We start from the raw sequence: 57,671 nt of genomic DNA on the forward strand, positions 1-57,671 counted from the left end.
GCAAAGAGAGAGTGTGTGCGGCGATGCGAAAACTGCTGCAACTGGCCTATGGTGTGGTGAAATCAGGAAAGACATTTAATGCGGAAATACCGCTTGCCGGATAGCCGACAAGACGGTATCTCTCCCAAAAGGAGAGGGGACCGATCGAGTTTGTTGATTGTTCTGAGTAATACCTTGTCTTTCTCGTTCTTACTCCCTACTTTCCGAAGTTGCATGGGCTAACTACGCGCTCCGGACAGCTCCCTCTCCCTGTGGGAGTGTAAAGACTGGGGAAATCACCCAAAAGGAGAGGGGACCGATCGAGTTTGTTGATTGTTCTGAGTAATACCTTGTCTTTCTCGTTCTTACTCCCTACTTTCCGAAGTTGTATGGGCTAACTACGCGCTCCGGACAGCTCCCTCTCCCTGTGGGAGAGGGTTGGGGTGAGGGGCAGACGGCTTTACTGTGGGAACCACTTATCGTTGATCGCCTTGTAGGTCCCATCCGCCTTGATCGCGTCCAGCGCAGCATTCAGCTTGGCCAGTAGTGCCTGATTGTCCGGGCGTACGGCAATGCCCAGGCCGGTACCAAAGTACTGCGCATCGGTTACGTGCTCGCCCACGGCAGCCAGCTCCGGGTTATTCTTCAGCCACTCATTAACCACCGCAGTGTCACCGAACACGCCATCAATACGGCCATTCTTCAGCTCTAGCACGGCATTTTGGTAGCTGTCATAAGACACGGTATTAATTTCCGGGTGCTTGTCCTGCATGTATTTTTGATGCGTGGTGCCGTTTTCCATCCCCAGTTTTTTGCCTTTCAAATCCGCCAGCGTAGCGAACTTGCCTTTCTGAGCAATGACGATGGCCGAGTTGGCATAATAGGGCTGGGTAAAGGTTACCTGCTTGCTGCGCTCCGGAGTAATGTCCATACCAGAAATCACCGCATCATATTTTTTGAATTTCAGCGCGGCGATCAGGCTGTCAAAAGCCTGGTTGGTAAAGGTGCAGTCGGCCTGCATTTGTTTGCACAAGGCCTTGGCCAAATCGATATCGAAACCGACGATCTGGTTATTGGCATCCAGAGATTCAAACGGCGGGTAGGTCGCTGAAGAGGCGAAACGGATAGTGTCTGCGGCGGCAGCGTTAAAGGTGATCCCGGCGAGAAGGGTGGCGGCAAGTAACAGCTTTTTCATCGGTACGGCTCCTGTCGTAAATTTGATTGTTGTCTCGCCACCTTTTTTTCTGACAATGCCCCAAGGGCATTGTGAGTGGCTATGCCGATAACAATGCCATTTAGTGAATGACTATTCAATATAAATGACTAGAAAATTATTTTCAGCCATAAAAAAGCCCTGCGCAAGGCAGGGCTAGTTCAGCGAGGCTTGGCTCAGTTACGCCGTTCAAATGCCAATGCGCGGCGTTCAACTATACGCATCAGTAACGTCAGCAGGCCATTGACGCACAGGTACACAATGCCAGCGGCACCGAACACCATCACGTCATAAGTCCGGCCGTACATCAGTTGGCTATAACCCATCACTTCCATCAGCGTAATGGTATAGGCAAGCGAGGTACTCTTGAACACCAGAACCACTTCATTGGAGTAGGATGACAAGGCACGTTTGAAGGCATACGGCAGCAGAATACGCAGCGTTTGCTGGCGTGACATGCCCAGCGCTTCACAGGATTGCCATTGGCCCGCCGGGATAGCGCGCACCGCCCCATGGAACAACAGGGTGGTGTAGGCCGCACTGTTCAGCGCCAACGCAATCATCGCGCAGAGCCAGGGTTGCGACAGCAGGTTCCACAGCCAGGGATACTCACGGATCGCCGGGAACTGGCCAGGGCCGTAGTAAATCAGGAAGATCTGCACCAGCAACGGCGTACCGGTGAACAACGTAATGTAGACCTTCACCAACTGCGTCAGCACCGGGGTTTTTAACGTAAGGATCACCGTCAGCACTAGCGACATCAGCAAGGCAACAATCAGTGCGACAATCGTCAGAGACAGGCTGGTATGCAAGCCTTTGATGATTTCGGGGATGAACTCAAGCATCAGGCTGGCCCCCGCTCAAAACGTGTGGTGCGCAGCTCGATCCGCTTAAGGATGTATTGGCTCAGCAGGGTGATAACCAAATAGATTGCCGCAGCAATCACATACCAGGTAAACGGCTCCTGGGTGCGGGTGGCAATACTTTTGGTCTGCAACATCAAATCGTTAACGCTAATCAACGACACCAGCGCGGTATCTTTCAGCAGCACCAGCCACTGGTTGCCCAGCCCCGGCAGCGCGTGACGCCACATTTGCGGCATGATCAAGCGGAAGAAGATAGCCGTCTTGCTTAGCCCCAGAGCCTGGCCGGATTCCCATTGCCCTTGTGGTACCGCTTTCAGCGCCCCACGCAGCGTTTGCGATGCGTAGGCAGAATAGAGCAGAGCCAGGGCGATAACGCCGCACAGGAACGGGCTGACTTCGAAATTATCGATGGACAGCTGCACCGGCAGTTGGAACAGGCCGAAGTTCAGGACAAAGCCGTCGGACAGCATCATCAGCAGCTGTGAAGAGCCAAAGTAGATAAACAGCACCACCAGAATTTCTGGCAAGCCGCGCAGCAGGGTCACCCAGGCGGTGCCGAGCCAACTGACCGCTTTCCAGCGGGATGACTCCCAGACGGCAAACAGCATCGCCAGGATCAGGCCGAGGACCAGGGCACAAACGGCAAGGCCGACGGTCATCCCGGCGGCGCTAGCTAAAGGTTGGATTTCATTCATGGATAATGATTACTGCTGGAACCATTTTTTGTAGATGGTTTCGTAAGTCCCATCCTGCTTGATTTTATCCAGGGCGGCGTTGAATTTGCCCTGCAGTTCGGTATTTTGCAGGCGCATGGCAATGCCCAGACCGCTACCGAAGTAGTCTTTATCCGTCACTTTATCGCCCACGGCGGTCAGCGCAGCGTTTTCTTTCAGCCACTCGTTAACCACGGCGGTATCGCCGAACACCGCATCAACACGGCCATTTTTCAGATCCAGAATGGCATTCTGATAGCTGTCGTAACCCACGGTGGTGATTTCCGGGTGTTTATCGGTAAGGAATTTCTGGTGCGTGGTGCCGTTTTGTACGCCAACGCGTTTGCCTTTCAGCGCGGCCACGTCGGCCACTTTGCCTTTCTCGGCAATAAACAGGGCCGAGTTATCGTAGTAAGGCTTGCTGAACAGTACCTGCTTTTCGCGCTCAGGGGTGATATCCATACCGGCCATCACGGCGTCGAAACGCTTGAACTTCAGGCTTGGGATCAGGCTGTCGAAGCCCTGGTTGGTAAAGGTACACTCAGCCTGCATCTCTTTACACAGAGCGTTGGCCAGATCGACGTCGAAGCCCTGGATCTTGTTATCCGCCGCGACAAATTCGAACGGAGGGTAGGAAGCTTCGGTAGCGAAACGAATAGTTTCGGCTGCTGAGGCAGAAACGCTGATGCCAGCCAGAACGGCGGCGATTAGTAGTTTTTTCATCGCAAACTCCCTGAGAACAGCAAATATCGCTATTAGTGTGATAAGTAATTGGCAAACTCTACGGTTTGCGGTTGTGCAAAGTGGCTGGCATCGCCCTGTTCGACGATATGGCCATTTTCCATATACACCACGCGGCTGGCGGTTTTACGCGCTACTTCAACCTCATGGGTGACGATCACCTGAGTGATACCGGTGCCCGCCAACTCGCGAATGATGCTGACGATCTGCGCGGTAATTTCCGGATCCAGTGCGGCCGTAGGCTCATCGAACAGCAGAACCTGAGGCTCCATCATCAGCGCACGGGCAATGGCTACGCGCTGTTGTTGGCCACCGGAGAGATGCAGTGGGAAACGATCGGCAAAATCGGTCAGACGTAACCGGGTCAGCAACTTGTCGGCACGCGCCATCGCTTGTGCCTTGGTCAGGCCAAGTACGCGGCAGGGCGCTTCGATCAGGTTTTGCACCACGGTCAGATGTGGCCAGAGATTGTACTGCTGGAACACCATGCCTACGTTTTGGCGCAGTTCGCGGATGGATTTCTCCCCCGGTGACTGTTTAAAGTCGAACTGATTGCCCGCGATTCGCAGGTGGCCAGAGCGTGGCATTTCCAGCAGGTTAAGCACCCGCAGCAGCGAACTCTTACCCGCACCGCTTGGACCAAGCAGCACCAGAGTCTCGCCGGCAGGGCAATCCAGTGTAATGTTAAACAGCGCCTGATGTGCGCCGTAAAAGCAGTTGATATCTTTTAGTTGAATACTCATGCGCTGAAATTGAATAGACATTGATGCCGGGAATGGTAACTTCCACAGAATACTTATGCAATCTTTGTGAGTTAAAATTTATTAGTACGTCGCAGAATGACTAAATAATAGCAGAAGATACCGTGAGCGCTGGTGGAATGGCGGATTTGTCGCGCACACTGTGAGATAGCTAGCTATTTTTCTCAAGGTGATGGAATTTTGAGCATTTCTGAGGGGGTAATTGGCAACCGGGAAGGTGATACACCCGGCTGCCATCTTGGTGTTACTGGTTCTCAAGAACCTGACGCAGCGTACCGCTGGCGGCATGCGGCGGGATGTTGAGGAAGCGGATGTCGTCAACCACCCAGCAGGTGCCTTCACGGACCATCAGCACTTCGTCCTGCCAGTTGATTGCACTGGCACCTTCTTTCTGGTGGGTCAGCTGTACACGCAGCGGGATGTTTTTGGCATCGGTGTTAGGAATGGTGGAGGCGCTGGCAACCGATGCGCTGGTTGGCCCCTGGGCATTGCCAGAGAACAGATCGCCGGTGATGGTGTGTTTGCCAGGGTGCTGAGCGGCACTGACCAGATCCTGATACAGCACCTGGCTCAGGTAAGGTTGCAACTGTGCCAGACGGCTGCTGTCCGGCAGTGCGGTGCTTGGGCCTTGCTGAATGCGCAGGTCATAGAATTTCTGGGCCACCGTATCCGGGCCACCCTCTACGCAGGCGCCAGTGCGAACGCCAACATCCTTAAAGGCCGGTTCGACGGTGGTACAGGCGCTTAAGAACAGGGCCAAGGGTAAAACAACAGCAAGCGTTTTTGTTTTCATCTCATAACCTTATGTAAAAGTCTCTCAACCATGAAGACCGAAAACCTCGGGACTAGCCTACAGTATAAAGGCGTTTTTGGTCCTTGCATTGGTGCTGTGTGCCATTGTGCCACAGAACATCCGCTTAAATTAGCTGTCCTACCACAGCAATGATTTGATTTTATAAGGAGTTCTTGATGCAATTGTCCACTACCCACACTCTGGAAGGGTTTACCATCACCGAATATTGCGGCGTAGTCACCGGTGAAGCGATTCTGGGTGCCAATATTTTCCGTGATTTCTTTGCTGGCGTGCGTGATATCGTTGGTGGCCGTTCCGGTGCCTATGAGAAAGAGCTGCGCAAGGCGCGTCAGTTGGCCTTTCAGGAGGTGCAGGAGCAGGCCAAAGAACTGGGAGCTAACGCGGTAGTCGGCATCGATATCGATTATCAAACCGTGGGTAAAGACAGCACCATGCTGATGGTCAGCGTCAGTGGCACTGCGGTAAAAGTCAGCCGCTGACATTCACCGATAAGCACACAACGTTGTTAAGCGGGTGCAGCATGTGGCGCCCCTACGGTCAAATATTTGCGGCAGTGCGGTGCGATAACAAGGGAGTTAAATGGCAAATGCCGAGCAGGGAAGCTGTGAACTGCAACAGAAAGTTAGTCGACTGCGCCAGATCCTGTCATATCCTGATGGCGGAATTTCACAGCAGGAAGGAGCGTATTTTGGTTAAGTGGTTGTGGATCGCTGCCATTGCAGTTTTGACGGGGTGCCAACAGCAATCCACCAGCACGCTGGTGGATCACGGTAGCTATCAGTTGGAAACGCTGCATCAGGCACCAGGGGCCGATCAGCGTATTCGCTTCCTGGTGATGCATTACACCGCAGAAAACTTTCACTCATCGCTAAAAACGCTGACGGACGAGCACGTCAGCGCCCATTACTTGTTGCCTGCGCATCCTTCAGAGCAGGGTGGCAAACCGGTGGCGTATCAACTGGTACCGGAAGCGCTGCGGGCCTGGCATGCCGGGGCCAGCAACTGGCGTGGGCGTACCAATTTGAACGATACTTCGATCGGCATTGAGATCGTTAACCAGGGTTTTACCCGTAACTTGCTGGAGACAGACTGGCAGCCCTATACGCCCGAGCAAATTGCGTTATTGATCCAACTTAGCCGCGATATTGTACAGCGTTACGCGCTGCAACCGACGGACGTGGTAGGGCACAGTGACATCGCACCGCAGCGTAAGCAGGATCCTGGCCCACTCTTCCCATGGCAACAGCTGGCGCAGGCAGGCATTGGTGCCTGGCCGGATGAGCGGGAGGTGGAACGTTACCTGGCAGGTCGTGATAAGCATGAGCCAGTGGCGATGGCATCACTGTTGGAAAAGCTGGCGCGCTACGGCTATGGCGTTGATCCCGCATGGGATGCCAAGCAGCAGCGGAATCTGGTAGCGGCGTTTCAGATGCATTTCCGGCCCAGCGATTATCGCGGTGAGCCGGATGCAGAAAGCGAGGCTATTATTGAGGCGTTGCTAAGCAAGTACGGGGCTATGCGTTAACGCTAAAAGAAATGCCCTCACGCTCTCCCACAGTGGACCGTTCGAGTTTGCTGAGATTATCTCTTTTACTGCCAAATGTGCAGGGACTATCAGCTCCCTCTCCGTATGGAAGGGGATCGTTCGAGTTTGCTGAGATTATCTTTTTACTACCAAATGTGCAGGGACTAACAGCTCCCTCTCCCTGTGGGAGAGGGTTGGGGTGAGGGGTTAGTTATAGCCCGTGCAGATTACCGTGATCTTTTAACCAGCGAGCGGTACGGCTAATGCCTTCTTCAAGCGAAACCACGGGTTGATAACCCAGTTCCTGCTGTGCGCGAGTGGTGTTCAGAGTTAGATCGAAATTGAGTTTGGCCACACTGTAATGGGTCAACACGGGTTCTTTATCGCTTTTACTGCCCAGCTTTTCCATGCCACGAGCCATCATATCCAGCATCGGGTAGGGCACCGAGCGGATGCGACACTTCATGCCCAACTCATCGATCAGCTGTTGCAGCACGGTGCGTAGCGTGCAAGCTTGCTGGTTGGAGATGTTGTAGGCCCGGCCAGAAGGAGTCTCTTCCTTCACGGTGGCCAGCCACATGGCGTGTACCGCATTATCCAGATAGGTCATATCGACCAGCGCATCCCCGCCACGCGGTAGCAGCAGGCTGCCGTAATGTTTGATCATATGCAGCAGGCGCGGCAGCATGATTTTGTCGTGTGGGCCAAATAGCCCCTGTGGGCGCAGGATAGTGAAATGGGTTTGCGGGTTGGACAGCGCCAACTGTTGCACCACCTGTTCCCCGGCGGCCTTGCTGCGGGCAAACTCGTTGGCATAACGAATCGGGCGGAAGTCTTCATCCACATTGCGGTGATGGTGATAATCAAAGTAAATCGCCGGCGACGAAATATGAATGAACCGTTCCACACCGTAGGCCGCAGCCCATTCCCCCAAACGGCGGGTAGCGCGGACGTTGGCCAGTTCGAAGGCTTCTTCTGTACCCCATGGGGAAGTGAAACCGGAGCAGTGCCACAGCACATCCACATCCGCCAGCATGGCTTTGGCCTGCGAAGAGATCAGGTTGGTGAGATCGGCATGGATGAATTCGGCACCCATTTTTTCCAGCAGGCAACCCATGGCCTGATTGCGCCCGGTGGCACGTACTTTTATGCCTTGGCGGCGGAGATATTCAACGGCGTTACGGCCTAACCCACTGGTTGCACCGGTGACCAATACCTTCATAACTCACTCTGTTCTCACCAAAAATCAGGATGCTGAGGGCGTTTTAGCGCGCCCCAGCAAATAAGGTGCCATTCTTTCGTGATTTTGTGCGCTATGCAATGAGAAAGGACCTAACCGAGACAGAAAACTGTGCGATTGATCAACAATTATACCCGTCGTCTTTCAAGCTGCAGCGTTGTTACCTGCACTTACTCACCCCAGTCACTTACGAAAAGTAAGCTCCTGAGGATGAGTAAGCTTGTCGCCTAGCTGCAGCTTGAAATCCATAGGGTAGAAACTAATGAGGACGCTGGTTATCGTACTCTTCGGCCAATTGGGCAATCCGTTTGGCCATGCCACGGAAAATAAACAGGTGGGCAGGCATCATGACAAACCAGTATAACAGCCCGCTGAAACCGGCAGGATGCCACCAGGCGCGGACATCGAGCTGGCGGCGATCGCCCAGGTCTTTGATACTGAAGGTCAGGCGACCAAGCCCCGGAGCTTTCATCCCGAACATCAATGCCAGCTGGCGCAATGGCTTCTTGGTGATCACCTTCCAGCCATCGACCAGATCGCCGATTTCCAGGGTATCACGCTGCGGTCGGCCATAAACGACGCCGTTGCCGATCATATCGTCCATGCGGGCACGGATTTGCCACAGGATGTTGGCGTAGAAGTATCCCTCTTTGCCGCCCAACTGCTGCACGACGTGCCATAGCGCTTCACTGGAGGCCTGGGTATCCAGTTCGCAGCCTGCATGTTTGGGGTAGAAACCGTAACCGGGGCGCCAGCGGGCTCGGGCTTCAGGATCGTAACCCCAGTCGGCAGAGTCGACCACCTCGTCTTCGCGGCGTAGCGTCTCCTTCACGGCCTCATCAAAGGTTTGTAGTGGCTGTGGGATCAAGGCTTGCAGCGGTTTGCCATCGGCAGGTAAGTCATGGTTCAGCCCCTGAATGAGCGCGCTGGCAATTGAGGTTGGTACAGACGTGATCATGCTGATAAACCATACCGAGATAAAGCGTGTCGGCAGCGGCACCGGGATCAGCCAGCGCTTTTTGCCGCTGATCTTGATAAAGCGCTCGAACATGGTTTGGTAACTGATGTACTCCGGCCCGGCCACGTCAAAAATCCGGTTTTCCTGCGCCGGATGTTGCAGTAGCCCGGTCAGGTAAGTGAGCAGGTTATCCAGTGCGACCGGGGACGATTTTGACCGCACCCAACGCGGTGGCGTCAGGATCGGCAGGTTATAGACCATATCGCGCATAATCTCGAACGCGGCTGACCCTGGGCCAACCACGATGCTGGCGCGTAATTCGGTGACGGGAATGCCGCTTTGGCGCAGGATTTCGCCGGTCAGCTTACGGGCGATGAGGTGAGGGGAGCTACTGCCCTCTGGTTGCAGTGCGCCAAGGAAAATAACCTGTTTAACGTTGGATCCTCGCAAGGCATCCCGCAGGTTCTCCGCCGCCTGGCGTTCCTTTTCGATAAAATCATCGCCATCGCCCATGCCGTGGATCAGGTAGTAAACGGCATCGATCTGCCATAGCGCCGCCGTTAGCGTTTCTGGACGGTAGACATCCACGTAGCGGCAGCTTACGTGCGGCCAGTTTTGCTCTTCCAACCATTCTATGCGGCGTGCTGCTGCGGTGATTTCGTGGCCCTGTTCGGTCAACCGGGGGATCAGGTGTTGGCCAATATAACCACTGGCTCCAAGAACCAGAATACGTTGGGAGGTCATTGCGCTGCCTTAGTTTATTGATGTTAATGTGAGCGTAGTTTTACCCGTCGTCTTTCAAGCTGCGGCTTGAAATCCATAGGGTATAGAATGACAAATTAGCGAGCTAAATGCACTTTTTGTATGGGTATCAAAAGTTGCATCTGCACGTAGGGCAGTTCACACTACGCGGCGATCAAGCAACGAGCCCATGCCCGATGAAAATCAATTCTCTGTGTTATTTGCTGCTGCTAATTGCCTTGGCTGGCAGCCTGTGTTTTCCCGCTCCGCTGTGGACGTGGTTGCTGTTGGTAAACTTGCTGACCCTGCTAATCTACGGTGTCGATAAGCTGGCCGCCTGCAAAAGTTGGCAACGGGTTCCGGAAATCACCCTGCTGCTGTTCGGTGTGCTGGGCGGTTGGATAGGGGCCATTATCGGGCAACGACTGTTCCGTCATAAAACGCAGAAACAGCCGTTCAAAACCTATTTTATCCTCAGCGTAGTGCTGAACCTGCTGCTGATGCTGGCTGTGGGTTACTGGCTCTATGGCCGGATGGTGGTTTGAGTTATCGCAATGTGCGCAATTAAACGGGCGCCGTATGTGCCGCCCGTTGTCATCAATCTGCGTTAAGGTTTCTTCTCGCCGACTACCACTGGTGCATATTCAACCGGCACCCACGCATAGCCTTTACCTTCGACGCGCACGTGGCCCAGACCAGGGAAAGGTAAGTGCGCCCCGCCAACCCACAGCTTGTTTTCAGCCGCATCGGCAAACACCTTCTGCCGGGTAGCGATCGCCTGTTTGGAGTCCGTGTCAAAGTCCACCGCGACTTCAGGTTTGGCAAACTGCAAAGAGTGACTGTGGACGATATCCCCCCACAACAGCAGTTTCTGGCCGCCTGAGCTGAACAGGTAAGAGGTATGTCCTGGCGTATGGCCCGGTGTCGCTATCACCTCCAGCCCAGGAAGTAACTGCTCCCCAGGGCTGTAAAGTTTCAGCTTGCCCTGTTCGGCATAAGGGGCCACGGCGTCCTGAGCCATCTTGAACATCGGCTGCGCGTCCTTCGGGGCTTTGGACGCCATCTCTTTACTCAGCCAATAATCCCCATCGGTCTTGGAGGCATAGACGGTAGCGTTAGGGAAGGCGGCCTTGCCCTGATCGGTGATGCCGCAGGCGTGATCGGGGTGCAGATGCGTCAGCAATATCATATCAACCTGCTCTGGCTGATAACCTGCCGCGTGCAGGTTGTTTTTGATGGCCCCCAACGTCGGTCCAAAACACTGCGAGGTACCGGCATCAACCAGAACCAGATGCGTACCGGTATTCACCAGAAACGCGTTAACCGCTGTTTGAATGCCTGACTTGCTGTCGGTAAACATGCGGGCGAACAACTTTTGCATATCCGGCTCGCTGACACCATGGAACAGCTTGGCGTCCAGTTTGACGTAACCGTCGTACAGCGCCGTCACCTCCAGGTTACCCAACATCATGCGGTAATAGCCGGGAGCTTGCGTTTGCTGTTGGGCCGGCACCGGGGCTGCACTGGCTGGCAAGGTAAACATCATTCCACTGCTAACGAGGGTGAGAGCTAATAACGTCTGGCGAAATTTATGACTCATAGATGATATCCCTTCAGGTATTGGAACTAGGCTGAGATCGCGAGTTTGGCGAGAACCGGGAAGCGGGGCCTCCCGGTGTTACTACAAAAAAGTTAGGCGTGCTGCTGCAAGAATTCCCGCCAAAGATCGACCACTTTTTGCAGATCTTGGCGGCTAACGTTGAGATGCGTCAGGATACGGGTTAACGGCCCGGCGCTGATCAACACGCCACGTTCGCGCATCCAGGGGCCGAGCTTGGCCACCAGCTCCGGGGATTGGCGCAGATAGAGCACGTTGGTTTGTGCGCCCGGCTCGGCAATATCCACGCCAATGTCACGCAACTGCTGTTCGAGCCATTTGGCGTTGTCATGATCTTCTTTCAGCCGCTCGACGTTGTGCTCCAAGGCATAGAGCCCGGCAGCCGCCAGAATACCGGCTTGGCGCATACCGCCACCGGTCATCTTGCGCCAGCGGTTGGCACGCTGAATAAACTCTTCGCTACCGCATAGCAGCGAGCCAACCGGTGCCCCCAGGCCTTTCGACAGGCAAATGGTGAAGGTGTCGCAATACTGGGCAAGGGTTTTCAGCGGTACGTTAAGCGCCACCGCCGCGTTGAAAATGCGCGCGCCGTCAATGTGCAGAGCCAGTTTGTGCTCACGAGTGAACTGCCAGGCCTGTTGCAGATATTCCAGCGGCAGCACGCGGCCGCTGATGGTGTTTTCCAGGCTCAGCAGACGAGTCTTGGCGAAGTGAATATCATCAGGCTTGATGGCGGCGGCGACTTTATCTAACGGCAGCGTGCCATCGGGATTGGCTTCGATCGGCTGGGGCTGGATGCTGCCCAGCACGGCGGCACCACCGGCTTCATATTTGTAGTTATGCGCCTGCTGGCCAACGATATATTCCTCACCACGCTGGCAATGGCTCAGTAGGGCTACCAAGTTGGCCTGGGTGCCGGTAGGCAGGAATAATGCCGCCTCTTTGCCAGAGAGTCTGACCGCTTCAGCCTGGAGGGCGTTGACGGTGGGATCGTCGCCATATACGTCGTCGCCGACGTCAGCCTGCGCCATGGCGGTGCGCATCTCTGCGCTAGGTTGGGTAACTGTGTCACTGCGTAAATCGATAAGCATACGGGTCCTTGGTAGCTGATGAGGAAGTGGCTTTCATCATAACCGGATTAGCGCGGGGCAAAAGCGGAAAATGCAGGGGACAACCAACTTCATTGCCCCCAGAAGCGATTAACGCAGCCAGTTGGTTTTAGCCAGTTCGACGACTTCATCACCCCGGCCATTGATGATGGCGCGCAGCATATACAGGCTGAACCCTTTAGCCTGTTCGAATTTGATCTGCGGCGGCATCGCCAGCTCTTGTTTAGCCGTGACCACGTCGAGCAAGGCCGGGCCGGGATGCGCAAGCATTTCCTGCAATGCCGCGTCCAGCTCGGAGGCCTTTTCTACCCGAATGCCTTTGATACCTGCCGCATTGGCGATGGCGGCAAAGTCCGGGTTGTGCAGATCGGTGCCATCGGTAAGGTAGCCACCGGCCTTCATCTCCATCGCCACAAAGCCCAGCACGCTGTTATTGAATACCACCACCTTGACCGGCAGCTGCAACTGGGCCAGCGACAGAAAATCCCCCATCAGCATGGTGAAGCCACCGTCACCGCACATGGCGATCACCTGTTTATCCGGTTCGGTGGCTTGGGCACCAATCGCCTGCGGCATGGCGTTGGCCATTGAGCCATGGTTGAACGAACCGAGCAGGCGGCGTTTGCCGTTCATTTTCAAATAACGCGCTGCCCACACCGTCGGCGTGCCGACATCGCAGGTGAAGATGGCGTCATCCGTGGCTGAGTTGCTGATTTGCTGTGCCAGATATTGTGGATGGATCGGCTGGTCATCGTTGGCGGTAGCCAACCCGTCGAGATCTTTACGCGCTTCCCGGTAATGCTCCAGCGCTTTATCCAGGAACTTGCGGTCGCTCTTGGCTTGCAACTGCGGCAGCAAGGCGCTGAGCGTCGTTTTGATATCGCCCATTAGCGCCATATTGACTGGGCAATGGGCGCCGATGCTGCCGGGGTTGATATCGATCTGAATGATATTGGCATTGCTAGGATAAAACGCCCGATAAGGGAACTGAGTGCCTAGCAGCACCAGGGTATCCGCGTTCATCATGGCATGATAGCCGGAAGAGAAACCAATCAGCCCGGTCATACCGACGCTGTAAGGGTTATCCCATTCGATATGCTCTTTACCGCGCAGGGCGTGCACAATCGGGGCCTGCAGCAGTTCGGCCAGTTTGACGACTTCGTCATGCGAACCGGCGCAGCCGCTGCCACACATCAGGGTGATGTTTTTGGCGCTGTTCAGCGTTTCTGCCAGTTTTTGCAGCTCGCTCATCGGTGGCTGCATCAGTGGGTGCGCGGGCGTATGCCACACCATGCTGGCATCTTCTGGGGCCATTTGCAGGGCGACATCCCCCGGCAGCACTATCACCGAGACGCCACGGTTGAGGATCGCTTTGCGCATGGCAATCTCGAGCACTCGCGGCAGCTGCTCTGGATTGGACACCAACTCGCAGTAATGGCTGCATTCACGGAACAGCTCTTGCGGGTGCGTTTCCTGGAAGTAGCTGCTGCCGATCTCGCTGGAAGGAATATGGGCGGCGATAGCCAGCACCGGGACGTGATTGCGGTGGCAATCGAACAGGCCGTTGATCAGGTGTAGGTTGCCGGGGCCGCAGGAACCTGCGCAGACCGCCAGTTGCCCAGTGAGCTGCGCTTCGGCACCGGCGGCAAAGGCGGCGACTTCCTCGTGGCGGGTGCCCATCCAGGCGATGGTTCCCATCCGATGCAGGCTGTCACTCAGGCCGTTGAGCGAATCGCCGGTAACGCCCCAGATCCGTTTTACACCTGCCTGTTCCAGCGTTTTGGCGATCAGCGTGGCTACTGTTTGCTTCATCGTTCCTCCAGTCATTATCCAAAATGAGGGGTACTCGCCCGGTTAGAGGCAAACAGAAAGTGTAGAAGGGCATTAGGGGATACGCTTGCCGATATGTGCCCCATCGGGAAGATGGGGCCAAAGCGTCAGGCGAGGGTGACGTCACCCTGTAGCTGGCAGCTACAGGCCAGCACGTAGCCCTGTTCGATTTCCGCCGGGGTTAATGTCATGGTGCTGGTGGTGGTGTATTGGCCATCGATAATACGGGTTTTGCACGAACCGCAAACGCCAGCACGGCAGGCGGCATTGACCGGTAACTTATGGGCTTCTAAAGCGGCGAGCAAGGTGCTGCCGACGGGCACGTGGAATTCACGCAGCGGCTGACCGATGCGCAATGTTAACTGTTCGCTTTTCCCATCATCCAACTGCGCCGAGGTGTGGAACTGTTCCTGGTGGAAGTTGGCCGTGGGGACGCCGAGCCCTAGGCAAAGCTGTTCAACCTGTTGCATGTAAGGGGCTGGGCCGCAGGTCATCACGGTACGTGAGGCGATATCCGGCGCGGCCTGTTGCAACACCTGTTCATTGATGCGGCCAGACAGGAAGCCGGGTTGTGCATCCTGCTCTGCCATCAAGGTCAGTTGCAATTGTGGATGGGCGGCACATAGCCGTTGCCACTGTTCGGCAAAAATCACATCGGCAGGGGTACGAACGTTAAAGATCACCCGGATATCACATTGCGGCTTGTTCACCACCAGCCAGCGGCACATCGACATGATCGGCGTGACGCCACAGCCGGCAGCCAGCATCAGGTAGCTATCGCTGGGGTGTTGCACGCAGCTGAATTCTCCCTGGGCATCTGATAGCCAAAGTGTTTGGCCAGGTTTGACCTCTTGTGTCAGCCAGCGTGAGCCGAGGCCATCCGCCAGGCAACGTACGCTGATGCTGATAAAAGGACTCAGGCCGGGCGAAGAGGAAAGCGTATAGGCGCGCAGCGTATCTTCACTGTCGCGAATGCTGACCAACGCAAACTGTCCGGGCTGATAAGGATAAAAGTCGTTATTGATCAGGTTCAGCGTCCAGACGTCGGCGGTTTCCTGTTGCAGGGAGTGCACCTGCATCGGGTTGGGGCAAAGTGGGCTGGGTTGGCTCATAGGGCACCTCAAAACAAACGGGGCCGCCGCGATGGGCAGCCCCGGAACAACGGCCTTAGCCGAGAAGGGTTTGCATATCCTGCTCTACGGTGGTGACCGAACGCAGGCCGAATTTTTCATTCAGCACCGCCAACAGATTGTCGGTCAGGAACGCCGGGGCGCTTGGGCCGGTGACGATATTTTTCACCCCTAGCGACAGCAGCGTCAGCAGAATGACGATCGCTTTCTGCTCGAACCAAGACAGCACCAGGCTGAGCGGCAGGTCGTTGACCGTGCCACCGACTTTCTCGGCGAGTTTGACTGCCAGCATTACGGCGGAATAGGCATCGTTACATTGGCCGACGTCCAGCAGGCGCGGTAGCCCTTCCAGCGTGCCGAAGTCCAGCTTGTTGAAGCGGTATTTACCGCACCCCAGCGTCATGATCAGGCAATCTTGCGGCACGCTGCGGGCAAAATCGGTGAAGTAGCTGCGTTCGTCACGGCTGCCGTCACAGCCACCCACCAGAAATACGTGGCGCAGTTTTTTCTGTACTACCAGATCAACCACGGTATCGGCGGCGCTGAGCAGTACCTGGCGGCCAAAACCGACGGTGATCAGTTGTTCGATTTCGCTGTAAGGGAAGCCAGCCAACTGCTGGGCTTGAGCGATCACGGTGCTGAAATCATCCCCTTCCAGATGGTTGACACCAGGCCAGCCAACGATGCTGCGCGTCCAGATGCGATCGCCATAGTTGCCGACGTTCGGATCGATAATGCAGTTGGAGGTCATGACGATCGAACCCGGGAATTTGGCAAATTCGGTCTGCTGATTTTGCCAGCCGCTACCGTAGTTACCCACCAGGTGTGGGAATTTTTTCAGCTCTGGATAGCCATGGGCCGGTAACATTTCGCCGTGGGTATACACGTTGATGCCGGTGCCTGCTGTTTGTTCCAGCAGCAAGCGCAGATCTTTCAGGTCGTGTCCGGAGATCAGGATCGCCTTGCCCGCCACCGGGCGCACGTTGACCGTGGTCGGCTGTGGGTCGCCAAAGGCACTGGTTTCGCCGCGATCCAGAATAGCCATCACGCTGAAGTTCATTTTGCCGATGGCCATCGAGTTGTTCAGCAGGGTGTCCAAATCGCTCGGTTGGGTGCCCAGCCAAGCCATAAAGGCGTGGTAATCAGCATAGATCTGGTTGTCGAACTGGCCCAGCACATGGGCATGTTCCATATAGGCGGCGGCCCCTTTCAGGCCGTACAGGCACAGCATCCGCAGGCCGTGGATATCGTCGCCTACCTCGGCCTTATCTTTATTGAGAGCAAACTGCGCGGCCTGTTGCAACAGCGCAGGCATATCGTTGCCAGCCAGTTGCAGCTGGGCCAGTGGGTGATCGACCTGCACACTGGCGTCGAGCAGGCGGCAGCGAACCGCCAGCGAGTCACGCAGGGCAATGGTGTCACGTGCATAGCCGATAATGCGTTCGGAATCGAAGTTAACGTTGGTCAGCGTAGAGAAGAAGGCGCGTGGGGAGAAACTGTCGACATCATGATCGATAATGCCCAACGCGCGCGCCTGCAAGGCCCAGGCAGAGAGCCCTTGCAGCGCCGCTATCAACAGATCCTGCAGGTCGGAGGTTTCTGCCGTTTTGCCGCACATCCCTTGAGCGTAAGAGCAGCCGTTACCTGCCGGTGTCCGGATGGTTTGTTCACATTGCACACAGAACATAATCGCTTCCTTTTTTAAAGTTGCATTTATAATGCTTGTTTTGAAGCATAGATCGATGACGCAACCTTAAAAAGGCTTTTGTGATACAACTTTAACAAAGTTTGATTTAGAACAAGTTGGCGTGCGGATGGGAATTATTACGCTTTGATCAGCAGGCGCGGCGAGCCGCGCCCGTGGATATCAGGAGAACAGGGCGATTAACACCGGAGCCAACAGGCTCAGCAAGAATCCGTGCACGATGGCGGGAGGCACCATTTCTATCCCGCCGCTGCGTTGCAGAACCGGCAGTGTGAAATCCATCGAAGTGGCACCACATAAACCCAACGCAGAGGAGCGGCTACGGCGCACCAGCGTAGGGAGCAGCATTATTGCCACCAGCTCACGAGCCAGATCGTTGAAGAAGGCGGCACTGCCCATCACTGGGCCATAGGCGTCGGTGATCAGGATGCCGGAAAGGGAGTACCAGCCAAAACCCGAAGCCATCGCCAAACCGGCTTTCAGCGGCAGCCCCAGCAGCAGTGCTGCCACTGCACCGCCCGCCAGCGAACTGAGCGCCACCACCACTGCGACCATCATGCCACGGCGATTGAGGGCAATCTGGCGCAGCGTCATCCCACTGTTGCGTAGCTGTGCGCCTACCAGAAGCAGCAGAAACAGTAGGGCGTATTCACTGCCTTGACCGGCATATTGCAGCCAGTGCCACTGGGTGAGACCCAAGGCAAAGCCACCCACTACCACCCCACAAAGCTTCAGGGATTCCAATGCCATATGCAGGCGTGAGGGCAACGTTTCTTGCTTGTGGGTACTGTGCCAGGGGCGGCGGCGTTCAAACAGCGATAACCACAGAAGATTGGCGCAGAAAATGCACAGAAAAAACACCAGGGTGTACTGAAAGATCAGCATCAGGTTGCTGCTGAGGTTTTCCAGGAATGCCAGGCTGATCCCCATAATGAACAGGATCACATACACCATCCAGCTCAGCAGGCGGTTAATGGCCCGGATCAAGGTGACGCTACGCAAGGGGACAAGATAACCGACGATCAGCGGTATCAGTATAATCAGCAGTCCTGAATACATGTGAAACTAGCGTCCTTTAAGTTGGGATAATGCGGCAAACCTAACACGCTAACCAAAATGGGCTAAGGAGTAAAGTGGCGTATTTACGTGGTTTGCAGCACGCTGTGGCAATGTCTGCTTGACCTGTAATGGCTTTATTGCTCATCCTCAAGGTATCAGGCGAATAAAGGAGTCAGCAGATGTACCTGGAGCGTATTGAGATTGTAGGATTCCGCGGTATCAACCGGCTTTCACTGACGTTGGATGATAATACCGTGCTACTCGGGGAAAATGCCTGGGGCAAGTCCAGCCTGCTGGACGCCATGACCTTTTTGCTGGCCCCCGAACAGACGCTGTACCGCTTTTAAGCCAAAGATTTCTACTTCCCACCTGGCGACGAGGCGGCCAAAGATCGTCATTTGCAGATTATCTTTACCTTTTGTGAAAAGGATACCGGCCATGCGCATCTGCCGCGCTATCGCCATCTTTCACCTCTGTGGTCGAAGGGGGAAGATAGCCTGAGCCGCATTCACTACTGCTGCGAGGGGGAATTAGACGATGATGGCACGGTATGCACCTGGCGGCGTTTTCTTGATGCCGATGGCAACGCCTTGCACCTACACCATATCGATCAACTGGTACACGCCCTGATCCGTATTCATCCAGTGCTGCGGCTGCGTGATGCTCGCTTTATCCGCCGCCTGCGGCCCAGCTCACTCAGCGATCGCCTCCCTGCCGATAACGAAGCCCTGGCACAGCAGTTGGATCAACTGACGCGTGAACTGGTGCGCAACCCGCAAAAGCTGACCAATGCCGAACTACGGCAGGGGCTGGCGGCGATGCAGCAGCTGCTGGAACACTATTTTGCCGAGCAAGGTTCGCAGATTGCCGGGCCTCGCCGCCATCGTCAGCCGCCGGAACAACAGGCGTGGCGATCGCTAGATAGCATCAACCGCATGATTGCCGAACCTAACAGCCGCAGCATGCGATTGATCCTGCTGGGGATGTTCTCTACGCTGCTGCAGGCTAAGGGCAACGTAAAACTCGATCCCCATGCCCGGCCATTATTGTTGGTAGAAGACCCGGAAACGCGCCTGCATCCCATCATGCTGTCGGTAGCCTGGGGGTTACTCAACCAGATGCCGTTGCAGCGTATTACCACCACCAACTCCAGCGAGCTGGTGTCGCTGGTGCCGGTGGAGCATATTTGCCGCCTGGTGCGCGAATCGGCTCGGGTTGCCACCTATCGCCTTGGGCCAAAGGGGCTAAGTGCGGAGGACGGGCGGCGCATTGCGTTCCACATCCGCTTTAACCGGCCGGCCTCGCTGTTTGCCCGCTGCTGGCTGCTGGTGGAAGGGGAAACCGAAGTCTGGTTGCTCAACGAGCTGGCGCGCCAGTGTGGCTATCGTTTCGAGTCCGAAGGCGTAAGGGTGATCGAGTTTGCCCAATGCGGGCTGAAACCCTTGCTGAAGTTTGCCCGGCGCATGGGCATTGAATGGCACGCCCTGGTAGATGGTGACGAAGCCGGGAAGAAATATGCCAATGCCGTGCGCAGTATGCTGGATAATCACGAAGATAACGAGCGCGATCGTTTGACCGCGCTACCTGCGCCGGATATGGAGCATTTCATGTATCGGGAGGGATTCAGCTCGGTCTATCACCGGGTGGCTTCGGTACCGCTAAAGGTACAGATGCCGGTGCGTAAGGTGATCATCAAAGCGGTGCATCACACTTCAAAACCCGATCTGGCGATTGAGGTGGCCATGCAGGCCGGGGTGTGGGGCACCGACTCGGTGCCCCCGTTGTTGAAGAAAATGTTCTCCCGCGTGATGTGGCTGGCGCGGGGCAGGGCGGATTAAGAAAAGTGTTTGCTAATCCCCTGTTGGAGCTCATCCAGTAACTGGTAACGGCGACGATATTCCGCGCGTTTTTTGCTGGCGATGGTTTCCATCGGCTTGCGGCCAATGCGCTCGGGTAACAGGAAATAGCCGTTATCGAGCTGCTTGCCGCCCATGGAAAGCCAGAACTGATCGTAATCAGCATGCAGCTGACTTTTCTTTTTGTGGTGGTAACGCCAGTTTTGGTAAATATGGGTGGTGTTGCCTACCGCGATCAACTGCCGGATACCCAACTGTTGGGCCAGGTGGCAAATGCCTTCCAACACCAGGCGTTTTGGAAACAGGCCGTGGCAGGCTTTGGTCGTATTCTGGATCTCAGCGTGCGGCACCGTGGAATTGGCGCCTTGCATACCGCCGATAAATAACGTGGGTTGTTGCTGGTAATTCATCAAGGTGAAGGTCATTTCAGCCAGCATGACCCCTTGGCTATTGCGCAACAGCAGGGTCGTTTCACCCTCTTTATTCAAGTGGTCCAGAGAGGCCAGTTGCAGGCAGATGTGCTCACCATTTTTGTCCTGTGCGCGGCTTAAGGTAAAGGGATGGCTACCCAGTTGGCCGAGGTGCATCTTCAGCGGCATGCGTTGGGCGAGCAGATCGTAGTGATCGCGCAGGGCAAACAGACGGTCAATGCGGCTCATGTTGTTCGCCAGATAGGGGCGATGCAGCTTGCAGGGCAGATTGGGCTGTGCGGTTAAAATCTCATCCAGCAGCGGGTTGGCGGCCAGCGTATTGAGCAGGCTGCTAGTCGTGGGCCAGCAGAGCAGCGAACGGCCAAGAAACTTAAGGCGGAATGACGTTTTTTTCCAGGCATTGCTGGGCACTTTCTCGCCGTTGATCAGTGCCGTCATCAGTTGGCTGGCCGGTTTGGCCGATATGAGTGGATAGCTGAGCTGAGACATGATGAAATCCTGGTTTGTGTCTAAAAGACTATTTCATCAAGGTTTCACTAAACAGGAGTTCAATACGGCAGGGCAAAATTGCATTGCTCGAAATACGTTGAGCCTGGGTTTAGTTATCGGAAACGCAACATGCTAATTTACTTGGGTTGCCATGGTTGGCAGCCTGAGAATGACAGGAAACAGGTAGGAACAAACATTGACGTGGTTATTCAAAAGTAAGAAACGCGGGGTGCTGGTGTGCGCCGTTCTGGTGGTGCTTGCCGTTGTGGCTTATTGGCACTTTAGCCATCCGGCTCCGGTGGAGTTTAAGACCGTCAAGGTCGCTAAACGCGATCTGGAGCAAAGCGTATTGGCAACCGGCCAACTGGATGCGGTGCGTAAGGTTGATGTGGGGGCTCAGGTCAGCGGACAGTTGGAGAGCCTGAAGGTCGAGATTGGCGATAAGGTGCAAAAAGGCCAACTGCTCGGCATTATCGATCCCGAACAGGCACAAAACAGCATTCGCGAAGGCGAAGCCACGCTGCAGCAACTGCAAGCCCAGCTGCAACAGGCTTTGGCAGAGCAACAACTGGCGGCGGTGACCTTGCAGCGTAACCGCGAACTAGCCAAGGTGCAGGCGGTGTCGCGCCAGGATTTGGATAAATTCACCACTGAGCTGGCGGTAAAAAAAGCGCAGGTTGAAACCACCAGAGCGCAGATCGCCAAAAATCAGGCCAGCCTGGATACCGCCAAGATCAATCTTGCTTATACCCGTATCGAAGCGCCGATGGACGGTGATGTGGTTCAGATCACCACCTTGCAGGGCCAGACGGTGATTGCCGCGCAGCAAGCGCCCAACATTCTGACGTTGGCAGACATGAGTAGCATGATGGTGAAGGCCCAGGTTTCCGAGGCGGACGTGATCCACCTCAAGCCGGGATTGAAAGCCTGGTTTACCGTGCTGGGCGATCCGAGCAAACGTTTTGACGGCGAGCTGAAAGACATTCAGCCCACGCCAGAGAAGGTCAACAACGCTATTTTCTATTACGCGCGTTTCGAAGTGCCAAACCCACAGGGCTTGCTGCGTCTGCAAATGACCGCACAGGTGCATATTCAGCTGGCTGGCGTCAGCGATGCGCTGGTGATCCCGCTGGCGGCATTGGGGGATCAGATCGCCGATAACCGTTACCACATTTCGGTGCTGAAACAGGGCAAGGAAGAGAAGCGGGAAGTCACGATCGGCATTCGCAACAATGTGGATGTACAGATTGTCAGCGGGTTGCAGGCCGGTGAAGAAGTGATTGTCAGCCGCGGCGGCGCGGAGGCCAGCTGATGACGGCACTGTTAGAACTGAGTGATATCCGGCGCAGCTATCTCTCCGGCGATCAGACCATAGACGTGCTGAAAAACGTCAGTCTGCGCATTGATGCCGGTGAGATGGTGGCGATTATGGGGGCTTCAGGCTCCGGTAAATCGACGCTGATGAACATTCTTGGCTGCCTGGACAAGCCCAGCGCCGGGACTTACCGCGTAGCTGGGCAGGATGTGGCAACGCTTGATGGCGATGCGCTGGCCCAGCTGCGGCGCGAGCACTTTGGCTTTATCTTCCAGCGTTATCATCTGCTACCCCATCTAAGTGCGGCGCATAACGTGGAGGTGCCTGCGGTTTATGCCGGGCTGAGCAAGGCAGCACGGCGCGAAAGGGCGGCGGCCTTGTTGCAACGTCTGGGGTTGGGGGAACGTATCACCTACCGGCCAAGCCAGCTTTCGGGCGGGCAGCAGCAGCGTGTCAGTATTGCGCGGGCTTTGATGAACGGTGGTCAGGTGATCCTGGCGGATGAACCGACCGGTGCGCTCGACAGCCATTCCGGTGAAGAGGTGATGACGATCCTCAAGCAACTGCGCGAGCAGGGGCACACCGTGATTATTGTCACGCACGATCCGGCGGTAGCACAGCAGGCGGAGCGGATTATCGAGATCCGCGACGGTGAAATCATCGCCGACTCTCGGCCACAGGCGCAGGGTAACCCGCAGGCCAAAATGCTGGATATGGCCACGCCAGCGCCTTCCTGGCAGCAGATGGCTGGCCGTTTCCGTGAAGCGTTGGTCATGGCTTGGCGTGCTATGGCAGCCAACAAGATGCGCACGGCGTTAACCATGCTGGGGATCATCATCGGCATTGCCTCGGTGGTCTCGATCCTGGTGATCGGCGACGCGGCCAAACAGATGATCCTGGCAGACATCAAATCCATCGGCACCAACACCGTGGACATCTATCCCGGTAAAGACTTTGGAGACGATGATCCCAGCTTCCGCCAGGCGTTGAAGTATGGCGATCTAAGCGCGTTGCGTGAGCAGCCTTATGTCAGTGCGCTTTCGCCGAATATCAGCAGCAGCATGCGGCTACGGTTTGGCAATATTGATGTGGCCGCCAACGTCGCGGGTGTCAGTGAACAATATTTTCGAGTTTACGGCATGACGCTTTCCCAGGGGGTCGGTATCGATACCCTCCAGGTGCAATCCCAGGCGCAGGTGGTGGTGATCGACGCCAATACCCAACGGCGGCTGTTCCCGCATAAAAAAAACGTGGTGGGTGAGGTGATCCTGATCGGCAATATGCCAGCCACGGTAGTGGGTGTGGCGCAGGAAAAGCAGTCGATGTTCGGCAGCAGCAAGGCGCTGAGCGTATGGGTGCCCTATAGCACGATGGCCAATCGCCTGATGGGTAACGACTATTTTGACTCGATCACCGTGCGTATCCGTGAGGGTTATAACAGCCAGGAAGCGGAACAGCAGTTGACGCGGTTGCTGACGCTGCGCCACGGCAAGAAAGACTTCTTCACCTACAACATGGACAGCCTGGTGCAAACCGCGGAGAAAACCACCCGTACGCTGCAACTGTTCCTGACCCTGGTGGCGGTGATTTCGCTGGTGGTTGGTGGGATTGGGGTGATGAATATCATGCTGGTCTCGGTAACGGAAAGGACGCGTGAAATTGGCATTCGCATGGCGGTGGGCGCGCGCTCTGGCGATGTCCTGCAACAGTTCCTGATCGAGGCGGTGCTGGTCTGCCTGGTGGGGGGCGCGTTGGGGATAGCGCTATCGTTCGCGATTGGCCTGCTGGTGCAGTTGGCGATGCCGGGCTGGCAGATCAGCTTCCCGCCGGTGGCCTTGCTGAGTGCGTTCTTGTGTTCCACCGGTATTGGCGTGGTGTTCGGCTATCTGCCGGCACGTAGTGCTGCGCGATTGAACCCGATTGATGCGTTGGCGCGCGAGTAACAGCAAAAATAAAATGCCAGTCGAACGGCGGCTGGCATTTTGAGTTGGCAGTGCAGAAGTGGCTGAAGGGGAGCGTTTAGGCCATTGCCTCGCTTTCCAGCGGCATAATCAGGCTCGCGTGGTTCCCTTTCGGCCCTTGATGTACGTCAAACCTGACCTGTTGGCCCGCTTTCAACGTTCGGTAGCCATCCATTTTAATTGTTGAATAATGCGCGAAGATATCTTCACCGCCGCCTTCCGGGCAGATAAAGCCGAACCCTTTGGCGTTATTGAACCATTTAACAGTACCCGTCTCCATGCTGCTACATCCCTCGCAATGCTATTTTTAAAATGAGATGAATAACTGATCCAGGTGAGTACCAACTGGTCAAAAGACCAACAACTCACAAAATTACACTCTAGAGCAAATGATCAACACGTCAAGGGATCGGCCAATGACCGCGTCGGGCAGTTCACCAAAGTTTGAAGTAGTTAACGCTATTGACATGGTTTGGTAACAAATTGTGGCTGCGATAAGGGTGATTAATCGCGTTGTGCTGCGGCACGTTAACCGCGAAGATGGTAAAATAGTCTTGATACTCCCGTTTGAATAACCCGAACATGGCCCCATATACTGAGGCATGGCAGAGAAGATGAGCAGCAATGGGCAATAGCAACGATTGGCTAAATATTGAACACTTGGCCGAAGAAAAACAAATCGATGCGGTAAAACCGCCGTCAATGTATAAAGTTATACTTAACAACGACGATTACACACCGATGGAATTTGTGATTGACGTTCTGCAAAAGTTCTTTTCTTATGATATTGAACGTGCAACGCAACTGATGCTCACGGTCCACTATCAAGGCAAGGCGATCTGCGGTGTATTCACCGCCGAGGTCGCAGAAACCAAGGTGGTCCATGTGAACCGTTACGCAAGGGAGAATGAGCATCCGTTGCTCTGTACGCTGGAAAAAGCCTGAAAAGGCAATCTATTGGGGAGGTGCCTATGCTCAATCAAGAATTGGAACTCAGTCTCAACATGGCTTTCGCCAGAGCGCGCGAGCACAGACATGAGTTTATGACCGTGGAGCACCTGTTGCTGGCGTTACTCAGCAACCCTGCCGCGCGCGAAGCGCTCGAGGCTTGTACGGTGGATCTGGCTGCGTTACGCCAGGAGCTGGAAGCCTTTATCGAACAAACCACACCAACGCTGCCCACCAGCGAAGAGGAGCGCGACACCCAGCCGACGCTCAGCTTCCAGCGTGTACTGCAGCGTGCGGTATTCCACGTGCAGTCCTCCGGCCGGAGCGAAGTGAGCGGTGCCAACGTGTTGGTGGCGATCTTCAGCGAACAGGAGTCCCAGGCGGCATACCTGCTGCGTAAACACGACGTCAGCCGTCTGGACGTGGTGAACTTCATTTCACATGGTACACGTAAAGATGAGCCGGGCCAGGCACCTAATGCGGAAAACCCGGTAAACGAAGAGCAGCCTGGAGGGGAAGACCGTATGGAAAACTTCACCACCAACCTCAACCAACTGGCCCGCGTCGGCGGTATCGATCCGCTGATTGGCCGTGACCGTGAACTGGAGCGCGCCATTCAGGTGCTGTGCCGCCGCCGTAAAAACAACCCGCTGCTGGTGGGGGAATCCGGCGTAGGTAAAACCGCCATTGCCGAAGGGCTGGCCTGGAGGATTGTGCAGGGCGACGTGCCAGAGGTGATGGCAGACTGCACGCTCTACTCGCTGGATATCGGCTCATTGCTGGCGGGCACCAAATACCGTGGCGACTTCGAAAAGCGCTTCAAGGCGCTGCTCAAACAGCTGGAGCAGGATAAGAACAGCATCCTGTTTATCGACGAAATTCACACCATCATCGGTGCCGGTGCGGCTTCCGGTGGGCAAGTGGATGCCGCCAACCTGATCAAACCGCTGCTGTCGAGCGGCAAGATCCGGGTGATTGGTTCCACCACCTATCAGGAGTTCAGCAATATTTTCGAAAAAGACCGTGCGCTGGCGCGTCGCTTCCAGAAAATAGACATTACCGAGCCGACGCCGGAAGAGACCATTCAGATCATCAACGGTCTGAAAACCAAGTACGAAGCGCACCATGACGTGCGTTACACCGCTAAAGCGGTACGTGCTGCGGTGGAGCTGTCGGTGAAATACATCAACGACCGTCATCTGCCGGACAAGGCGATCGACGTGATCGATGAGGCTGGTGCGCGTAGCCGGTTGCTGCCGGTGAACAAGCGTAAGAAAACGGTCAACGTGGCGGATATCGAATCCGTGGTCGCACGCATTGCGCGTATCCCGGAAAAAACCGTCTCCGCCAGCGATCGCGACGTGCTGAGAAGCTTGAGCGACCGCCTGAAAATGCTGGTGTTTGGACAGGATCCTGCCATCGAGGCGCTGACCGAAGCGATCAAGATGAGCCGTGCCGGTCTGGGCCAGGATCGCAAGCCTGTGGGTTCCTTCCTGTTCGCCGGGCCGACCGGGGTTGGGAAAACCGAGGTTACCGTGCAGCTGGCGAAAGCGCTGGATATCGAACTGCTGCGGTTTGATATGTCCGAATATATGGAACGTCATACCGTCAGCCGTCTGATTGGCGCGCCTCCGGGCTACGTCGGTTACGATCAGGGCGGCCTGCTGACCGATGCGGTGATCAAACATCCGCACGCGGTGGTACTGCTGGATGAAATCGAGAAAGCGCACCCGGACGTGTTCAACCTGCTGTTGCAGGTGATGGACAACGGGACGCTGACCGATAACAACGGCCGTAAAGCAGACTTCCGTAACGTGATCCTGGTGATGACCACCAACGCCGGGGTACGTGAAACCGAACGCAAATCGATTGGCCTGATCGAACAGGACAACAGCATCGACGCGATGGACGAGATCAAGAAGGTGTTTACGCCAGAATTCCGTAACCGTCTGGACAACGTCATCTGGTTCAACCATCTGTCTCCTGCGGTGATCCAGCAGGTGGTCGACAAGTTTATCGTCGAACTGCAGGCACAGCTGGATGCCAAGGGCGTGTCGATGGAAGTGAGCGACGAAGCGCGTGACTGGCTGTCGGTGAAAGGCTATGACCGTGCGATGGGCGCTCGTCCAATGGCGCGTGTGATGCAGGAAAGCCTGAAAAAACCGCTGGCCAACGAACTGCTGTTTGGTTCTCTGGTTGACGGCGGCTCGGTGAAAGTCGAGCTGGACGCAGACAAGAAACAGCTGACTTACCACTTCCTCAGCGCCCAGAAGCGTAAAGCGGATGAAGGTGCTGTGCACTAAGCGGTAGACCGGTAATAAAAAAGCGATGCCTTGGCATCGCTTTTTTTATACGTAAACGTCACTAACTACGGAACTAAACTGCGTAGGGGCGCTGCATGCTGCGCCCGTCGGGACGAAAATATTCGCCTCCAACAAAATGAGTGAGCCCTCTCAGTTTACCTGCGCCAACACAACTCGGTGGAGAACGTTGCTGCGGGGGTAAACGGAAAGGGCTCTTTTGAGGGATCACATCCTCGGTGTCGCCAGTGGCTGGCGACGGGTGAGCCGATTAACGGCTACGGAAGACAATGCGGCCTTTGCTCAGGTCGTACGGGGTCAGCTCTACAGTGACTTTGTCACCCGTCAGGATGCGGATATAGTTTTTGCGCATTTTACCGGAGATATGAGCGGTAACCACGTGCCCGTTTTCCAATTCAACACGGAACATGGTGTTCGGCAGCGTATCAAGAACGGTGCCCTGCATTTCAATATTGTCTTCTTTGGCCATCGAATCCTCTAGGTCTAACTACCTTAGTTTTTAACCGGCAAGATAATGCCGAAAAACCCACATTATGTAAAGGAGTGTCGGTGAACAATGCACCGATTCCACAAAATTAGTCAGTTTGGGAGGGCAGTTCAACCAGCTGTGGGGGTATGACTTGCGCTGTCCAGCATTCCGGCGCTAACACTCTGCGCTGAAGGTTACTCAACTGCTGCAAAAATTGGCGGCGGGGAATTTCTCTCGCTCCAAGCCGGGCAGTGTGAGCGTTAAGCACCTGACAGTCAACCAATTCTCCTCCATAACCGGCAAAATGGCGGCAAAACGCCCATAAAGCACACTTTGATGCGTTGGTAGTGCGGCTAAACATTGATTCACCGCAGAACAGCGCTCCCTGGGCGACACCGTACAGGCCGCCGACCAGCTCTTCCCCTTGCCACACCTCAATGGAATGGGCGTGCCCGAGGTGATGCAATTGTAAATAGGCTTGCTGTACCTCTTCGCCGATCCAGGTGCCTTCATCGGGCCGGTATGAGCATGCGGCGATCACGGCGGCAAAATCATGATTGAGAGTAATGCGGAACGGCGGGTTGCGCAGGAATCGCTTGAGGCTGCGGCTGACATGGAATTGCGCTGGGAACAGCACCGCCCGTGGGTCCGGTGACCACCAGAGTATGGCTTCCCCAGGCGAATACCAGGGGAAGATACCGCGTTCATAGGCTGCCAGCAGCCGAGCAGGCGTTAAATCGCCACCGATGGCCAGCAGTCCGTTAGGATCGTGCAGGGCGGTCTCTGGTGAAGGAAACGCTACAGACTGCGATGACAGCTTAACAATGCGCATAAAACCTCTTAGCGTCGCCCACAGGCGGTTTTACAGCGATACATTACTGATACGTTGGCGGAATTGGGCGTAACGGCCAGGCTGGCGCATCAGCGCTGCGTGGCTGCCTTGTTCCACGATACTGCCGCCGTCCATCACGCAGATGCGATCGAAATGCTCCAGCCCATAGAGTCTGTGAGTCACCAGAATTAACGTCTTGCCGCGGCAATGCTGGCGCAGCAGGGCCAGGATCTGTTGCTCCGTCTCGGCATCCAGCCCCTCGGTCGGCTCATCCAGCAGTAATAGCGGGGCTTGATGCAGCAGGGCGCGGGCAATGCCCAGACGGCGTTGCTCACCACCGGAAAGCTGGCGGCCACCTTCACCCAGCCAGGCATTCAGCCCCTCATTTTCCAGCAGCTTATCCAGACCGACTTGTTGCAGTGCGAGGTTCAAGTCCTCATCGCTGGCCGCAGGTGCGGCGATACGCAGGTTTTCACGCAGGGTACTGCTGAAGATATGCACCCTTTGGCTCACGACCGTAGTCATGGCGCGCAGCGTAGCTTCATCATAGCTGGCCAGTGGTTGGCCGTTGAGCAGGATTTGGCCGCTGTCAGCATTCCAGGCGCGGGTCAGCAATTGCAATAGAGTCGATTTACCACAGCCGGTACGGCCCAACAGCGCGATGTGCTCACCAGCGGCGATGTTCAGCGTCACGTTGTTCAACACCGGCAGCGGCTGGTCGGGATAGGTGAAGGACACCTTGCTCAGTTGCAACTCTGCGCCCGGCTGTGAGGTTGGACCGCTGGCAGGAAAGGTGACTTCCGGTTGCTGATCAATGATCTGCTTGACCCGGGTCGCCGAAGCGATCACCTGGCCCAGATGTTGGAACGCGGCGGCGACGGGCATCATGGCTTCAAAAGAGGCCAGAGCGGCAAAGGCAAACAGGGCAATCAGGGCCCCAGGTTGAGTATCGCCACCGATCCCCGCGGCGGCTAGCCACATTAATAGCGTGACGGTGAGGCCACTTGCCAGGATCATCAGCGCCTGAGCAATCCCCCCTAGCGAAGCCTGTTGCCACTGACGGCTCTGCCAGCGCTGTTCGGTTGCGTTGAGCTTATGCCGGAAACCGTCCAGCGCGCCAAACACCACCAGTTCGGCCTGCCCCTGGAGCCAGGCGGTCAGGTCGGTGCGGTACTGGCTGCGTAACAGGGTCAACTCTTCCCCGATGGGCTTACCTGCGCGATAGAAGACCGGCGGAACGGCCAGCAACAGTAATAACAGAATTCCGCCCAGCGTCAGGGCTAGTGGCACATCCAGCCAACTGAGGCCGAAGGTGACCACCACAATCACCACCGCAGCGCTGACCATCGGCGAAATAACGCGTAGGTAGAGGTGATCGAGCGTATCGACGTCGGCAACCAGGCGGTTGAGCAGCTCAGCCTGACGGAAGCGGGCAATACCACCCGGTGACAGCGGCAGGATCTTGCGGAAGGTAAATACCCGCAGATGGGACAACACACGGAAAGTGGCGTCATGGCTGACGACCCGTTCTGCATAACGCCCGGCGGTACGGAAGATTGCCGCACCCCGTACGCCAGCGGCCGGCAGCATGTAGTTGAAGGTATACAACCCCGCCAGCCCGGCCAGCGAAGAGGCAGCCAGGAACCAGCCGGACAGCGCCAGCAGGCCGATACTGGCCAGCAGGGTGACGATAGCCAGCACGATACCCAGTAAAATCAGAAACGTGTGGCGACGATATAACGCCAGGAATGGCAGCAAAACGCGCATGATTATAGCTCCCCGCTGCGGTGTGCAATCAGTTTGGCAAACAGACCGGGCTGGGTGCTGAGCGTGGCGTAGTTGCCCTGCTGCACGATTTTGCCGCTGTCCATCACCCAAATCTGGTCATAATCTTCGGTATCTTCCAACTGGTGCGTGACCAACAGCGTGGTCTGCTGATGGGAGGCGGCATTCAGCGCCTGCATCACCAAACGCTCGCTGTGAGCGTCCAGGCTGGCCGCAGGTTCATCCAGTAACAGCAAACGGCGCGGGCTGAGCAGCGCTCGCGCTACGGCCACACGCTGAGCTTGCCCAACGGAAAGGCGGGCAGCGCCATCACCCAGATCGGTTGCCAACCCTTTTGGTAAATGCGGCAGGAATTCACTGACGTAAGCCTGTTCAACTGCCTGTTGCAATTGGTCCTCGCTGGCCTGCGGATAGCCGAGCAGAATATTGTCCCGCAGCGTTTGAGCTGGCAGATGGGGGTTTTGCCCCACCCAGCCCAGTTGCTGGCGCCAGTTAACCGCAGCCAGCTCGCGCAGTTCGATACCGTTGATCAGCAACGAGCCCCGGTAGGGCAGGAAGCCCAGAAGCAGGTTCAACAACGAGCTTTTCCCGGCACCGCTAAGCCCGACCAAGGCAATACGCTGATTGGCTGGCAGGGTAAAATTAAGCGGCCCTGCAAGCACTACGCCATTGGGTGAGAGGATTTCCAACTGTTGTGCCTGCACGGTCAGTGGTTCTTCGTCATTTAGCGTTTGAGCACCATTGCCAACTTGCTCGCCCTCGGCGGCCAGGAAGGTTTCCAGCGCTTCAGCAGCGCCCACTGCCTGGGCTTTGGCATGGTAAAAGGCGCCCAGATCGCGCAGCGGTTGGAAAAACTCCGGTGCCAGGATCAGCACCAGAAAACCGGCAAACAGCGTTACGCCCATGCCATAGCTGCCAAAGTTAAGTTCACCGAGGTAGGAGAAGCCAAAATAGACCGCCACCACGGCGATGGAAATCGAGGCGAAGAACTCCAGCACGGCGGAGGAGAGGAAGGCCAGACGCAGCACTTCCATGGTGCGCTGGCGGAAATCTTCTGAGGATTTGGCAATGTGGTCGGTTTCAGCCTGGCCGCGATTAAACAGACGCAGGGTATCCAGGCCGCGCAGGCGATCGAGGAAATTGCCACTGAGCCTTGCCAGCGCGACAAAGTTACGGCGGTTGGCATCGGCTGCCCCCATACCGACCAACGCCATAAACAGCGGGATCAGCGGGGCGGTAGCCAGCAGGATAAACCCGGCCGCCCAGTTGATCGGGAAGACGGTGATCAGGATCAGCACCGGAATAAACACGGCCAGATACATCTGTGGCAGATAGCGGGAATAGTAATCCTGCATATCCTCAATCTGCTCAACGATGATACTGGCCCAGCTGCCGGCAGGCTTGCCCTGGATCCAGGCGGGGCCAAGCTGTTGCAGCTTATCCAGCACCTGCGCACGCATACGCTGGCGAATAACCTGCCCGCAGATGAAGCCGACCCGTTCGCGCAGCCAGCTCAAGAAGGCGCGCAAGGCAAAGGTGGCGGCCAACCAGATAAACGACGAAACCAGTTCGCCACGGGGCTGATGTTCAATAATCAGCGCATGGAGCAGGGAGGCCAACAGCCAGGCCTGGGCGACGATCAAAATGCCGCTTGCCAGACCTAACAGCATGGATAAACGCAGCCAACGCTGCGCCAACGTACTCTGTGTTTTGAGCCAACGGGTTAACTGGTGCTGTCTGGTTTTTTTCATCAGGTAGTCTGCGTCGCCGATGCCTGTTGTAGCAGGCTTGGTTAACGTACTGTTAAAAAAGTGTTTGTCTCAGCGGGAAATAAGACAAGTGAACGCTAATGTTACCTCGTCACTCGGTAGACGTGAAATAAATCTGAGATTGATGGCAAAGTGGCAACGATGCTGAATTTCTAGAGAGGCTCCTAGTTAACCGATTGATTATCTAAATGGGTGCAGCATGTAGTACCCACTACGTAGTGAGCTAGCAGTTTAATCATTCGGGCAGCAGTCACGCTTTCAGCGTAGGCGTGGTTGGAAATAAATAAGGCGACCAATCGGCCGCCTCGGTAACGTTTATCGCTGAAGGGTTATTTGCACTCGGCCTGCGCGATACCGTCGAGATAGCGTTCGGCGTCCAGTGCGGCCATACATCCCGTTCCGGCTGAGGTGATCGCCTGGCGGTAGATGTGGTCCATGACGTCACCTGCGGCAAATACGCCCGGAATGGAGGTCTGGGTCGCGTTACCGTGAATACCGGACTGCACCTTGATATAGCCGTTTTCCAGCTCAAGCTGCCCGCCAAAGATTGCGGTGTTCGGGCTGTGACCGATCGCGATAAATACGCCAGCAAGCTCTAACTCTTTGGTCTGCTCAGCGTCTTTGGTGCTGCGTAAGCGCATCCCGGTGACGCCCATCTGATCGCCCAACACTTCGTCCAGCGTGCTGTCCGTATGCAGGATGATGTTGCCGTTTTTCACTTTTTCCATCAGGCGATTGATCAGGATCTTTTCGCTGCGGAAAGTGTCGCGGCGGTGCACCAGGTGAACTTCAGAGGCGATGTTTGACAGATACAGCGCTTCTTCCACGGCGGTGTTGCCACCACCGACCACGGCGACCTTCTGGTTGCGATAGAAGAAACCATCGCAGGTAGCACAGGCGGAGACCCCTTTGCCCTTGAAAGCTTCTTCTGATGGCAGGCCTAAATAACGGGCCGATGCGCCAGTCGCGATAATCAAGGCATCGCAGGTATATTCACCGCTATCACCCAACAGGCGGAAAGGGCGGTTCTGCAGATCGACGCTGTTGATATGGTCAAACACGATCTCGGTGTCGAATTTTTCTGCGTGCTCACGCATCCGCTCCATCAGCGCCGGGCCGGTCAAGCCTTCGGCATCGCCTGGCCAGTTCTCGACTTCGGTGGTGGTGGTCAGCTGACCGCCTTGCTCCATACCGGTGATCAATACCGGGTTCAGGTTCGCGCGCGCTGCATAAACCGCTGCGGTGTAGCCAGCCGGGCCAGAGCCCAGGATCAATAATTTGCTATGTTTAGCCGTGCCCATGAATAACCTCGTTTCCCACAATGGCGGACAATGGAACCGATTGTAGGGAAAATGCGGCAGTAAAAAAAGCGCCAGGGGATGTTGTTACCGATTTGTTTGATAACCAGCGCCTATTAGCCGGGTTTTTATCCCCCGGCAGAGCGGGGGAGTGAACGCGATAATTTTGTACAGCAATAGGCTAAAAACGCGATTATTGCCGGGTTTATGGGGGTAACTGCCCGGTTTTGAATGGGGCAAATTCCTAACAAAAAATCAGGTGCTCAGTTTTGCTTGCGGTACGTTCTACTGATTTTACTTCTTTTACTTTGACAATCCGCTGCGCATTTGCGAAAACATCATAGGAAGAAGAAATTAACCCCGTGCCAGCAGCAAATCGTAGGCATTTTCGCCACCCAGGCAGAACATTGCCGGGTCGCGATGGGTGAGGGAGGGTTTGCCCTGGCGGGAGTTGATGGATTTCTGAACGTAAATCATTTGAATTCGTTGCCCAGAGGTGACAGACAGGCTGGGCAACGGCGGAAGATGGTAGTGACGAATAGTGACGAAGCACAAGGGCGGTTGGTATTACGTATCCTGTTCCCTCAGGGGGATGAACCGCTTAACACTGGCATCGGGTCTTCGCTTGGAACAAATCCTTGCACATTGACGTTGGCTAGGGTGTGGCAAGTGCAGGGAAGAACATAAGAGAGACAATAATAATGGTAGATACTAAAAAACGCCCGGGTAAAGATCTCGACCGTATCGATCGCAACATCCTCAATGAGTTGCAGAAGGATGGGCGCATTTCGAACGTCGAACTTTCAAAGCGCGTGGGGTTATCCCCAACCCCTTGTTTGGAGCGTGTGCGCCGTCTTGAGCGTCAAGGCTTTATTCATGGGTATACCGCATTGCTTAACCCGCATTATCTGGATGCTTCCCTGCTGGTCTTCGTGGAAATCACGTTGAACCGTGGCGCGCCGGATGTGTTTGAGCAATTCAACTCTGCGGTGCAAAAACTTGAAGAAATTCAGGAGTGTCATCTGGTTTCCGGTGATTTCGACTATCTGTTGAAAACCCGTGTGCCAGATATGTCAGCTTACCGTAAGCTGTTGGGCGAAACTCTGTTGCGTTTACCGGGGGTTAATGACACCCGTACTTACGTCGTGATGGAAGAAGTCAAACAGAGTAACCGTCTGGTTATCAAAACACGGTAAGGTGCAGGTGCAAAACCTGATTAAATTCGTTACACTCCTGTTTATTCATACAGTTTTGGCGCCGGGGAAATTTCTCGGCGCCGTTACTCTATCCGTCAACAGGAACCTGGAGTGCCTTTCTTGAGCCAGGAATACACAGAAGATAAAGAAGTTACCCTGAAAAAACTCAGCAGTGGGCGGCGTTTGCTCGAGGCTGTGTTGATCGTGGTGGCAATTTTTGCCGTTTACCTTATGGCTGCGTTGGTCAGTTTCAATCCTTCCGATCCTAGTTGGTCGCAAACTGCCTGGCATGAGCCTATCCACAATCTGGGCGGCGGAGTAGGTGCATGGTTGGCCGACACGTTGTTCTTCACCTTTGGGGTCCTTGCCTATGCGATCCCACCGATTATGCTGGTGTTGTGCCTGTCGGGTTACCGTCGGCGCGATAACGGCGATTACGTCGATTTCTTTGGGCTCTCGTTACGTTTGATCGGCACATTGGCGCTGGTGCTTACCTCGTGTGGCCTGGCGGCGTTGAACGTTGACGATCTCTATTACTTCGCTTCAGGCGGGGTGATTGGCAGCCTGCTAAGCAATGCCATGTTGCCGTGGTTTAACGGCATTGGCGCCACTTTGGCGCTGCTCGGCATTTGGGCGGTGGGGCTGACCCTGTTCACCGGTTGGTCATGGCTGGTGATTGCGGAAAAGATTGGTGGTGTCGTGCTGGGTGCCGCTACCTTTATGACTAACCGTTCACGCCGTGAAGACCGCTATCACGATGATGACGATGTCGTGTTCGACGATCGCGAAGAAAGCGGCCAACCTGTGGCACCTGCTGCTACGGCAGTAGATGAGGACGACGCGTTGTTCTCTGCCTCTTCCGTGACCGAAACCGCCGAAGAAGAAGCGCAAGATGCCGCAGATCCTTTATTGAGTGGATTGCGTGCCAGCGATGATGACCTCCCGCTTGCCGAGCCAGCGCCGGTCGTTACCGATATCCCGGTAACGCCGAAAGCGGCCGTTCAGGCTCCGGTCACCGTGGCTCCGACAGCGCCTGCTTCCATCAGTCAGCATCCATTAACTCCTGCGCAACCACAAGACACGCCGCCGCTGTATTCGTTTGAACTGCCAGAAGAGACCCCGGCACCGAGAACGACGCACGTAACGGAGCCTTATCGTGAGGAACATGAGCCGCGCCTGGGTGACTGGCAGACCCCCGTTACGCCAAAACCAGAGCCGTCACCGTTTGATTTCTCTGCGGCCCAGCGGGATAGCGACGATGTCATTGGCTCAACGGGTTTCAGCGCCAGAGAGGTCGTGAAACCAGCGGCAACGGCCGCAGCCGCAGCGACCGCTGGCGTGGTAAACAACACCTTCATGCCAGCGTTCACTGCCACTAGCGATGCAAGCTCGCAGATCAAGCAGGGCATCGGCCCGGAACTGCCACGGCCAAATCCGGTGCGTATTCCAACCCGGCGTGAGCTGGCCTCCTACGGCATCAAGCTGCCTTCGCAGCGGATCGCGGAGCAGGAGCAGCGCAACCGTGGGGATGAACTGCAGCCAGAACTGGTCAGCAATCCGCAGGAACAAGATGAAGCCTTGCAAGAGGCCGCATTGCGTCAGGCCTTTGCCGAACAGCAAAGCCAGCGCTATGGCGAAGAGTATTCGCAAGAACAACAAGATGACGAAGATGCGCAGCGTGAGGCCGAACTCGGTCAGGCATTTGCCGCGCAGCAACAGGCACGCTATGGCGTAGAAGCACCGCAGCCTGAAGCAGAACCGGCTCCGGTGACTCGTCCGGTGGATACTCGCCAGGCCTACAGTTTCTCACCGATGGCAGATCTGGTGGATGACGGCCCAACCGAGCCGCTGTTTACCCTGTCGCCACAGCTTGAGGATAGCATCGAGCAGGAAAGCGAGTTGGAAGACGATGTGCCGTTCGGGCAGTTTGAGCCTGAGGTGCCCGCTTATCAGGCACCGCGTCCGCAAACCAACCCTGCGCCTGGTTACCAGCCGCAACAGACTTATCAGCCACCCGTTCAGCAGCAACCGCCAGCACCAGCGATGGACAGCCTGATCCATCCATTCCTGATGCGCAATGATATGCCGCTGCAGAAACCGACTACGCCACTGCCAACGCTGGATCTGTTGACCGAGGCCCCGAAAGAGGTCGAACCGGTCGATACCTTTGCGCTGGAACAGAAAGCGCGGCTGGTGGAAGCCAGCCTGGCGGATTACCGCGTCAAGGCCGACGTGGTCGATATTCTGCCTGGCCCGGTCATTACCCGCTTCGAACTGGATTTGGCTCCTGGCGTCAAGGCCGCGCGTATCTCCAACCTGTCGCGCGATTTGGCCCGTTCATTGTCAACTTCCGCCGTACGTGTGGTGGAGGTGATCCCGGGTAAGCCTTACGTCGGCCTGGAATTACCGAACGTCAAACGGCAAACCGTGTATCTGCGCGAAGTGCTGGATTGCCCAGCCTTCCGCGACAATCCATCGCCTCTGGCGATCGTATTGGGTAAAGATATTGCGGGTCAGCCAGTGGTCGCCGATCTGGCTAAAATGCCGCATCTGCTGGTGGCCGGTACTACTGGTTCCGGTAAGTCGGTTGGGGTCAACGCCATGATCCTTAGCATCCTGTATAAGGCCACGCCGAAAGAAGTGCGCTTTATCATGATCGACCCGAAAATGCTGGAGCTGTCGGTTTATGAAGGCATCCCACACCTGTTGACAGACGTGGTTACCGACATGAAAGACGCCGCCAATGCCTTGCGTTGGTGCGTGGCCGAGATGGAGCGCCGCTATAAGCTGATGTCTGCCCTGGGGGTTCGTAACCTGGCTGGCTACAATGAGCGGGTCGATCAGGCCGAGGCGATGGGCCGGCCAATCCCGGATCCGTTCTGGAAGCCAAGCGACAGCATGGATATCACGCCGCCGGTGTTGGAAAAAGAGCCGTACATCGTGGTGATGGTGGATGAATTTGCCGATCTGATCATGACGGTGGGCAAAAAGGTTGAAGAGCTGATCGCTCGCCTGGCACAGAAAGCGCGTGCTGCGGGGATCCACCTGGTGCTGGCAACCCAGCGTCCTTCGGTGGACGTGATCACCGGTTTGATCAAGGCCAACATTCCGACGCGTATCGCCTTTACCGTATCGAGCAAGATCGACTCCCGCACCATTCTCGATCAGGGCGGAGCGGAATCCTTGCTGGGGATGGGGGACATGCTGTATCTGGCACCGAACTCTTCAATACCGGTGCGTGTGCACGGGGCGTTTGTCCGCGATCAGGAAGTTCATGCCGTGGTCAAAGACTGGAAAGCGCGTGAGCGGCCGCAGTATAAAGAGGGCATTCTCAGCGCCGGTGAAGACGGTGAGGGTGGCGCAGGCGGTGGTCTGGACGGTGACGAAGAGCTGGATCCGCTGTTCGATCAGGCGGTTGAGTTCGTGGTGGATAAACGCCGCGCCTCGATTTCCGGTGTACAGCGTCAGTTCCGTATCGGCTACAACCGCGCCGCGCGTATCATCGAACAGATGGAAGCGCAGGGCATTGTCAGCGAGCAAGGGCACAACGGTAACCGTGAGGTGCTGGCCCCACCGCGGCATGACTGATTGCCATGCGGACAAATCTTAACCGGACTTATAACGTAGGGGCGCTGCATGCTGCGCCCGGTTAGATAATCAGCTTGCAAACTCAGCAACATTATCACGTTGTTATCAATCTGAAGGGCCGCTTTGCGGCCCTTGTGCAAAGAAGCGTAAACCCCTGCTTTATCGGAATAGTGCTCTGGCTGTCTGTCGAGCGCTTCGGGTAGAGTGGAGGTGTTCAGGGTTATATTGACCCAGTTTGCGGTAAACGCATTTCATAAGGTATCTGGAATAATGAAAAAACTGTTGATTGCCTGTTGTCTGCTTTCGGGATTCGCGTCTACTTCCGTGTTGGCGGATGCTGCGCAAGATTTGCAAAGTCGTCTGGCGAAAGTAAACAGTTTCCATGCCAGCTTCTCCCAATCGGTCACCAGTAGTGACGGTGCTGCAGTGCAGCAAGGGGAAGGCGAATTATGGGTAAAACGCCCTAATCTGTTTAACTGGCACATGACCTCTCCGGATGAGAGCGTGCTGGTTTCGGACGGCGAGACCCTGTGGTTCTACAACCCGTTCGTTGAGCAGGTGACGGCCACCTGGCTGAAGAACGCCACAGGCAATACGCCGTTTATGCTGATCACCCGTAACGATGCTAACGACTGGAAAAAGTACAACGTGAAGCAGAAGGGCGATGATTTCGAACTGACGCCAAAGGCCAGCAGCGGTAATCTGAAGCAGTTTGCCATCACCGTGACCAATAGCGGCACCATCAAAAGCTTTGCCGCGGTTGAGCAAGATGGCCAACGTAGCGCTTATCAGCTGAAGAGCCAGCAGAGCAGCAGCGTTGATGCTGCCAAATTCAAATTTACCCCACCGAAGGGGGTGACGCTGGACGACCAGCGCCAGTGAGGTCTACGTGAGCAACATGTCACTCGATTTTTCCCACAATGAGTTCCAGCCACTGGCCGCGCGTATGCGGCCAACCACGCTGGCGCAATACATTGGCCAGCAGCATTTGCTGGCCCCGGGCAAGCCGTTGCCACGCGCCATCGAGGCGGGGCAGTTGCACTCGATGATCCTGTGGGGGCCGCCGGGAACCGGGAAAACGACGCTGGCAGAGTTGATTGGTCGCTACGGTCGGGCCGATGTTGAGCGTATCTCAGCGGTAACCTCCGGCATCAAGGAGATCCGCGAAGCCATTGAGCGCGCCCGGCAAAACCGGGATGCAGGCCGCCGCACCATCCTGTTTGTTGACGAGGTCCACCGCTTCAATAAAAGCCAGCAGGATGCTTTCCTGCCACATATCGAAGACGGCACCATTACCTTTATCGGCGCCACCACGGAAAACCCCTCCTTTGAGCTGAACTCGGCGTTGCTGTCCCGCGCGCGGGTGTATCTACTCAAAGCGCTAACGGCGGACGACATCGGCCAGGTGCTGGATCAGGCGATGGAAGACAAGGCGCGTGGTTTTGGCGATCAAAACATTGAGCTGCCGCCGGAAACCAAGCGCATGCTGTCGGAACTGGTGGGTGGCGATGCTCGCCGCGCCTTGAACAGTCTAGAGATGATGGCCGATATGGCGGAAATCGACGGCAAAGGCATGCGGGTATTAACCCCGGAGTTGCTCAAAGAGGTCTCTGGTGAACGCAGTGCGCGTTTCGATAACAAAGGCGATCGCTATTACGATCTGATTTCAGCACTGCATAAATCCGTGCGTGGTTCGGCACCGGATGCCGCCTTGTACTGGTATGCGCGTATTATTACCGCCGGTGGCGATCCGCTGTATGTGGCGCGCCGCCTGCTGGCCATTGCCTCCGAAGACGTTGGCAACGCCGATCCACGCGGAATGCAGGTGGCCATTGCCGCCTGGGATTGCTTCACCCGCGTAGGCCCTGCGGAAGGGGAACGCGCTATCGCACAGGCGATCGTTTATCTGGCCTGTGCCCCCAAAAGCAACGCTGTGTATATCGCTTTTAAAGCCGCCATGCGTGATGCCAAAGAGATGGCAGACTATGACGTGCCGGAGCATCTGCGTAACGCACCGACCAAGCTGATGAAAGAAATGGGGCTGGGCGCAGAATACCGCTATGCCCATGACGAACCCAACGCCTACGCGGCCGGAGAGAGCTATTTCCCGGCGGAAATGGCCACCACGCGCTACTATCATCCAACCTCGCGCGGGCTGGAAGGTAAAATCGGTGAAAAGTTGGCATGGCTGGCTGAGCAGGATCAAAATAGCCAGACAAAACGCTACCGCTAGCGTTGCCGTTGCGGTAAGGTTAGCGGGTATCACACTTCTTTTATGCGGCTATACCATTGCGGCATAAAACATAATTTCTCTTTCAATAACAACAAGCACAGGATTAGCATGCTCGATCCCAATCTGCTGCGTAATGAGCTAGACGCAGTCGCCGTAAAACTGGCTCGCAGAGGCTTTAAACTCGATCTGGATCTGCTGCGTTCGCAAGAAGAGCGCCGTAAGGTTCTGCAGGTAGAAACTGAAACACTGCAGGCAGAACGTAACTCCCGATCGAAATCCATCGGCGCGGCCAAAGCGCGCGGTGAAGATATCGAGCCACTGCGTCGCGAAGTGAACGAACTGGGTGACAAGCTGGATGCTGCCAAGGCCGCACTGGATAAGCTGCAGAGCGAGATCCGTGATTACGCGTTGGTGATGCCAAACGTGCCGGATGACGCGGTGCCGGACGGTAAAGACGATAGCGAAAACCTGGAAATCTGCCGCTGGGGCGAACCGCGTCAGTACGATTTCCCGGTACGCGATCACGTTGAGCTGGGCGAAATGGCCGGTGGGCTAGACTTTGCCGCTGCGGTGAAACTGACCGGTGCGCGTTTTGTGGTGATGAAAGGCCAAATGGCTCGCATGCACCGTGCGTTGGCCCAGTTCATGCTGGATCTGCACACGGAACAGCACGGCTATCTGGAAACCTACGTGCCGTATCTGGTTAACCATGCCACGCTGTACGGTACGGGTCAGTTGCCGAAGTTTGGTGAAGATCTGTTCCATACCAAACCGCTGGAAGAAGAATCAGAAAGCAGCAACTACGCGCTGATCCCAACTGCGGAAGTGCCAGTCACCAACCTGGTGCGTGACGAGATCCTCGATGAAGAAGATCTGCCGCTGAAGATGACCGCACATACGCCATGCTTCCGTTCAGAAGCCGGTTCTTACGGGCGTGACACCCGTGGCCTGATCCGTATGCACCAGTTCGACAAGGTCGAAATGGTCCAGATCGTGCGCCCAGAAGACTCGATGAATGCGCTGGAAGAGTTGACCGGCCATGCGGAGAAAGTGCTGCAACTGCTGAACCTGCCATATCGTAAAGTGCTGCTGTGCACCGGTGATATCGGTTTTGGTTCCTGCAAAACCTACGATCTGGAAGTGTGGCTGCCTGCGCAGAACACCTATCGTGAGATCTCTTCCTGCTCCAATATGGGAGATTTCCAGGCACGTCGTATGCAGGCTCGTTGCCGCAGCAAAACCGAGAAAAAGCCACGCCTGGTGCACACGCTGAACGGCTCTGGCTTGGCCGTAGGCCGTACTCTGGTTGCCGTGCTGGAAAACTACCAGCAGGCCGATGGCCGTATTCAGGTGCCAGAAGCGTTGCGTCCTTACATGGGCGGCCTGGAATATATCGGTTAATCCACCCCCCACGGTGGTAGCGAAATGTTATATCGAAAGCGCCTACGGGCGCTTTTTTTTCGTGTGAATAATTTTCATTTACGAATGAAAGCCACATTTATTGATAGCAGACAAAGTTTATTACCTCCTTGTGAGTAATATCCTTACCCATGGAGGGGGAATTATTTTTCCACATCAAACCACCCAGCGCTAATTCAGCTTCCTCCTGTCTCTGCCGACCAAGGCATGACTTTTCCCGTTGTTCGGGCAAGACCTGGAGTGAGCTATGTCGAAGCAAAAATCTGCAACATCATCCAACGGTATCAGCCGCCGTACGCTAATGAAATCCGGCACGGTAGCGGGCTTGACCCTGGTCGCTGGCGGTTTTTCGTTGCCTTTTAGTCGCCATGCAGTGGCAGAAACGGTCGACACCGCGGTGCAACCCGCACCGCAGGATAAAGTGGTGTGGGGAGCCTGCTCGGTTAACTGTGGCAGCCGCTGCGCCTTGCGGTTACACGTACGCGATGACGAAGTTTACTGGGTTGAAACCGACAACACGGGCGACGATGTTTATGGCAACCATCAGGTGCGCGCCTGTCTGCGTGGCCGCTCCATGCGCCGGCGCATGAACCATCCGGAACGCTTGAATTACCCGATGAAACGCGTCGGCAAACGTGGCGAAGGTAAATTCAAACGCATCAGTTGGGAAGAGGCTTACAGCGAAATTGCCGCCAGCCTGCAACGCATCGTCGCCAAATACGGCAATGAAGCCGTTTACATCAACTATACCTCTGGCATTGTCGGCGGCAATATTACCCGTTCTTCGCCTTATGCCTCGCTGGTTGCCCGCCTGATGAACTGCTACGGTGGTTTTCTCAGCCACTATGGCACCTACAGCACCGCCCAGATCGCCTGCGCCATGCCTTATACCTACGGCAGCAATGAAGGTAACAGCACCTCTGATATTGAAAACAGCAAGCTGGTGGTGCTGTTCGGCAACAATCCAGCGGAAACCCGCATGAGCGGCGGTGGCATCACCTACTTCCTGGAGCAGGCTCGGGAACGTTCTAACGCGCGCATGATCGTCATCGATCCGCGTTATACGGATACGGCCGCTGGTCGGGAAGATGAGTGGATCCCGATCCGGCCAGGCACTGATGCCGCTCTGGTCGCCGGATTGGCGCACGTATTGATCAGCGAAGATTTGGTCGACCAACCGTTCCTGGATAACTACTGCGTGGGTTACGATGAGAAAACCTTACCTGCCGGTGCACCAGCCAACAGCCACTACAAGGCTTATATCCTGGGGCAGGGCGAGGACGGCGTTGAGAAGACTCCACAGTGGGCATCGCAGATCACCGGCATTCCGGCCGAGCGTATCATCAAGCTGGCACGTGAAATTGGCAGTGCCAAACCGGCCTATATCTCCCAAGGTTGGGGGCCACAGCGCCAGGCAAATGGTGAGCTCACCTCGCGGGCCATTGCCATGCTGCCGATCCTGACCGGCAACGTGGGGATCAACGGCGGTAACAGCGGCGCGCGTGAATCAACCTACACCATCACCATTGAACGGATGCCGGTGCTGGAAAATCCGGTAAAAACGCAGATTTCCTGCTTCAGCTGGACCGATGCCATCGCCCGCGGCCCGGAAATGACCGCCAAACATGATGGGGTACGCGGCAAAGACAAGTTGGACGTGCCGATCAAGTTCATCTGGAACTATGCCGGTAATACCATTACCAACCAGCACTCCGATATCAACAAAACCCACGACATTCTGCAGGATGACTCCCAGTGTGAAATGATCGTGGTGCTGGAAAACTTTATGACCTCCTCGGCGAAATACGCCGATATTCTGCTGCCGGACCTGATGACGGTCGAGCAGGAGGACATCATCCCAAACGACTACGCTGGCAATATGGGTTACCTGATCTTTATCCAGCCAGCCACCTCTGCCAAGTTTGAACGTAAACCCATCTATGAAGTGATGAGCGAGGTGGCGCGCCGCCTTGGGCCTGAGGTGCACCAAAAATTCACCGAAGGGCGTACTCAGGAGCAGTGGCTGCAATACCTTTACGCCAAGATGTTGGCAAAGGACCCGCAGTTGCCCTCGTATGAAGCCTTGCGCAGCATGGGGATATACAAGCGTAAAGACCCTAATGGGCACTTTGTGGCCTATAAAAAATTCCGGGACGATCCCGCAGCCAACCCGTTGAAAACGCCTTCAGGCAAGATTGAGATCTATTCGGCCAAGTTGGCAGAGATTGCCAACAGTTGGGAGTTGGAGAAGGACGAAACCATCAGCCCGCTGCCGGTCTACGCCTCAACCTTTGAAGGTTGGGATGATCCGTTGCGTAACACCTACCCGCTGCAAATGTTCGGTTTCCACTATAAGGCCCGGACCCACTCCAGCTACGGCAATATCGATGTGCTGCAGGCGGCTTGCCCGCAGGAAGTCTGGATCAATCCGCTGGATGCCAGCCAGCGCGGCATTGCCAGCGGTGAAACGGTGCGGGTATTCAATGGCCGTGGCGAAGTTCGCGTGGCCGCCAAGGTGACACCGCGCATCATGCCGGGCGTGGTAGCTATGGGGCAGGGAGCCTGGCATCAGGCCAACATGAACGGCGACCGTATCGATCACGGTGCCTGCATGAATACGCTCACCACCCACCGGCCATCGCCGCTGGCGAAAGGTAACCCGCAGCATACCAATCTGATAGAGATCGAAAAGGTATGAAATAATAATCATTATCAATAATGGCAGTGATATCAACTATTTATTGATTGTGAACAAGGTGGAACTACCTATTTAGGAGGATAGTTCCACCTAGAGCAGGTCAAAATAAAAAAACCATTACCTGCCATTTTAAAACCGATCTGCGTAGTTGATTGCAGATTTTCCTGTAGCCATACCCCTGGCTGATTGAAGCAACCCAGAGCGAAATATTATGAGCGAGTCCCCCAAAAAACCTCTAACCGGCTTTCAGTGTTCCAGGCGAAAGCTGGTCAAAAACAGTGCCATTGGCGGGCTTGCCCTTGCCGTTGGTGGCGTTTCCCTACCTTTCAGCCGTCGTGCCAGCGCTGAAACCTCCCCGACATCCGCCCTTGCTAAACCAGAAGAAAAAGTGGTGTGGAGCGCGTGTACGGTAAACTGCGGTAGCCGTTGCCCGCTGCGGATGCATGTGGTCGACGGTATGATCAAATATGTCGAAACGGATAATACAGGCAACGACGAGTACCAAGAGTTGCATCAGGTTCGTGCCTGCCTGCGTGGGCGTTCAATGCGCCGCCGCGTGTATAACCCGGACCGCCTGAAGTACCCCATGCTGCGCGTGGGCAAGCGGGGCGAAGGAAAATTCAAGCAGATAAGCTGGGATGAAGCCTACACGCTGATCGCTGACAACATGAAGCGCATCATCAAAGACTATGGCAATGAAGCCATCTATTTGAACTACGGCACCGGCACCTTGGGGGGCACTGTCACCCGCTCCTGGCCACCGGGTTCTACGTTGATCGCGCGCCTGATGAACTGCTGCGGCGGCTATCTGAACCACTATGGTGACTACAGCACCGCGCAGATCGCCATGGGGCTGAATTATACCTACGGCGGTTGGGCTGACGGTAACAGCCCGACGGACATCGAAAACAGCAAGCTGGTGGTGCTGTTCGGCAACAACCCTGGCGAAACCCGCATGAGCGGCGGCGGGGTCACCTACCTGCTGGAGCAGGCGCGTGAGCGTTCGAATGCGCGCATGATTGTGATCGATCCGCGCTACACCGATACCGCTGCCGGTAGGGAAGACGAGTGGATCCCCATTCGCCCTGGCACCGATGCGGCACTGGCTGCCGGGTTGGCGCATGTGTTAATCAGCGAGAACTTGGTCGATCAGCCGTTCCTGGATAAATACTGCGTGGGTTACGACGAAAAAACCTTACCTGCGGGGGCTCCAGCTAATGGGCACTATAAGGCTTATATCCTGGGCCAAGGTGACGACGGCATTGAGAAAACGCCTGCCTGGGCCTCAAAAATTACCGGTATCCCGGCCGACCGCATCGTCAAACTGGCGCGCGAAATAGGCAGTACCAAACCTGCGTTCATTTCCCAAGGTTGGGGGCCGCAACGCCATGCCAACGGTGAATTGACCTCACGTGCCATCGCCATGTTGCCGATCCTCACCGGTAACGTCGGGATCCATGGCGGTAACACGGGGGCGCGCGAAGGCTCCTACGGCCTGCCGTTTGTTCGGATGCCGACTTTGGAGAATCCGGTTAAAACCAGCATCTCCATGTTCATGTGGACCGATGCCATTCTGCGTGGGCCGGAAATGACCGCCAAGCGTGACGGCGTGCAGGGCAAAGACAAGCTGGACGTGCCGATCAAGTTTATCTGGAACTATGCCAGTAACTGCCTGATTAATCAGCACTCAGAAATCAACCGTACCCATGACATTCTGCAAGACGAGAAGAAGTGCGAGATGATCGTGGTGATCGATAACCACATGACCTCGTCGGCGAAATATGCCGATCTGGTGCTGCCAGATTGCACCGCCTCTGAGCAGATGGATTTCTGTCTGGATGCCTCAAGCGGCAATATGGGCTACGTCATCTTCGCCGATCAGGCGATCAAGCCGCAGTTTGAATGTAAGAACATTTATGAAATGACTAGCGAGATCGCCCGGCGTATGGGGGTTGAGCAGGTCTTCACTGAGGGGCGGACTCAGGAAGAGTGGTTGCGTCACCTTTATCAGCAATCCCGCGAAGCCATTCCGGCGCTACCGGAGTTTGAACAGTTCCTCAAGCAAGGGATCTTCAAGCAGCGCGATCCCGATGGTCACCATGTGGCTTACAAAGCATTCCGGGCCGATCCGCAGGCTAATCCACTGAAAACACCTTCAGGCAAGATCGAGATCTATTCTGCCCAACTGGCGGAACTGGCAGCGACTTGGGAATTATCCAAGGACGACGTTATCGACCCGCTGCCGGTGTATGCGGCCGGTTTCGAAAGCCTCGACGATCCGTTAAGCGGCAAGTATCCATTGCAGATGACCGGTTTCCACTACAAGGCCAGAACCCACTCCACCTACGGCAACGTAGACGTGCTGAAGGCCGCTTGCCGCCAGGAGATGTGGATCAACCCGATCGATGCGCAATCCCGCGGCATAGCCAACGGGGACCTGATCCGTATTTTCAACGACCGTGGTGAGGTACGCATTAATGCCAAGGTGACGCCGCGCATGTTGCCAGGGGTGGTCGCTATGGGTGAAGGAGCCTGGTATGCGCCAGATGGTAGCCGTATCGATCATGCTGGCAGTATCAACGTCTTGACCACCCAGCGCCCGTCGCCGTTGGCCAAGGGCAATCCTTCTCACACCAATCTGGTCCAGGTCGCCAAACTTTAAGGAGTAGCTGATGACTACGCAATATGGATTCTACATTGATTCAAGTCGTTGCACCGGCTGCAAAACCTGCGAGCTGGCCTGCAAAGACTATAAAAACCTGACCCCGGACGTCAGCTTCCGCCGCATCTATGAGTATGCCGGGGGCGACTGGCAGCAGGACGGCGATAGCTGGCACCAGAACGTGTTTGCCTATTACCTGTCAATCGCCTGTAACCACTGCGAAGACCCGGCCTGCACCAAAGTGTGCCCAAGCGGCGCCATGCACAAGCGGGAAGACGGCTTTGTGGTGGTGAACGAAGAGATATGTATCGGTTGCCGCTACTGCCATATGGCTTGCCCATACGGCGCACCGCAGTACAACGAAGCGAAAGGCCACATGACCAAGTGCGATGGCTGCTATGAGCGCGTCGCCGTTGGCCAAAAGCCGATTTGTGTCGAGTCCTGCCCGCTGCGTGCACTGGACTTTGGCCCGATCGACGAACTGCGTAAACAACATGGCACCCTGGCGCAAGTGGCACCGTTACCGGCCGCGCATTTCACCAAACCGTGCATCGTACTGAAACCTAACGCCAACAGCCGCCCGAGTGGTGACACTACCGGCCATCTGGCTAATCCGAAGGAGGTTTAAAATGGGAACGGGATGGCATGAATGGCCGCTGATGGTGTTCACCGTATTAGGGCAGTTTGTGGTGGGCGGCGTCATCGTAATGGGGCTGGCGTTGATCGCCGGTAATCTGACCGATCGCCAGAGCAAGGCGGTCCACGGTTCTATGTTTTTCCTGTGGTTGCTGATGGGGATTGCCTTTATCGCCTCCGTGATGCACCTGGGGACGCCGATCAGGGCCTTTAACTCGCTCAATCGCATCGGTGAGTCGGCGTTGAGTAATGAAATCGCCAGCGGTTCGGTGTTTTTTGCGGTTGGTGGCCTCTATTGGCTGCTGGCCGTGTTGAAAAAAATGCCGCCGGCGCTGGGTAAAGCCTGGCTGGTGCTCACCATGGTGCTAGGCCTGCTGTTTGTCTACGCCATGACGCGTGTCTACCAGATCGATACCGTACCGACCTGGCATAACGGTTACACCACGCTTAATTTCTTCCTGTCGGTGTTTATTGGCGGGCCGCTGTTGGGTGTGTTGCTGCTGCGGGCCGCCGGTCTGCAAGTGGCTGGCCGTGGTCAACTGATGATGATCAGCGTGCTGGCGCTGCTGCTTAGCCTGTGCTCGGCGCTGTTGCAGGGCAGTGAGTTGGCCACTATCAGCAGCTCGGTACAGCAGGCGTCGGCACTGATCCCGGAATATGGCCAACTGATGGTATGGCGGCTGGTATTGCTGGTTCTCGGCCTGGGTTGCTGGATTTGCCCGCAGTTGCGCCGTGGTAACGCCAGTGTGATGGGGTTGACCTTGGGCTTTGTGTTAGTCTTTGCCGGTGAGTTGATTGGCCGTGGCGTGTTCTACGGCCTGCATATGACCGTTGGCATGGCCGTGGCTGGCTAACGTTAATCTGGGCGCGGCCTGGCTGCGCCCCTGGAGAAGCCCCAAGTTATGATGCTTGAAAAAATTGCCCTGACTGGCCGTGTGCTAGGTGTTTTATTGTATGCCCCACCGGAGAGCAAAGAGTGCCAGCCTTTACTGGATTCTCTGGCCGACCCGCAGTGGTTGACCGAATGGCCTTATGAAGGCGTGCAAGAGGCAGCAGCCCTGATTGCCGAAGGTTTGACTGGAAACCAGCCAGAGACGCTGTCAGAAGCTTATCAACGCCTGTTTGTTGGCCCACATACGCTGGTTGCTCCTCCTTGGGGATCGGTCTACCTGGATAGAGAGAGCGTGCTGTTTGGTGATTCGACGCTGCGCCTGCGCCAATGGCTGCGGGTGAACGGTATCGAAGCCCAGCGCAACCAGAATGAGCCGGAAGACCATATTGGCACTTTGCTGATGATGGCGGCCTGGTTGGCCGAAGAGAAGCAGCACAAAATGATTTCCGGGCTGATTGCGCTGCACATTCTGCCGTGGGCACCGCGTTATCTGGAGCTGCTGCAGCAACATGCCGGACATCCGTTCTATCAAGGTGTGGCTCAGTTGGCACAAATCACGTTGGCTGCCTGGGCGGAAGAGTGCCCGTCACCGGTGCCGAGCCTGGAGCTGTATTTCTAATGAACAACAACCAGCAACTGTCTGCGCAAGGCAATAGCCGCCGCCGGTTGCTGACTGGTTGGCTGGATCGTAATAAAGCCTTGCCGGAACAGGATACGTCCTCTGTGACATTGCCTGCGGTGGCTCGTCCACCTCAGGCTTTGCCGGAGGCGTTGTTCAGCGCGTTGTGCAACGGCTGTGGCGGCTGCGTGAGCAGTTGCCCGTACGGTTTATTGAGCCTCGAGCAAAACAAGCCGGTATTGAGCATCGATTTCACCGAGTGTGATGTTTGCCGCAAATGCACCACCGCCTGCCAAACCGGGGCGCTGCGTGACAAAATGCCCTGCGACACGCTGCTGCGCCCGCAAATCAGCCATAGCTGCCTGGGGCGGCAAGACAGCTGCCGGATGTGTACCATCAACTGCCCGCAACAGGCTTTATCCTTCCAGCTTTCTGAAAACGGAGCCCGCCAATTGCAGTGTGACGACACGCTGTGTAATGGTTGCGGACTGTGCAAGCTTTCCTGCTTTCATGGGCATATTTCCCTGGCCGCCTCGGGTGAAAAATCGTTGCCGGAACAGCTATAAAGCCACTTTTAACCCGTTGTTAAACATATTGTGCGATCGCCCGTTAACCGCCGATTGACTTTTTTATCGCCAGTGGCATGATGCGCGCACTCTACTCTGTCTGTTCGGTTTCAATTTCACTATGTCCGCATATTCTCGCCCAGTGCTTATGTTGCTCTGTGGCCTATTGCTGCTTACGGTTTCCATCGCCGTTTTGAACACTTTGGTTCCCCTCTGGTTAACGCATGCTCAATTGCCAACCTGGCAAGTGGGGGTGGTCAGTTCGTCTTATTTTACCGGTAACCTGTTGGGAACGCTGGTGGCGGGCAAACTGATCAAGCGGATTGGCTTTACCCGCAGCTATCATCTCGCCTGTCTGGTCTTTGCCTTCGCTACCGTGGGTATGGTGCTGTCGCTGGACTTTTGGAGTTGGATCGGCTGGCGCTTCTTTGCCGGGGTAGGCTGTGCCTGGATTTGGGTGATCGTTGAAAGCGCACTGTTGCGCAGCGGTAATCTGAGTAACCGTGGCCAATTGTTGGCGGCGTATATGATAGTTTACTACCTCGGTACGGTTGCGGGGCAGTTGCTGTTAAGCAGTGTTTCAACCCAACTGCTGGATGTGGTGCCGTGGGTGACCGCCGTTGTGATGGCCGCTATGTTGCCGATGCTGTTTGCGCGGGTTAATAACCAAGATGACGAGCCGCAGCAGGCCTCTATCTGGCAGATGTTTAAGCGTCGTGACGCCCGGTTGGGCATCAACGGCTGTATTATCTCGGGGATTGTGCTGGGCTCGCTGTACGGCCTGATGCCGCTGTATTTAAACCATCAGGGGATGAGTGATGCCAACGTGGGTTACTGGATGGCGCTGCTGGTCAGTTCCGGCATCGTGGGTCAGTGGCCGATAGGGCGCCTGGCCGATCGCTATGGTCGCCTGTTGGTGCTGCGCATTCAGGTGTTCGTGGTGATCCTTGCCAGCATCGCAATGCTGGGTAACTATGCGATGGCTCCGGCGCTGTTTATTCTGGGCTGTGCTGGCTTTACCTTATACCCGGTGGCGATGTCCTGGGCCTGCGAAAAGGTGCTGCCGCATCAGTTGGTGGCGATGAACCAGACATTGTTGATGAGCTATACCGTTGGCAGCTTGCTAGGCCCATCGATGACGTCGATGCTGATGCAGAGCTACTCCGATCGGCTGCTGTTTGTGATGATTGCGGTAGTGGCGCTGGTCTATCTGGTGATGCTGCTGAAGAAACCGGACCATCACCACACCCCGTTAGCTGCGGCCTGAACATGAAAAACCGATCTTTCGAGTGACAGGCAATTAATTGATATTGCGTACCAAGATATTTTCCGATAAGTGCAGGCTAATGTTTATCCCTCTTTTAGCTGCACTATATCGGTACTCATTGAGCATTTCGCGAATATCGTCATCCAGATAGTCGATGCCTTCACAATCTATGATCACTTCGCTATCCGGCTTAATTTGTCCCAATAAATGTTTTAATCGCATCTTGTTCAGAAAGGTCAGGTTTTGCTGACATTTGATTAAGTAGTGATTGTCGTAATGCGTCAACCGTAGGGCGTTGCGATTGCTTTGGTACAAACTTCCCACCAGTTGTACACCTAGTCCAAGGGCGATCCCTTCTAACATACCGAGAAATAAAATACCGAACAGGGTGGCGGTGAAGGGGATAAATTGTTGTAGGCCTTGCCGCCATAGCAATAAGATAATTTTTGGATGTGCCAGCTTAAAGCCAGTATAAATCAAAATTGCCGCTAAACTCGCCAAGGGAATATTGTTAAGTAAATCTGTAAATATCACCGCACTGAGCAGTAATAATAGCCCATGGATGAGGATCGACAGACGGCTGCGCGCGCCAGCCTGCACGTTGGCAGAGCTTCTTACGATCACAGAGGTGATAGGTAAGCCCCCTATCAGGCCACTTAGCATATTACCGGCCCCTTGCGCACGCAGCTCTTTATCGGCACTCGGTTCTGGCGTCATGGGGGCAATTTTCTTCAACGCCTCCTGACTGAGCAGCGTTTCCAAACTGCCGACGATGGCAATAGTCATTGCTATCACATAGACCGCTGGATTACGCCAAGCTTGCCAGTTAGGAAAAGAGAGTTGAGATTGTAATGCTTCCACACTTGTCAGCGCAGGCAATTCAATGCGTGCCAGGTTTGCCAGCCCGGGTGACAAAAGCTCTGCGAGCCAGACAAATAAACATCCCCATAAAACGGCAATCAGAGGGCCCGGTAATGCGGAAAGCCGCAGGCGCTGCTTAACAGAAGAGCTCCCCCAGAATTTGATAAGCAGTAGCGCCCCGATGCTGACTATTATGGCTGCCGGGGTAATGTCTGCCTGTAGTTGCTGCAAAGTGATTTCTTCGCTAAGCCCATGACCTACAGGGTATCCCATAGCCAGTGGCAATTGCTGTAAAATAAGCAGGATGCCAATACCTGCCAACATACCGTGGATCACCGCACTGGGGATCAGTGTCGCCAATTTGCCACTGCGTAGCATTCCAAAGACAAATTGAAATATTCCTGACAGTAGCAACGCGAACAAGAAGGTTGGAAAATCGCCCAAAGAAACGATTGCGCTGGTAACAATAGTGACCAACCCGGCCGCAGGACCGCTAACGGAAAAAGGGGAAGGGCTGAGTAGTGTGACAAGGAGCCCGCCGATGATCCCAGTCAGTAACCCCACGAAGGGGGGAACTCCACTGGCTTGAGCGATCCCCAGACACAGTGGCAGAGCGACCAGGAATACGACTAATCCAGCCGGAAGATCAAAGCGAAAATTAGCGTATCTCATGGCACTTCTCCGTCGTCGGGGTATTGCGCCAGTATATTAAGGAATCCCGTGTGCATATCGTAAATACAGCCGAATAGCGTCAATGCTTTATTCTGTTGCCAGGCTCTCTGGATTATGGCGGTTTTACTGAGCTTATTCAGTTGTACCTGTACGTTGGCATACACGGCCTTTTTCAAATGCTCAGTTTCTTCATTTTCGGGAGGTTTTAGAGTGACTAGATGGGGGGCCAGAGAGAAGCGCAGAGATGCAAGACGGCGTGTTAATGAGTCTTTTACTGGAACATTTTGGATACTTAAAGCTGACTGGATCCCACCGCAACCGTAATGCCCGCAAATGACGATGCTGCTTACACCAAGATGTTCCACGGCGTATTGCACCACACTCATCAAATTATCATCTTGTTCTTCGACCATATTGGCAATATTACGATGGACAAATAGCTCGCCGGGTTGTGCACGCACGATAGTTTCAGCAGGGACTCGACTGTCAGAACAGCCGATCCATAGAATTTCAGGGTGCTGAGATTTTGCAAGCTGTGAGAAGTAACTCGGGTCCCGCCATTGCTGTTCTGTTGCCCAGCTACGGTTTCTTACTAATAGATGATTCAAGGAGTTCATAACATGTCCCTTTGTTGGTATTAATCGGCCATGACCAGCCGTTGTAGAATTCATCGCTGACGCGTAAACCACCCTGATTTCTACCAGCATTGCTGATGTTTGGCTTGAGCGACGCAGTTATACTAAGCAGGTAATATGTAAATTTATTTTATGAATAAGTAAAGATGGGTGGGGGGAATGTAATTTAATCTATGCGGGAGTCAAACCGTGGCGGGTAAGTGAGTAAGGTAATTATCTGTATTTGTTATAATAATCGATATTTAAGTTTGGTTAATATTTAATAGACCGTCATCTCCCCTGCAATCACCGTTTTTGTTAAGTGTTATTTATTAATGCATTTTGCAAAAAAGCAGTTCAACCGCAATGTTGGCGAAGTCTCTTGAACAGGGGACCTGATCAAGAGACCGCTCACAGGAAGAAGGTTAGGACATCTGCGGGAGCTTAATAGATCACTTTATGGCCGTAGCTTTCCAGGATCCCTTTCACGCGATCCATGGTGTCGGCCTTCGGCGGATGAACGCCGTCCAGCTTGTACTCTTCACCCATCGCTATCCATTTGTGCTTGCCTAGCTCGTGGTAAGGCAACAGCTCGATCTTCTCGATATTGGTCATATCCTTGGTGAACTCACCGAGCAGATGCGTAGATTTATCATCATCAGACCAGCCCGGCACCACCACGTAGCGGATCCAGGTGCGTTGATTACGCTTGGCCAGATAACGGGCAAACTCCAGCGTGCGGTGGTTGGAAACTCCCACCAGGTTCTGGTGAATATCGTCATTCATCTGTTTCAGATCGAGCATCACCAGATCGGTAGTATCCAGCAGCTCATCGATCACTGGGTCGTAACGGCGGACAAAACCGTTGGTGTCCAGACAGGTGCTGATCCCTTCCTTGTGACAGGCGCGGAACCAGTCGCGGACAAACTCGGCCTGCAGGATCGCTTCGCCGCCGGACGCCGTTACGCCACCGCCGGAAGCGTTCATAAAGTGACGGTAGGCCACGGTATCGGTCATCAGCTCTTCAACCGTGACCTCTTTGCCGCCGTGGGTGTCCCAGGTATCGCGATTATGGCAGTACAGGCAGCGCATCAGGCAACCCTGGAAGAACACGATAAAGCGGATACCTGGGCCATCAACGGTGCCACAGGATTCGAAAGAGTGGATGCGGCCTTTCAAGGACATTGCGGGTTTCTCCAAAATCGACTGTCAAACGCAGTCTAAAATAGGCTGGTAACCGCCAGGCAGGGATCAACGATGTGGCGAAAAAAGGCGCCAGGTAAAACGATTCCTGTTGGCCGGTTACGTACCGGATCACTGTTTTGCCAGATATCCATGCAGTATATACCTATCACAGGCTAAGCAGCAGCGTAGATACCTGGCAAAACAGACTCAAGACCAGAGTCAGGGAGTGCTTAGTAAAAAGGCCGGAATATCCGGCCTTGGTAAGATTTGTTCAGCGGGGCAGAACGATCCGCCCCGGAGAAACCGCGATTAGATCGACTGGGTGAAAGTACGAGTAATCACGTCTTGTTGCTGTTCTTTGGTCAACGCGTTAAAACGCACTGCGTAACCCGATACGCGGATGGTCAGCTGAGGATATTTCTCAGGGTTTTCCATCGCGTCCAGCAGCATTTCACGGTTCATCACGTTCACGTTCAGGTGCTGACCGCCTTCGATGGACGCTTCGTGGTGGAAGTAACCATCCATCAGACCCGCCAGGTTGGCTTTACGCACGTCGTCATCTTTACCCAACGCGTTAGGCACGATGGAGAAGGTGTAAGAGATACCATCTTTCGCATAGGCAAACGGCAGTTTGGCTACGGAGGTCAGAGAGGCTACAGCACCTTTCTGATCGCGGCCGTGCATTGGGTTGGCACCTGGACCAAATGGTGCGCCAGCACGGCGGCCATCTGGGGTGTTACCGGTTTTCTTACCATAAACCACGTTAGAGGTAATGGTCAGCACGGACTGAGTTGGTACCGCATTGCGGTAGGTACGCAGTTTCTGAATTTTCTTCATGAAACGTTCTACCAGGTCACAAGCGATGTCATCTACGCGAGAATCGTTGTTACCGAACTGCGGATATTCACCTTCGATTTTGAAGTCGACAGCCAGGCCGTCTTCGTCACGGATGGTGGATACTTTGGCGTACTTGATGGCAGACAGGGAGTCGGCAGCTACGGACAGACCCGCGATACCACAAGCCATGGTGCGATAAACATCACGGTCATGCAGAGCCATCAGCGCAGCTTCATAGCTGTACTTGTCGTGCATGTAGTGAATGATGTTCAACGAGGTCACATACTGCTTGGCCAGCCAGTCCATGAAGTGGTCCATACGTTCCATGACTTTGTCATAGTCCAGCACGGTGTCCATCATTGGGGCTTCTTTCGGGCCAACCTGCATTTTCAGTTTTTCATCAACGCCGCCGTTGATTGCGTACAACATGGTTTTCGCCAAGTTGGCACGCGCACCGAAGAACTGCATTTGCTTACCGACAATCATCGGGCTGACGCAACAGGCGATGGCATAGTCATCGTTGTTGAAGTCTGGGCGCATCAGGTCGTCGTTTTCATACTGTACGGAGGAGGTGTCGATAGACACTTTCGCGGCGTATTTTTTGAAGTTCAACGGCAGTTTTTCAGACCACAGGATAGTCATGTTTGGCTCTGGAGATGGCCCCATGGTGTACAGCGTGTTCAGGAAGCGGAAGCTGTTTTTAGTTACCAGCGTACGACCATCAACACCCATACCAGCCAGGGATTCTGTTGCCCAGATTGGGTCACCAGAGAACAGCTCATCATACTCAGGAGTACGCAGGAAGCGAACCATACGCAGTTTCATGACCAGGTGGTCGATCAGTTCTTGCGCCTGCAGTTCGGTCAGTTTACCGGCCTTGATATCGCGCTCAATGAACACGTCCAGGAAGGTAGATACGCGGCCGAAGGACATGGCTGCACCGTTCTGGGATTTCACCGCGGCCAGGTAGCCGAAGTAGGTCCACTGTACGGCTTCTTGAGCGGTGCTGGCTGGGCCAGAAATGTCGTAGCCGTATTTGGCGGCCATTTCTTTAATCTGAGCCAGGGCACGGTGCTGTTCAGCAATTTCTTCGCGCAACTGGATGGTCATTTCCAGATCTTCGCCATTTTCCAGACGGGTCTGCAGAGACTTGAACTGGTTCAGCTTGTCGGCCATCAGGAAGTCGATACCGTACAAAGCAACGCGACGGTAGTCACCGATGATACGGCCACGGCCATATGCATCTGGCAGACCGGTCAACACGCCAGACTTACGGCAGTTCAGGATGTCTTTGGTGTAAACGTCGAATACGCCCTGGTTGTGGGTTTTGCGGTATTCGGTGAACACTTTCTTCACTTGTGGATCCAGTTCACGGCCATAAACCTTGCATGAACCTTCAACCATCTTGATGCCGCCGAATGGGATCAGCGCGCGTTTCAGAGGAGCATCGGTCTGCAAACCAACGATGGTTTCCAGATCTTTGTTGATATAGCCCGCATCATGAGAAGTCACGGTGGAGACGACGTTGGTATCGAAATCAACTGGCGCATGGGTGCGGTTTTCCAGTTTGATCCCTTCCATAACCTTGTCCCACAGAGTGGTAGTGGCTTGACTTGCGCCAGCCAGGAAGGATTCATCGCCCTCGTAAGGAGTGTAGTTTTTCTGGATGAAGTCACGTACGTTGACTTCTTTCTGCCAGTCACCTTCGCTGAAACCTTGCCAAGCGGTCGCTAACTTCTCGTTAAGTTCGGTCATTATACACCTACCTTCTAATGTGGATTTCTTTGTAAACCCGGCGCCGTGCCGGCCAACAGATTAGTGATTCTGTTTGCCGCCACGCAGATAAATTACCCAGTAAGTCAACCCAACCAGTAGACCACCGCCAATGATGTTACCGATGGTGACGGGGATCAGGTTGTCGATGATAAAGTTGCTTACGGTCAGATGAGCGAATTGCTCGGGTGCTGCCCCCACGGCTTGCCAAAACTCTGGCGTGGCAAAATGCTTAACCACTATACCCATAGGGATCATAAACATGTTGGCGATACTGTGCTCAAAGCCGCTGGCAACGAACATGGCTACCGGCAGGATCATGGCGAACATCTTGTCCATCAGGCTGCGGCCGGAGTAGCTCATCCAGACTGCCAGGCAAACCATCAGGTTAGCCAGGATGCCCAGACAGACGGCTTCGATAAAGGTGTGGTGCAGTTTATGGTCGGCGGTTTGCAATACGTTCAAACCCCACAGGCC

The 57,671-nt window shown here is 55.2% G+C and carries 46 protein-coding genes and 1 pseudogene (1 of these 47 running past the window's edge); 20 read left to right on the forward strand and 27 right to left on the reverse strand.

Annotation, left to right across the window (positions count from 1 at the left end):
* Positions 1-439: 439 nt before the first annotated feature.
* The 6 genes from ACMV5I_RS15345 to ACMV5I_RS15370 all read right to left on the reverse strand — a co-directional run bounded on the left by ACMV5I_RS15345 (position 440) and on the right by ACMV5I_RS15370 (position 5,066).
* Positions 440-1,174, reverse strand: a complete 735-nt coding sequence (locus ACMV5I_RS15345; RefSeq protein WP_179246421.1) for an arginine ABC transporter substrate-binding protein — start codon at positions 1,172-1,174, stop codon at positions 440-442.
* A 194-nt stretch (positions 1,175-1,368) separates the two neighbouring features.
* A complete protein-coding gene (artM, locus tag ACMV5I_RS15350; protein ID WP_024486187.1) occupies positions 1,369-2,037 on the reverse strand; it encodes an arginine ABC transporter permease ArtM in 669 nt (222 codons plus the stop codon).
* Complete coding sequence (gene artQ / locus ACMV5I_RS15355; protein WP_024486188.1) at positions 2,037-2,753, reverse strand: arginine ABC transporter permease ArtQ; 717 nt, start codon at positions 2,751-2,753, stop codon at positions 2,037-2,039. The genes artM and artQ overlap by 1 nt, the downstream gene beginning before the upstream one ends.
* 9 nt (positions 2,754-2,762) lie before the next feature.
* A complete protein-coding gene (gene artJ / locus ACMV5I_RS15360) occupies positions 2,763-3,494 on the reverse strand; it encodes an arginine ABC transporter substrate-binding protein (RefSeq protein ID WP_021804969.1) in 732 nt (243 codons plus the stop codon).
* Positions 3,495-3,526: 32 nt separating this feature from the next.
* Positions 3,527-4,255 (reverse strand): arginine ABC transporter ATP-binding protein ArtP, encoded by a 729-nt coding sequence (gene artP / locus ACMV5I_RS15365; protein ID WP_099049968.1) that lies wholly within the window; start codon positions 4,253-4,255, stop codon positions 3,527-3,529.
* Between the two features lie 262 nt (positions 4,256-4,517).
* Positions 4,518-5,066 carry a lipoprotein gene (locus ACMV5I_RS15370; protein WP_174333474.1) on the reverse strand — a complete coding sequence of 183 codons (549 nt, stop codon included), beginning with the start codon at positions 5,064-5,066 and terminating at the stop codon, positions 4,518-4,520.
* A 176-nt stretch (positions 5,067-5,242) separates the two neighbouring features.
* On the opposite strand from ACMV5I_RS15370, the gene ACMV5I_RS15375 reads away from it, so the two are divergent.
* Together ACMV5I_RS15375 and ACMV5I_RS15380 are read left to right on the forward strand one after the other, a co-directional pair.
* On the forward strand, positions 5,243-5,566 hold the full coding sequence (locus ACMV5I_RS15375; RefSeq protein ID WP_024486192.1) for a heavy metal-binding domain-containing protein: 324 nt from the start codon (positions 5,243-5,245) through the stop codon (positions 5,564-5,566).
* A 209-nt stretch (positions 5,567-5,775) separates the two neighbouring features.
* Complete coding sequence (locus ACMV5I_RS15380; RefSeq protein WP_414824751.1) at positions 5,776-6,612, forward strand: N-acetylmuramoyl-L-alanine amidase; 837 nt, start codon at positions 5,776-5,778, stop codon at positions 6,610-6,612.
* A gap of 211 nt (positions 6,613-6,823) precedes the next feature.
* Here ACMV5I_RS15380 and ACMV5I_RS15385 read toward each other — a convergent pair whose 3' ends face one another.
* Positions 6,824-7,834: an NAD-dependent epimerase/dehydratase family protein gene (locus ACMV5I_RS15385; protein ID WP_024486194.1), complete on the reverse strand. Its 1,011-nt coding sequence runs from the start codon at positions 7,832-7,834 to the stop codon at positions 6,824-6,826.
* A 277-nt stretch (positions 7,835-8,111) separates the two neighbouring features.
* Complete coding sequence (locus ACMV5I_RS15390) at positions 8,112-9,554, reverse strand: DUF2867 domain-containing protein (protein ID WP_024486195.1); 1,443 nt, start codon at positions 9,552-9,554, stop codon at positions 8,112-8,114.
* A 194-nt stretch (positions 9,555-9,748) separates the two neighbouring features.
* On the opposite strand from ACMV5I_RS15390, the gene ACMV5I_RS15395 reads away from it, so the two are divergent.
* Entirely contained in the window at positions 9,749-10,096 is a 348-nt protein-coding gene (locus ACMV5I_RS15395) for a DUF1294 domain-containing protein (RefSeq protein ID WP_202672646.1), read from the forward strand.
* A gap of 62 nt (positions 10,097-10,158) precedes the next feature.
* Here ACMV5I_RS15395 and ACMV5I_RS15400 read toward each other — a convergent pair whose 3' ends face one another.
* The 6 genes from ACMV5I_RS15400 to ACMV5I_RS15425 all read right to left on the reverse strand — a co-directional run bounded on the left by ACMV5I_RS15400 (position 10,159) and on the right by ACMV5I_RS15425 (position 18,002).
* Entirely contained in the window at positions 10,159-11,151 is a 993-nt protein-coding gene (locus ACMV5I_RS15400; protein WP_414824753.1) for an MBL fold metallo-hydrolase, read from the reverse strand.
* A gap of 92 nt (positions 11,152-11,243) precedes the next feature.
* Complete coding sequence (gene ltaE, locus ACMV5I_RS15405) at positions 11,244-12,260, reverse strand: low-specificity L-threonine aldolase (protein WP_414824755.1); 1,017 nt, start codon at positions 12,258-12,260, stop codon at positions 11,244-11,246.
* Between the two features lie 108 nt (positions 12,261-12,368).
* A complete protein-coding gene (poxB, locus tag ACMV5I_RS15410) occupies positions 12,369-14,090 on the reverse strand; it encodes a ubiquinone-dependent pyruvate dehydrogenase (protein WP_414824756.1) in 1,722 nt (573 codons plus the stop codon).
* Between the two features lie 125 nt (positions 14,091-14,215).
* Positions 14,216-15,220, reverse strand: coding sequence for an NADH oxidoreductase (gene hcr / locus ACMV5I_RS15415; RefSeq protein ID WP_121606453.1), 1,005 nt, complete (start codon positions 15,218-15,220; stop codon positions 14,216-14,218).
* A 55-nt stretch (positions 15,221-15,275) separates the two neighbouring features.
* Positions 15,276-16,925, reverse strand: a complete 1,650-nt coding sequence (gene hcp / locus ACMV5I_RS15420; RefSeq protein ID WP_141131811.1) for a hydroxylamine reductase — start codon at positions 16,923-16,925, stop codon at positions 15,276-15,278.
* A 180-nt stretch (positions 16,926-17,105) separates the two neighbouring features.
* A complete protein-coding gene (locus ACMV5I_RS15425) occupies positions 17,106-18,002 on the reverse strand; it encodes a lysine exporter LysO family protein (RefSeq protein WP_024486521.1) in 897 nt (298 codons plus the stop codon).
* A 179-nt stretch (positions 18,003-18,181) separates the two neighbouring features.
* Here ACMV5I_RS15425 and ACMV5I_RS15430 point away from each other — a divergent pair.
* Positions 18,182-19,840: pseudogene (locus ACMV5I_RS15430) on the forward strand (ATP-dependent endonuclease).
* Here ACMV5I_RS15430 and ACMV5I_RS15435 read toward each other — a convergent pair.
* Positions 19,837-20,778: a VirK/YbjX family protein gene (locus ACMV5I_RS15435; protein WP_174333480.1), complete on the reverse strand. Its 942-nt coding sequence runs from the start codon at positions 20,776-20,778 to the stop codon at positions 19,837-19,839. The pseudogene ACMV5I_RS15430 and the gene ACMV5I_RS15435 overlap by 4 nt on opposite strands.
* Positions 20,779-20,974: 196 nt before the next feature.
* Between ACMV5I_RS15435 and macA the strand changes: the two genes are divergently transcribed.
* Positions 20,975-22,090, forward strand: coding sequence for a macrolide transporter subunit MacA (macA, locus tag ACMV5I_RS15440; protein ID WP_141131812.1), 1,116 nt, complete (start codon positions 20,975-20,977; stop codon positions 22,088-22,090).
* Positions 22,090-24,036 (forward strand): macrolide ABC transporter ATP-binding protein/permease MacB, encoded by a 1,947-nt coding sequence (gene macB, locus ACMV5I_RS15445; protein WP_414824757.1) that lies wholly within the window; start codon positions 22,090-22,092, stop codon positions 24,034-24,036. Before macA ends, macB begins: the two co-directional genes overlap by 1 nt.
* Positions 24,037-24,112: 76 nt before the next feature.
* Here the strand turns inward: macB and cspD are convergent, their stop codons facing one another.
* Positions 24,113-24,334: a cold shock-like protein CspD gene (cspD, locus tag ACMV5I_RS15450; protein ID WP_021804952.1), complete on the reverse strand. Its 222-nt coding sequence runs from the start codon at positions 24,332-24,334 to the stop codon at positions 24,113-24,115.
* 344 nt (positions 24,335-24,678) lie between these two features.
* On the opposite strand from cspD, the gene clpS reads away from it, so the two are divergent.
* Positions 24,679-24,999: an ATP-dependent Clp protease adapter ClpS gene (gene clpS, locus ACMV5I_RS15455; RefSeq protein ID WP_021804950.1), complete on the forward strand. Its 321-nt coding sequence runs from the start codon at positions 24,679-24,681 to the stop codon at positions 24,997-24,999.
* A 26-nt stretch (positions 25,000-25,025) separates the two neighbouring features.
* A complete protein-coding gene (clpA, locus tag ACMV5I_RS15460; RefSeq protein WP_024529873.1) occupies positions 25,026-27,305 on the forward strand; it encodes an ATP-dependent Clp protease ATP-binding subunit ClpA in 2,280 nt (759 codons plus the stop codon).
* 268 nt (positions 27,306-27,573) lie between these two features.
* On the opposite strand, the gene infA is transcribed toward clpA, so the two are convergent.
* The 6 genes from infA to ACMV5I_RS15490 form a co-directional block, all read right to left on the reverse strand.
* Positions 27,574-27,792, reverse strand: a complete 219-nt coding sequence (gene infA, locus ACMV5I_RS15465) for a translation initiation factor IF-1 (protein WP_002211347.1) — start codon at positions 27,790-27,792, stop codon at positions 27,574-27,576.
* Positions 27,793-27,898: 106 nt separating this feature from the next.
* On the reverse strand, positions 27,899-28,624 hold the full coding sequence (gene aat, locus ACMV5I_RS15470; RefSeq protein ID WP_121606457.1) for a leucyl/phenylalanyl-tRNA--protein transferase: 726 nt from the start codon (positions 28,622-28,624) through the stop codon (positions 27,899-27,901).
* Positions 28,625-28,654: 30 nt separating this feature from the next.
* Positions 28,655-30,391 carry a heme ABC transporter ATP-binding protein/permease CydC gene (cydC, locus tag ACMV5I_RS15475; protein ID WP_121606458.1) on the reverse strand — a complete coding sequence of 579 codons (1,737 nt, stop codon included), beginning with the start codon at positions 30,389-30,391 and terminating at the stop codon, positions 28,655-28,657.
* Between the two features lie 2 nt (positions 30,392-30,393).
* A complete protein-coding gene (gene cydD / locus ACMV5I_RS15480) occupies positions 30,394-32,160 on the reverse strand; it encodes a heme ABC transporter permease/ATP-binding protein CydD (RefSeq protein WP_414824758.1) in 1,767 nt (588 codons plus the stop codon).
* A 347-nt stretch (positions 32,161-32,507) separates the two neighbouring features.
* Positions 32,508-33,479: a thioredoxin-disulfide reductase gene (trxB, locus tag ACMV5I_RS15485; protein ID WP_024485999.1), complete on the reverse strand. Its 972-nt coding sequence runs from the start codon at positions 33,477-33,479 to the stop codon at positions 32,508-32,510.
* A gap of 351 nt (positions 33,480-33,830) precedes the next feature.
* Positions 33,831-33,953: a hypothetical protein gene (locus tag ACMV5I_RS15490; RefSeq protein WP_255417737.1), complete on the reverse strand. Its 123-nt coding sequence runs from the start codon at positions 33,951-33,953 to the stop codon at positions 33,831-33,833.
* Positions 33,954-34,177: 224 nt separating this feature from the next.
* Between ACMV5I_RS15490 and lrp the strand changes: the two genes are divergently transcribed.
* The 12 genes from lrp to ACMV5I_RS15550 all read left to right on the forward strand — a co-directional run bounded on the left by lrp (position 34,178) and on the right by ACMV5I_RS15550 (position 51,252).
* Positions 34,178-34,672, forward strand: a complete 495-nt coding sequence (lrp, locus tag ACMV5I_RS15495; protein ID WP_021804943.1) for a leucine-responsive transcriptional regulator Lrp — start codon at positions 34,178-34,180, stop codon at positions 34,670-34,672.
* Between the two features lie 120 nt (positions 34,673-34,792).
* Positions 34,793-38,260 carry a DNA translocase FtsK 4TM domain-containing protein gene (locus ACMV5I_RS15500; RefSeq protein ID WP_414824759.1) on the forward strand — a complete coding sequence of 1,156 codons (3,468 nt, stop codon included), beginning with the start codon at positions 34,793-34,795 and terminating at the stop codon, positions 38,258-38,260.
* A 270-nt stretch (positions 38,261-38,530) separates the two neighbouring features.
* Positions 38,531-39,142 (forward strand): outer membrane lipoprotein chaperone LolA, encoded by a 612-nt coding sequence (lolA, locus tag ACMV5I_RS15505; RefSeq protein WP_024485997.1) that lies wholly within the window; start codon positions 38,531-38,533, stop codon positions 39,140-39,142.
* Between the two features lie 7 nt (positions 39,143-39,149).
* Positions 39,150-40,493 (forward strand): replication-associated recombination protein A, encoded by a 1,344-nt coding sequence (locus ACMV5I_RS15510; RefSeq protein WP_261461340.1) that lies wholly within the window; start codon positions 39,150-39,152, stop codon positions 40,491-40,493.
* 108 nt (positions 40,494-40,601) lie between these two features.
* Positions 40,602-41,894 (forward strand): serine--tRNA ligase, encoded by a 1,293-nt coding sequence (gene serS, locus ACMV5I_RS15515; protein WP_046808139.1) that lies wholly within the window; start codon positions 40,602-40,604, stop codon positions 41,892-41,894.
* A gap of 265 nt (positions 41,895-42,159) precedes the next feature.
* A complete protein-coding gene (gene ynfE / locus ACMV5I_RS15520) occupies positions 42,160-44,610 on the forward strand; it encodes a selenate/tellurate reductase subunit YnfE (protein ID WP_414824760.1) in 2,451 nt (816 codons plus the stop codon).
* Positions 44,611-44,821: 211 nt separating this feature from the next.
* Positions 44,822-47,272, forward strand: a complete 2,451-nt coding sequence (dmsA, locus tag ACMV5I_RS15525; RefSeq protein ID WP_414824761.1) for a dimethylsulfoxide reductase subunit A — start codon at positions 44,822-44,824, stop codon at positions 47,270-47,272.
* A gap of 10 nt (positions 47,273-47,282) precedes the next feature.
* Positions 47,283-47,900, forward strand: a complete 618-nt coding sequence (locus tag ACMV5I_RS15530) for a DMSO/selenate family reductase complex B subunit (RefSeq protein WP_021804936.1) — start codon at positions 47,283-47,285, stop codon at positions 47,898-47,900.
* 1 nt (position 47,901) lies between these two features.
* Positions 47,902-48,762: a DmsC/YnfH family molybdoenzyme membrane anchor subunit gene (locus ACMV5I_RS15535; protein WP_046808140.1), complete on the forward strand. Its 861-nt coding sequence runs from the start codon at positions 47,902-47,904 to the stop codon at positions 48,760-48,762.
* Positions 48,763-48,810: 48 nt separating this feature from the next.
* Entirely contained in the window at positions 48,811-49,419 is a 609-nt protein-coding gene (gene dmsD, locus ACMV5I_RS15540) for a Tat proofreading chaperone DmsD (RefSeq protein ID WP_414824762.1), read from the forward strand.
* Positions 49,419-49,985 (forward strand): ferredoxin-type protein NapF, encoded by a 567-nt coding sequence (gene napF, locus ACMV5I_RS15545; protein ID WP_414824763.1) that lies wholly within the window; start codon positions 49,419-49,421, stop codon positions 49,983-49,985. The genes dmsD and napF overlap by 1 nt, the downstream gene beginning before the upstream one ends.
* Before the next feature lie 121 nt (positions 49,986-50,106).
* Positions 50,107-51,252 (forward strand): MFS transporter, encoded by a 1,146-nt coding sequence (locus ACMV5I_RS15550; RefSeq protein ID WP_065685328.1) that lies wholly within the window; start codon positions 50,107-50,109, stop codon positions 51,250-51,252.
* 33 nt (positions 51,253-51,285) lie between these two features.
* Here ACMV5I_RS15550 and ACMV5I_RS15555 read toward each other — a convergent pair whose 3' ends face one another.
* The 5 genes from ACMV5I_RS15555 to focA all read right to left on the reverse strand — a co-directional run.
* Positions 51,286-52,785: a SulP family inorganic anion transporter gene (locus ACMV5I_RS15555; RefSeq protein WP_414824764.1), complete on the reverse strand. Its 1,500-nt coding sequence runs from the start codon at positions 52,783-52,785 to the stop codon at positions 51,286-51,288.
* Positions 52,782-53,402 carry a carbonic anhydrase gene (locus ACMV5I_RS15560; protein ID WP_414824765.1) on the reverse strand — a complete coding sequence of 207 codons (621 nt, stop codon included), beginning with the start codon at positions 53,400-53,402 and terminating at the stop codon, positions 52,782-52,784. Before ACMV5I_RS15560 ends, ACMV5I_RS15555 begins: the two co-directional genes overlap by 4 nt.
* Positions 53,403-53,843: 441 nt before the next feature.
* Entirely contained in the window at positions 53,844-54,584 is a 741-nt protein-coding gene (pflA, locus tag ACMV5I_RS15565) for a pyruvate formate lyase 1-activating protein (RefSeq protein ID WP_024484611.1), read from the reverse strand.
* A gap of 309 nt (positions 54,585-54,893) precedes the next feature.
* A complete protein-coding gene (pflB, locus tag ACMV5I_RS15570) occupies positions 54,894-57,176 on the reverse strand; it encodes a formate C-acetyltransferase (RefSeq protein WP_065685327.1) in 2,283 nt (760 codons plus the stop codon).
* A gap of 60 nt (positions 57,177-57,236) precedes the next feature.
* Positions 57,237-57,671, reverse strand: the 3' portion of a protein-coding gene (gene focA / locus ACMV5I_RS15575) for a formate transporter FocA (RefSeq protein WP_121606466.1). 426 nt of this gene lie beyond the right edge of the window; only the last 435 of its 861 coding nucleotides appear in the window; its start codon lies off the right edge, out of view; the stop codon is at positions 57,237-57,239.

This window comes from Serratia sp. T13T92 (assembly GCF_047530105.1).
Classification (GTDB): Bacteria; Pseudomonadota; Gammaproteobacteria; order Enterobacterales; family Enterobacteriaceae; genus Chania; species Chania fonticola.

Excerpts from the sequence above, each read along its gene's own strand:
- ACMV5I_RS15345 (WP_179246421.1), bottom strand. The coding sequence starts at position 1,174 with ATGAAAAAGCTGTTACTTGCCGCCACCCTTCTCGCCGGGATCACCTTT.
- artM (WP_024486187.1), bottom strand. The coding sequence starts at position 2,037 with ATGCTTGAGTTCATCCCCGAAATCATCAAAGGCTTGCATACCAGCCTG.
- artQ (WP_024486188.1), bottom strand. The coding sequence starts at position 2,753 with ATGAATGAAATCCAACCTTTAGCTAGCGCCGCCGGGATGACCGTCGGC.
- artJ (WP_021804969.1), bottom strand. The coding sequence starts at position 3,494 with ATGAAAAAACTACTAATCGCCGCCGTTCTGGCTGGCATCAGCGTTTCT.
- artP (WP_099049968.1), bottom strand. The coding sequence starts at position 4,255 with ATGAGTATTCAACTAAAAGATATCAACTGCTTTTACGGCGCACATCAG.
- ACMV5I_RS15370 (WP_174333474.1), bottom strand. The coding sequence starts at position 5,066 with ATGAAAACAAAAACGCTTGCTGTTGTTTTACCCTTGGCCCTGTTCTTA.
- ACMV5I_RS15375 (WP_024486192.1), top strand. The coding sequence starts at position 5,243 with ATGCAATTGTCCACTACCCACACTCTGGAAGGGTTTACCATCACCGAA.
- ACMV5I_RS15385 (WP_024486194.1), bottom strand. The coding sequence starts at position 7,834 with ATGAAGGTATTGGTCACCGGTGCAACCAGTGGGTTAGGCCGTAACGCC.
- ACMV5I_RS15390 (WP_024486195.1), bottom strand. The coding sequence starts at position 9,554 with ATGACCTCCCAACGTATTCTGGTTCTTGGAGCCAGTGGTTATATTGGC.
- ACMV5I_RS15395 (WP_202672646.1), top strand. The coding sequence starts at position 9,749 with ATGAAAATCAATTCTCTGTGTTATTTGCTGCTGCTAATTGCCTTGGCT.
- ACMV5I_RS15400 (WP_414824753.1), bottom strand. The coding sequence starts at position 11,151 with ATGAGTCATAAATTTCGCCAGACGTTATTAGCTCTCACCCTCGTTAGC.
- ltaE (WP_414824755.1), bottom strand. The coding sequence starts at position 12,260 with ATGCTTATCGATTTACGCAGTGACACAGTTACCCAACCTAGCGCAGAG.
- poxB (WP_414824756.1), bottom strand. The coding sequence starts at position 14,090 with ATGAAGCAAACAGTAGCCACGCTGATCGCCAAAACGCTGGAACAGGCA.
- hcr (WP_121606453.1), bottom strand. The coding sequence starts at position 15,220 with ATGAGCCAACCCAGCCCACTTTGCCCCAACCCGATGCAGGTGCACTCC.
- hcp (WP_141131811.1), bottom strand. The coding sequence starts at position 16,925 with ATGTTCTGTGTGCAATGTGAACAAACCATCCGGACACCGGCAGGTAAC.
- ACMV5I_RS15425 (WP_024486521.1), bottom strand. The coding sequence starts at position 18,002 with ATGTATTCAGGACTGCTGATTATACTGATACCGCTGATCGTCGGTTAT.
- ACMV5I_RS15435 (WP_174333480.1), bottom strand. The coding sequence starts at position 20,778 with ATGTCTCAGCTCAGCTATCCACTCATATCGGCCAAACCGGCCAGCCAA.
- macB (WP_414824757.1), top strand. The coding sequence starts at position 22,090 with ATGACGGCACTGTTAGAACTGAGTGATATCCGGCGCAGCTATCTCTCC.
- cspD (WP_021804952.1), bottom strand. The coding sequence starts at position 24,334 with ATGGAGACGGGTACTGTTAAATGGTTCAATAACGCCAAAGGGTTCGGC.
- clpS (WP_021804950.1), top strand. The coding sequence starts at position 24,679 with ATGGGCAATAGCAACGATTGGCTAAATATTGAACACTTGGCCGAAGAA.
- clpA (WP_024529873.1), top strand. The coding sequence starts at position 25,026 with ATGCTCAATCAAGAATTGGAACTCAGTCTCAACATGGCTTTCGCCAGA.
- infA (WP_002211347.1), bottom strand. The coding sequence starts at position 27,792 with ATGGCCAAAGAAGACAATATTGAAATGCAGGGCACCGTTCTTGATACG.
- aat (WP_121606457.1), bottom strand. The coding sequence starts at position 28,624 with ATGCGCATTGTTAAGCTGTCATCGCAGTCTGTAGCGTTTCCTTCACCA.
- cydC (WP_121606458.1), bottom strand. The coding sequence starts at position 30,391 with ATGCGCGTTTTGCTGCCATTCCTGGCGTTATATCGTCGCCACACGTTT.
- cydD (WP_414824758.1), bottom strand. The coding sequence starts at position 32,160 with ATGAAAAAAACCAGACAGCACCAGTTAACCCGTTGGCTCAAAACACAG.
- trxB (WP_024485999.1), bottom strand. The coding sequence starts at position 33,479 with ATGGGCACGGCTAAACATAGCAAATTATTGATCCTGGGCTCTGGCCCG.
- ACMV5I_RS15490 (WP_255417737.1), bottom strand. The coding sequence starts at position 33,953 with ATGATTTACGTTCAGAAATCCATCAACTCCCGCCAGGGCAAACCCTCC.
- lrp (WP_021804943.1), top strand. The coding sequence starts at position 34,178 with ATGGTAGATACTAAAAAACGCCCGGGTAAAGATCTCGACCGTATCGAT.
- lolA (WP_024485997.1), top strand. The coding sequence starts at position 38,531 with ATGAAAAAACTGTTGATTGCCTGTTGTCTGCTTTCGGGATTCGCGTCT.
- serS (WP_046808139.1), top strand. The coding sequence starts at position 40,602 with ATGCTCGATCCCAATCTGCTGCGTAATGAGCTAGACGCAGTCGCCGTA.
- ynfE (WP_414824760.1), top strand. The coding sequence starts at position 42,160 with ATGTCGAAGCAAAAATCTGCAACATCATCCAACGGTATCAGCCGCCGT.
- dmsA (WP_414824761.1), top strand. The coding sequence starts at position 44,822 with ATGAGCGAGTCCCCCAAAAAACCTCTAACCGGCTTTCAGTGTTCCAGG.
- ACMV5I_RS15530 (WP_021804936.1), top strand. The coding sequence starts at position 47,283 with ATGACTACGCAATATGGATTCTACATTGATTCAAGTCGTTGCACCGGC.
- ACMV5I_RS15535 (WP_046808140.1), top strand. The coding sequence starts at position 47,902 with ATGGGAACGGGATGGCATGAATGGCCGCTGATGGTGTTCACCGTATTA.
- dmsD (WP_414824762.1), top strand. The coding sequence starts at position 48,811 with ATGATGCTTGAAAAAATTGCCCTGACTGGCCGTGTGCTAGGTGTTTTA.
- napF (WP_414824763.1), top strand. The coding sequence starts at position 49,419 with ATGAACAACAACCAGCAACTGTCTGCGCAAGGCAATAGCCGCCGCCGG.
- ACMV5I_RS15550 (WP_065685328.1), top strand. The coding sequence starts at position 50,107 with ATGTCCGCATATTCTCGCCCAGTGCTTATGTTGCTCTGTGGCCTATTG.
- ACMV5I_RS15555 (WP_414824764.1), bottom strand. The coding sequence starts at position 52,785 with ATGAGATACGCTAATTTTCGCTTTGATCTTCCGGCTGGATTAGTCGTA.
- ACMV5I_RS15560 (WP_414824765.1), bottom strand. The coding sequence starts at position 53,402 with ATGAACTCCTTGAATCATCTATTAGTAAGAAACCGTAGCTGGGCAACA.
- pflA (WP_024484611.1), bottom strand. The coding sequence starts at position 54,584 with ATGTCCTTGAAAGGCCGCATCCACTCTTTCGAATCCTGTGGCACCGTT.
- pflB (WP_065685327.1), bottom strand. The coding sequence starts at position 57,176 with ATGACCGAACTTAACGAGAAGTTAGCGACCGCTTGGCAAGGTTTCAGC.